We start from the raw sequence: 56,992 nt of genomic DNA on the forward strand, positions 1-56,992 counted from the left end.
CGCGGGTTGCTCATGGCACCTCCTAATGGGCCTCAGTTTAAGGCATGGAGGTGTCTACAAAACTAGGGGCGATTCAGAAGAACTGATTGGCGGGGATACAACTCTCCATCGAATCCCACAGAAGAATGGGAAATCCCGGGTAGGGTTGCCCATCAATCACAAAATCTTGAGTAGCCCTCACAAGCTCCATCTGCCATCCCTTACGTTGATCAGACACCCAATCCCTTTTGTCTGCTTTAACAGATTCAGGGCCATTAGATCGCCCCTTAATCAACAACTCAGGCTATGAGTTCGTAAGGGGCTGTCATCTAATACAATGGGAATCTAACGCTTGCAAGGTGTCAGAACATGGGGTTACCACCAATACTTTCCGAAGTTTTCCGGGTTGGCCCAGAAGCGGGCGTTGAGCCAGTCCGGCACCTGTTTATAGTCAAGCAGATCGTAGGTGAACAGCGTCAGCACCTGCTCGTCGCGCTGGAACCGCTCGCCTGCCTGCAGGGCCAGGGAGAAGAAGTCGGTTTCTTTCCAGCCGCAGGCGCTCAAGTCCACCAGCACCGCAATACGGCTTGCATTGAGATTGCGAATACCACCGAGCAAGGTCAAGCCCTGCGGTTTTGACAGGTGCTCCAGGCAGTCGACGACCAGCGCCAGGTCAAACCGCTGCGCGGCCAGTTCTTCCGGTAATGGCCCTGGGGCGGCGCAAAAAATCTGGGTGTCAGGGTGCGCCAGCTGGAAGTCGTCCAGTGCCGGGAACTGGCTGGCCCCCAACAGCAACAGGCGTTTTGGGCCTTGAAGATCAAGCAAGGCGGCCAAGGCTTGCTGGGGTGTACGAGAAGAAATACCAGCGGTCATCAGAGATCCTCACATCAGGACTGTAGAGACTAGCGCGGCTGAGCGTGCGGGCCTAGAGCGGGCGGGTGCGAAAACCCCGGCGAAGGCGCGATCCTCAATGAATACGGGGGTGCGGCGTACTGGCGCAGATGAAAAGAGCCGTCTTTACTCCACCCATCGGCCCCCGCCGATCCCCTCAGGAGAAATCAGATGAGCATCATGCGGACAGCTCTACCCTTGGTTCTGCTAACCGGAGTATTGACAGGTTGCGCAGGTTTGCAAAAAACCGATTGGCCCACCTGTGCCGCGGTCGGCGGCGTGACCGGCGCGGCGGTCGGCGCGACCAAAAGCTCGGCCTACGCAGGCTACGGCGCGCTGCTGATTGGCGGTATGGCGGGTGCCTATTGCTGGGTACACGGCGATGGCGACGAAGATGGCGATGGCGTGCCGGACAGCCGTGACAAGTGCCCTGGAACCCCTAAAGGCGTACAGGTCGACGCCAATGGGTGCCCGCCTGCGCCACCGGCAGTGGTGGAGGAGGTCGTGGTGGTCAAGGAAGAAACCATCGTGATCCGTGATGTGCATTTCCAGTTCGACTCGGCCAAGTTGACGGCGGCGGACAAAACCAAGCTGGATGTCATTGCCACTCGCTTGAAAAAAGAAGCGCCAGGCGCGCAGCTGCGAGTGACCGGGCATACGGACAGCGTCGGCAAAGACGCCTACAACCAGAAGCTGTCGGATAAACGCGCCCACTCGGTGGTTGAGTACCTGATTAGCCAGGGTGTGCCTCGCAGTCATTTCGTGTCGGTGGCCGGTGCCGGTGAAAGCCATCCGGTGGCCGACAACAAAACCGCTGAAGGGCGTGCATTGAACCGCCGCGTGGAAATCCAGATCAACCGCTGACAGTCCCTGCCCCTGTGGATGCCACAGGGGCTTTCCGGCGATCTTCGCCGAAATCTCGGCTTTTTTTATCCTTCACTGGCATATCGCCTGTAGAAGTCGTTACTGTGCGTCCGTCCCTGCACACAATAAGAAGGCCATTCATGCGTAAGGTTTTTCTGCTGGCCCTGCTGGTCAGCCCCATTGCTCTGGCCCAGAGCGTCAGCGTCGACACCAATTCATTGATGCGGTTACCCAGCAGCACCAGCGTGCTGCAATTGGAGCGACTGGACGTAGCGGACTACGGCACGCTGTTGATTCCGGCCACTATCAGCCAGATCACGGTGGATGAACTGCACCTGGGGCGTGAGGCGCGAATCACCATCGCCCCCGGGAATACCGGGCTGCAATTGCAGGTGCGCCAGGCGCAGCTGGAGCATGGCAGCCAAATCACTTCACGCGGTGCTCCCGGCACCCATGAGCGGCCTGCTAAAGCGGGGCGTGACCTGACTTTGCGCATCAACGCCTTGACCGCTGAGGAATTGTCGGTAGATGCCCGTGGTGGCGCCGGTGCCCAAGGCTATGCGGGCCTGGATGGCGCGAACGGCGTGGACCCGGGTTGCACCTGGGGTTCGGCCGGGCGTGGCGCCAATGGTGATAATGGCGGTGATGGCCTGCCGGGCGCGGCGGGTGCGCAGGTGCGCGTTGAACTGCCGCAGAGCTACCCCGCCGAACAGATCAAGATCTGGGTGGATGGCGGGGCGGGTGGTGCAGCCGGTACGGCAGGCAAACCTGGCAAAGGTGGGCAATCCAAAGGCTGCCTGGTGTACCGCGCCGATGGCGGCGAGAAGGGCCGGCCAGGGTTGGAAGGGCAGCCGGGGCCTGCGGGGCCTGCGGGTGCGGTGACCATTCAGCGGCTCTGAGCCGTTTGGGCTGACGTAATCGGGGGCAAGCCCCCTCCCACATTTTGACGGTGTTCGCACTTCAAGTGTGGGAGGGGTTGCCCCCGATAGCGGACTAAAGGTCGTTTCAGAACATCGGCCGAGCCGAAGCCACTGCCACCACCACCAACCCCACAATCAGGTTGATCCCCACCAACCTGCGAATCTGCCCCAATACAGCCGCACCTGCCGGCCAATCCTCAGCCGCCACCGCCGCGCGCAACGCCGGGAACTTCAGTGCCTGGATACGGATAAACAGCGCCGTCATCACCAGGTACAAGCCCATCATCACCTGCACATAACGTGGCGCCGTCTCAAAACCGCTGAAGCGCAATTGCAGCAGGCCGATGCCACTTATCGGTAAAACCAGCACCGCTACCCATACCCACACGAAAAAACGTTGAAACACATTTGCCCACAGCTTGAGCCGGGCAGGGCCCTCAAGTGCCGCCATGGCGGCGGGGCGCAGGATCATCCAGGCGAAAAACATGCCGCCGACCCAGATCAGGGCGGCCAGTACATGCAGGGTATAGGTGAGACTGAACACGGTCATTGTGGTACTCCGTTCTGCGCGGGATTCATTAGCGGGGTATGATAGCCGCCGATCCGAACCACTGAAAATTTATCCAGCGTTTTTTGCGCCCGACTATCCATGATCAGCACTGAACTCAAAACCACGATCCAGGGCGCCTATTCGCGTTTTCTCGAAGCCAAGAGCTTGAAACCGCGGTATGGGCAGCGCCTGATGATTGCCGAAGTGGCCAAGGTCCTCGGGGATATCGACACCGACGACGAAGGTCGCCGCGAGGGTGAGCCTGCGGTCGTGGCCGTCGAGGCCGGCACCGGTACTGGCAAGACCGTAGCCTACAGTCTGGCTGCGATTCCCACCGCCAAGGCCGCCGGCAAGCGCCTGGTGATCGCCACCGCGACTGTCGCCCTGCAAGAGCAGATCGTCTACAAAGACCTGCCTGACCTGATGCGCAACAGCGGTCTGAACTTCACATTCGCCCTGGCCAAGGGCCGTGGCCGCTACATGTGCCTGTCCAAGCTCGACGTGCTGTTGCAGGAAGGCCACGCACAAACCGCCACTGCACAGTTGTTCGAAGAAGAAGGCTTCAAGATCGAGGTCGATGAGGCCAGCCAGAAGCTGTTTACCAGCATGATCGAGAAACTGGCCGGCAATAAATGGGACGGCGACCGCGACAGCTGGCCCACCGCCCTGGAAGATGCCGACTGGGCGCGCCTGACCACCGATCACAGCCAGTGCACCAACCGTCATTGCCCCAACTTCGGCCAGTGCGCCTTCTACAAGGCCCGCGAAGGCATGGGCAAAGTCGATGTGATTGTCACCAACCATGACATGGTCCTGGCCGACCTGGCCCTGGGTGGGGGCGCCGTGCTGCCGGACCCGCGCGACACCCTCTACGTCTTCGACGAAGGCCACCACCTGCCGGACAAGGCCATCGGTCACTTCGCCCACTACACGCGCCTGCGCTCCACCGCCGACTGGCTGGAAACCACCGCCAAGAACCTCACCAAGTTGCTGGCCCAGCATCCGCTGCCCGGCGACTTGGGCAAATTGATCGAACAGGTACCGGAGCTGGCGCGGGAGATCAAGACCCAACAGCAATTCATGTTCAGCGCCTGTGAACAGGTGGCCGACTTCAAGCCCGGCGAAGACGTGGAAGGCCGCGAGCGGCCACGTCACCGGTTTGTCGGTGGGATGATCCCCGAACACATGCGTGAAATGGGCATTGAGCTGAAGAAGGGTTTTTCTCGCCTGACCGACCTGTTCACCCGTCTCACTGATTTGCTCAAAGAAGGCATGGACGGTGAGGTCAATATCGGCATCGCCAGCAACCAGGCCGAAGAATGGTACCCACTGTTTGGCAGCCTGTTGTCCCGTTCCCAGGGCAACTGGGAGTTGTGGACCGCCTTTACCGTCGAAGACCCGGAAGACAACCCGCCCATGGCCCGTTGGCTGACCTTGTCGGAAAGTGGCGCGCTGTTCGATATCGAGGTCAACGCCAGCCCGATCCTCGCCGCCGAAATGTTGCGCCGCAACCTGTGGAACGTGGCCTACGGCTGCCTGGTGACCTCGGCCACGCTGACGGCCCTGGGCACCTTCGACCGCTTCCGCATGCGCGCCGGGCTGCCGAAAAAGGCCGTCACCGCCGTAGTGCCGAGCCCGTTCCATCATGCCGACGCGGGTGTGCTGCGGGTGCCGGACCTCAAGGCTGACCCACGGGATGCCGCGGCGCACACGGCTGCGATCATCCGTGACCTGCCTGATTTGGTCGAAGGTTCAAAAGGCACCCTGGTGCTGTTTTCGTCACGCAAACAGATGCAGGACGTGTTCGACGGTCTTGACCGCGACTGGCGCAAACAGGTGTTTATCCAGGGCAACCTGTCCAAACAGGAAACCCTGAACAAACATAAGGCGCGGGTCGATGGCGGCGATTCCAGCGTGCTGTTCGGCCTGGCGAGTTTCGCCGAAGGCGTGGACTTGCCCGGTGCCTACTGCGAGCACGTGGTGATCGCCAAGATCCCGTTCTCGGTGCCGGATGATCCGGTCGAAGCCGCGCTGGCCGAATGGATCGAAGCCCGTGGCGGCAACCCGTTCATGGAAATCTCGGTGCCGGATGCGTCCTTGAAGCTGGTCCAGGCTTGTGGTCGCTTACTGCGTACCGAACAGGACCGGGGCACCATCACCTTGCTCGACCGGCGCTTGGTCACCCAGCGCTATGGCAAGGCTATCCTGAATGCCTTGCCGCCGTTCAGGCGCGAAATTTCTTAAGCTACAGTGGGCGGTTTCGCCCACTTCGTGGTCTATCTCAACTATGTCATCAGGCCATTCATCGGCCGTCTGGGAGAACCTTGTTCGTATGATTCGCACGCTGCCCGCCCTTTTTGCCCTGCTGTTCGCCGCGCCCTTGATGGCCGCGCCGGCCGGGCAACAAACGTTGTTCAACTTCGTCCGGCCTGCCGATGTGGTCAAGGTGGCGACCCAGGATGCCAGCCTGCCGCAATACAACGCCGAACAAACTCCCGAAGGCGAAGTGTTGCGCCGCATCACCTTCAACCCGGCGGCCGAACCGAGCCTGGTGCTCAGCCCACAGTCCGGCGTATGGGACTGGTCCCAGAACGGTGCCATGAGCCTGCGTATCCAAAGCGCCATGGACTGGGCGCTGACGCTCTACGTCAAAGTGCAGAGTACGGACGGCAAGACCTTGGTCAGCCGCATCGATCTGCCGGCCGGCCCGGCCCAGACCCTGCTGATCCCGCTGCAAGCCAATTCGCCGCTGAGCCAGGGCATGAAGGCCGGCCCGCCGATGCCGATCAGCGTTGACGGCCAGCGTGTGCTGCTGGCCGCCAGTGCGGGGGAAATCGACCGCAGCCAGGTGGCGTCGGTGACCTTGTCGATGATCAAGCCCAATGCGGCCCAAAGCATTTTGCTGGAACGCTTTGGCGTGCAGGACAGCGAACCGGTGCTGAAGGCGGCCTACAGTGACCTGGTGGATGCTTATGGCCAGTCCACTCGTGCGCGCTGGCCGGAAAAGGTCGGCAGCGACGAGCAGCTCAAGGCCGCTGCCGCCAAGGAGCAACAGCAACTCAAGGTTTGGCTGGCTGAACGTGACAAATCGTCCCTGGATCAATATGGCGGCTGGAACAAAGGCCCGGCATTCGACGCCAGTGGTTTTTTCCGCACGGAGAAACGCGATGGACGCTGGTATCTGGTGACGCCGGAAGGCCACCCGTTCTACTCCTTGGGCGTCAATACCGTCGCGCCGGATAACAGCCAGACCTATGTGGCCGGTCGTGAGTGGATGTTTGCTGCCTTACCCAAGGCCGGTGAGCCCTTCGACAAGTACTACGGCAGCGGCGATAACCGCACCGGCAACGGTGCAGGTGAAGGCCGCAGCTTCGGCGCCGGGCGTTGGTACGATTTCTATGGTGCCAACCTGCAACGCACCTATGGCACCGAAGGTTTCGACCAGAAACGCTGGGTCAGCCATACCCTTGATCGCCTGCAAGCCTGGGGCTTCAACACCGTAGGCAACTGGAGCGATCCGGGCCTGGCCAACGCTGATCGTGTGCCTTACACCTTGCCGCTGTCGATCGTCGGCGATTACGCCAGCATCAGTACCGGTACCGACTGGTGGGGCGGCATGCCCGACCCGTTCGACCCGCGTTTTGCCATGGCCACCGAACGCGCGGTAGCCATTGCCACCCGTGATCATCGTGATGACCCATGGCTGATCGGCTACTTCGCGGACAACGAGCTGGCCTGGGCCGGTCCGGGGGATGATCCGCAGTCCCGTTACGCGCTGGCCTACGGCACGTTGCGCATGACCACTGATGTACCGGCCAAGCGCGCGTTCCTCAAGCAACTGCGCGATAAGTACCGCAACGAAGAGGGACTTTCGAGAGCCTGGGGCATCCACTTGTCCGGATGGGAGCTGATGGAAGACCCTGGTTTCGTGCCGCCGATGCCGACCCCTGAGCATCCGGAAATCGAAGCGGACTTCAAGTATTTCCAGAAGACCTTCGCCGATGCCTACTTCAAGACCATTTCCGACTCACTGAAATGGCACGCACCCAACCAGTTGCTGCTGGGCGGCCGTTATGCCGTGAGCACCCCTGAAGCCGTGGCGTCCTGCGCCCAGTATTGCGATGTGCTGAGTTTCAATATGTACACCCTCAAGCCTCAGGACGGTTACGACTTTGCCGCTTTGCGCGCGTTGGACAAGCCGGTATTGATCACAGAATTCAACTTCGGCTCGGCGGACCGTGGCCCGTTCTGGGGCGGTGTAACGCAGCTGGCCAAGGAGGAAGATCGCAGCGCGGCGTACAGCAACTTCCTCAAACAGGCCATGGCCGAGCCGTCGATTGTCGGTGTGCATTGGTTCCAGTACCTGGACCAGCCGGTGACCGGCCGCTTGCTGGACGGCGAGAACGGCCATTTTGGCCTCGTTGGCATCACCGATGTGCCGTTCCAGGGGTTTGTCGAGAGTGTGCGTAAGAGCAACCTGGCGACTGTCGATCAACTGGGCAAGGAGGCGGAGAAAGCCAAGGCGGCTGGCGCGGTGCGTGAACGTGAAGGTGGCAAGGCGGGTCACGAGGGCAAAGGGGCAGGGCAGGGCGCCGGGCATGCCGGTGGACACGCTGGAAATGGCCATTGATTGATCGGTGACGGGTTCACAAAACCCACAATGGCTGGAACAATGTCGGCCACTTTTTACGGTGTTTTTCGAGGGCGCTCAGGTGCAGATTCAGGGTCATTACGAACTTCAGTTCGAAGCAGTACGCGAAGGCTTCGCCGCGTTGTTTGATGACCCGCAGGAACGAGGCGCCGGGCTATGCATCCAGATCGGTGGTGAAACCGTCGTCGACCTGTGGGCCGGCACTGCCGATAAGGACGGGGCCGAGGCCTGGCACAGCGACACCATCGTCAACCTGTTCTCCTGCACCAAGACCTTCACCGCCGTCACGGCCTTGCAACTGGTGGCCGAAGGCAAGCTGACGCTGGATGCTCCCGTGGCCGATTACTGGCCCGAGTTTGCGGCAGCTGGCAAAGAAGCCATCACGCTGCGCCAGTTGCTCTGTCACCAGGCCGGGTTGCCGGCGATCCGCGAAATGCTGCCGATCGAAGCCCTGTACGACTGGCAGTTGATGGTCGACACCCTGGCAGCCGAAGCCCCGTGGTGGACGCCCGGCCAAGGGCATGGCTATGAGGCCATCACCTACGGCTGGCTGGTGGGCGAATTACTGCGTCGTGCCGACGGGCGTGGGCCGGGGGAATCCATCGTGGCGCGGGTTGCGCGGCCGTTGGGGTTGGACTTCCATGTGGGCTTGGCGGATGAAGAGTTTTATCGTGTCGCCCATGTAGCGCGCAGTAAAGGCAACATGGGTGACGAAGCCGCACAAAGATTGTTGCAAGTAATGATGCGCGAACCGGCGGCAATGACGACCCGTGCATTTGCCAATCCACCGTCTATTCTCACCAGCACTAATAAGCCTGAATGGCGACGCATGCAGCAGCCAGCGGCAAATGGTCACGGTAATGCACGTAGCCTGGCGGGGTTTTATAGCGGTTTGTTGGACGGTAGTTTGCTGGAAAGCGACATGCTCGAACAATTGACCCGTGAACACAGTATCGGGCCGGATAAAACCTTATTGACCCAAACCCGATTCGGCCTGGGTTGCATGTTGGATCAGCCGCAGTTGCCCAATGCTACGTTCGGCCTTGGCCCGCGTGCGTTTGGGCACCCTGGGGCAGGCGGCTCGGTGGGTTTTGCCGACCCGGAACATGATGTAGCGTTCGGTTTTGTGACTAATACACTGGGCCCCTACGTACTTATGGACCCGCGTGCGCAGAAGTTGGTCGGAATATTGGCCGGTTGTCTGTAAATCGCTTGCTGTTTCACAATTTTTTGTTACAAAGGCACGTATAAGAAGACGCTGAACGAAATGATGTAACTTTAATGTTCTTTAAGCGTCTGTTTAACGGGTCATCCAGACCCTCCGGTTTTTTCTCATTTTGTGGATATCTCATGTTATCGAACAAGTCCTTGGCACTGGCGCTGTGCCTCACTATTACTGGCTGCGCACAAACTCCACAAAATGATGCCGAAGGTGGGCATTGGTGGTCATTTGGATCTGACAAGGCTGCTACCAAGGAGGCAGTGACCCAAACCGACGCCAAACCGGATGCCAAGCCTGCCCCGGGCGCCAAGCCTTCCGCTCCTGTAGCTGCCGCCGCTGCTCAAGCGCCGGCTCCGGTAGCCAAGGCCGACACCGGCTCCAGCTGGTGGCCGTTCTCCTCCAAAAGCGCCGACGAAAAGGCCGCCGATGCCAAGGCCGACCTGAAAGCCGACCTCAAGGCCGCCACTCCGGCAGCCACTGCGCCTGCTGTCGCCAAGACCGACACGGAAGCTCACTGGTGGTGGCCGTTCGATAGTAAGCCAAAACCCCTGTCCAAGGTCGACGTGACCAACGTACCGATGCCGGACCCGAAAATCACCCAAGCCTGGCTTGACGACTACGAGCCGCGCCTGCGCACCGCGATCAAGGACAGCAACCTGCAACTTGAGCGTCGCGACAACGTGTTGGTGGTCATTGCGCCGGTGGACGGTTCCTACAACCCGAAACGCCCGGCCATGTTGCTGCCAGTGACCCTGGGCCCATTCACCCGTGTGGCCAAGGCCGTTGAAGGCGACCCGAAAACTGCCGTGCTGGTACTGGGCCACGTCGACACCAATGGTGCCGAACCGCAAAGCCAGGCCCTGACCAAGGAGCGTGCACAGTCCATCGCTTCGATTTTCAGCCTCAGCGGCTTGAAGCAGGACCGCCTGATGCTGCGCGGTATGGGCGACCTGATGCCACGTGCCGCCAACGACAGCAACCAGGGTCGTGCCCTGAACCGTCGCATGGAAATCATGTTCACCCAGCGCACCACCATGCTGGCCTTGCTGAGCAAGTACAACTCGGCTAACCCGCCGAAGGCTGAAATGATCGCTGTGCAGGACGTTCCGGCGCCAGTTGCTCCAGCCACCAAGAAAGCTGCTGCGGCGAAAAAGGCTCCGGCCAAGAAAACCGCTGCCAAGCCTGCCGCCAAGAAAGCTGCCGCCAAGCCGGCTGCGAAAAAGGCGGCTCCAGCCAAAGCCGCAGCGCCTGTTTCGAACGAGCAGGCAAAAAACTGATTCGGTGAACCAGAAGGATAAAGCCGCATGACCCAGGCACTGGCGGATATGCGCCGTGACTACACACGGGACGGTTTGAACGAGGCCCAGGCCCCAGACGAACCGTTTGCCTTGTTCCACCAATGGTTTGCTGATGCGGTGAAAACCGAGCAGCCCCCGGTGGAGGCCAATGCCATGACCTTGGCCACGGTTGACCAGGACGGTCGGCCGCACTGTCGTATCCTGTTGCTCAAGGGCCTGGATGCACAGGGCTTTACCTTCTTCACCAACTATCAGAGCGCCAAGGGTGAACAACTCGCGGCGCGGCCGTTCGCGGCCATGACCTTCTTCTGGCCGACCCTGGAGCGCCAGGTGCGCATCGAAGGGCGGGTGGTGAAGGTCACGCCGCAAGAGTCGGATGCCTATTATCAGGTTCGCCCGTTGGGCAGCCGCCTGGGGGCTTGGGCGTCCCCGCAGAGCAGGGTTATTCGCGACCGTGAGGAGCTGCAGGCGTTGATCAAGGCCACTGAGCAGCGTTTCAACGACAGCCAGCCCGATTGCCCTGAGCATTGGGGTGGTTACCGTTTGCTGCCGGAGCGCATCGAGTTCTGGCAAGGCCGCGCCAGCCGCCTGCATGATCGCCTGAACTATCGCCTGCAAGGGACCGACTGGGTCCGCGAGCGTCTGGCTCCCTGAGTTATCCCTTTCTGATTGTTGTCTGCCACGCTGAAGCCTCGATTCAAGAGGCTTCAGGTGTTTTTGGCTGCCGACTACACTGATGAGCGCGTCCATGACATCCTCTGGAGCGTGGTAAGTGCTACCATTCGTCGAGTTTTCTGGTACTGGCAGTCTGTACTAGGGCTGAATGAAAGCAATTTTCTGCCGGGCTTGCCGTGACAGGTGTCGAGCCGCAGCGTTTAATGAAGCCCTGTCCTTTGGAGTTGATGCTATGCGTAAGTCCGTTTTACTAGTTGCCTGCTTTACCACCCTGTCGTTGCTGTTGGGTGGCTGCGCCTCGAGTCTGACCGGCGACTCGTACTCCCGTGATGACGCGCGTCGTGTACAGACCGTCCGCATGGGCACCATTGAATCTCTGCGTCCGGTGAAAATCGAAGGCACCAAGACCCCAATCGGCAGCGTTGCCGGTGCCGTGGTTGGTGGTGTTGGCGGCAGCGCTATCGGCGGTGGCCGTGGCAGTATCGTGACGGGTGTTATCGGTGCTGTTGCCGGTGGCCTGCTGGGCTCCGCTGCCGAAGAAGGCCTGACCCGTACCCAGGGCGTCGAAATCACCGTTCGCGAAGACGATGGCAGCATGCGCGCCTACGTTCAGGCCGTTGACCCGAATGAAATCTTCCGCATTGGTCAACGCGTGCGCATCATGAGTGTTAACGGTCAAAGCCGCGTTTCTCAGTAAGCGTCGGTTGTAGAAACACAAAACCCCAGCCGGGTGACCGGTTGGGGTTTTGTGTTTTTGGATCAGAGTTTTTTACTTAGAAAAGCTGAGTTGAACGCCTTTTTATAAAGTAAGAAACGTAGGCAATAAAAAACCGCCTTAGTAGGGCGGTTTTTTATTGCAAACCCAGTTTTTGGCTGAGGTTGCGTATTCACAGGACGCAATGACATAGGCGGGATACTACTTTCGCAAAAGGTGTGATGCAAGGCTCAGCGATGAGCGGTGAACATCGATTCTGAAACTTTTTTTGTCAGTGTTGGCAGCAAAAAATGGCAATAAATTTCAAGCGCTATTCATACCGCTCGGTCGCGCTTGGTCACACCTTCAACCCGAGTGCTCAGATAATATCGTCTCCGTTTCTCGTTCGTCATTCTGTGGGTTGGTTGGGTCAATGCGCGAGGTTTTGGACCAGCCGCCACGGGCTGGTAATCCGTGCCGGATTCATGCGGCAGGCCTATCAACCCAGCCCCCTCACAGGACGCAATGACAGCATCCGAAGGCTCACATGTTCCGGTAAGTGTGCTGGAGGTTAGGCCTAACTTACGGAGGGCCGAGTTTGTCGAAGTTTGCACGACGTACGTGGAACCTCGTAGTGAACTGCCTGCGTGCTTATCACGTATGGACGTTTCTGCGGGACAGCTTTGATGACCGATAAGGTCTGAGAAGTGGAGCCGCCTCGGTTTAGACCGAGGCGGCTTTTTGTTTTTCTGGGCCGAGCGCTCAAACCTGAAAGTGCTTCACCAGCGTATTCAACTCGTGCGCCAGGCTGGCGAGGGATTGCGAGGCGCTGGTGGTTTGGGTCGAACCTTCTGCGGACTGAATCGACAATTGCTGGATGTTCAGCAAATTGCGATCAACCGCTCGGGCAACGTCAGCCTGTTCGGCCGCTGCTGTGGTGATGACCAGGTTTCGGTCGTTGATCTCATTGTTGGCCGTCAGGATATCCGCCAGCGCCTGTTGTGCCAGTTCGGCCAGCGCGAGGGTTTGCTGGGTCATGCTGCTGCTGTCGAGCATGGTATGCACAGTGCTGGCCGTGTTGGACTGAATACTGCCAATCATGTGTTCGATTTCCTGGGTCGATTGAGCCGTGCGGTGGGCCAGGGCGCGAACCTCGTCGGCGACCACTGCAAACCCACGGCCAGCCTCGCCCGCGCGGGCGGCTTCGATGGCCGCGTTCAGTGCCAGCAGGTTGGTTTGCTCGGCGATGGTGCGGATAACATCCAGTACCTTGCCAATGTCCTTGGCCTGTTCGGCCAGGCTACCCACTTGCTCGGAGCTGACTTCAACGCCACGGGTCAGGGCCTGGATGGCATTCAGCGCTTCGACCATGCGCTGCTGGCCTTTCAGGGCGATGCTGCGCGACTCTTGGGAGAGGTCGGAGGTTGAAGCCGCGTTCCTCGCGACTTCCTCAATAGCGGTGGTCATCTCGGTGACGGCGGTGGCGGCCTGTTCGATTTCGCCATGTTGCTGTTGCAAGTCCCGACTGCCCTCGGCGGTCACGGCATTGAGTTGTTCGGCGGCGGCGGCAAGTTGGCTGGATGAACCGGTGATTTGTCGCAGGGTCTGCACCAGGTTGTCACGCATGGTTTCCTGGGCCCTGAGCAAGCGCGTGGCCTCGTCATTGCCCGTCGGGTTGATGGGGTGGGTGAGATCGCCTTTGGCGATGGTTTCGGCTACCTGCACCGCTTCATTGATCGGACCGGTAATGCTTCGGGTCAGCAACCAAGCCACCAGCACGGTGCCACCACTCACCAGCAGAATGACGAGCGCGATACCTTTCACGGCATGTTGATAAGCGCCTACGGAGGTCAGGCCAGCTTGTTCCGCGCCTTTGTTGGCGAGGTCGATCAGTTGGTCGAAGTTCTTGGTCATGTGCTCGTAGCTTTCTCGGATGCTGTTGAGAAAGTCGCGGGCGCCGGCTTTATCGCCCGAGCGTGAGCGCTTGAGCATTTCGGTGTGGTTTTTCGCGTACTCATCCAGGCTTTGATTGAAAACGTCGAGGCGGGATTTTTCCTCGGGGGTGCTCAGCAGCGCGGCGTATTGCGCCAACTGTTCCTTGACGGCTTTCAGGCGCCCAGCGGATTTGTCTTCGTAGGTCTGCATGTCGGCATCGCTTGAGGACAGGATGTGCGCCATTTCCCCTAGGCGAAACCGGTCGAGCGAAGCGTTGGCCAGGGCCAGCAGCCTGACGCGTTGCAGCCAATTGTTCTGTATGTCGGCAGCCTGGGCCTGCACTTCACCGATCTGCTTGAGGGCGAACAGGCCGAGAAACACACTCAGTGATGCAATAGCGGCGAAGCCGATGAAGGCCCTGGCTGCGATTCTTATATTTCTCAGGAACATGGGATTGTCGCTCGGGCTGGAAATGCGTTGGGAAGCACGGTCGGGCGGGTGTTCCAGACGGGAACAATCGGATCGCCACACTCGTTGATCGGCGAAAATCCGAAAGTCTTTAGGGGGTGCAGACGGATTACTGGCCAGGGGCTGGAGGCAGAAAAAGAAAAACCCCAACCGGATGCCCGGTTGGGGTTTTCAGGTGTTTCAGACGCGGTCAGGCTTTCTTGCGACTGGCCATCGCTGTTACCGCATAGCCGATACAGGCCGCCAGGATCGATCCGGTCAGAATCCCCATTCGGTCTTCACCCGCGAACTCACTGGCCCCCGGCACAAACGCCAGGGAGCCGACGAACAGGCTCATGGTAAAGCCGATACCGCACAGGATCGCCACACCGAACACCTGGCCCCAGTTGGCGCCGCTGGGCAGGGCCGCGAGGCCGATCTTGATGGCGAGCCAGGTGAAGCCGAACACACCGATGGTCTTACCGATCAGCAAGCCTGCAGCAATACCCATGGGGACGTGGTGGGTGAAGCTGTCCAGGCTGACGCCGGTCAAGGACACCCCGGCATTGGCAAACGCGAACAGCGGAAGGATGCCGTAGGCCACCCACGGATGCAGGGCATGTTCCAGGGTGAGCAGCGGCGAAGGCTCGGCATTCTTGGTGCGCATCGGAATGCAGAAGGCCAGGGTCACGCCGGCCAGCGTGGCATGCACGCCACTCTTGAGCACGCATACCCATAGGATCAGGCCGACGATCAGGTACGGCCCAAGCTTGATCACACCCAGCCGGTTCATCGCGATCAAGGCAATCAGGCAAGCGCCCGCACCCGCCAGGGAGGCGCCGGAGAGGTCCGCAGAGTAGAACAACGCGATGACGATGATTGCACCGAGGTCATCAATGATGGCCAAGGTCATCAGGAACAGCTTCAGTGATACCGGCACACGTTTGCCCAGTAGCGCGAGGACGCCCAGTGCGAAGGCGATATCGGTGGCCATGGGGATCGCCCAGCCGGACATGGCGGCGGGGTAGTCCTTGTTGATCGCCCAATAGATCAACGCCGGCACCACCATGCCGCCAATGGCTGCCGCACCGGGCAACACCACTTGCGACGGCTTGGACAGGTGACCGTCGAGGAGCTCTCGCTTCACTTCCAGGCCGATCAGCAGGAAGAACAGGGCCATCAGGCCGTCGTTGATCCACAGCAGAGCGGGCTTGGCGATTTTGAGTGCGCCAATCTGTGCCACTACCGGTACTTCGAGAAAGGCGTTGTACAGGTGTGACAACGGTGAGTTGTTGATGATCAGCGCCAAAGCGGCGGCAGCGATCAACAACAGACCGCTGGCGGCTTCCAGCTGGAAGAAACGGGTGAAAGTGCTACGCAGAGGCAAGGGATGCTCTCCAATTCAAGTTCAATAGGTGGGTACCCTAACCCGTACCGTTAGTTGTTAAAACAAAAGTTATATTCTTATTTGTTATAAGCAGTAGGCAGGATCGGTAATGCGCCAAAGCCTAGCAATTGTGTGTCCAATTGAGTCGCCACTGTATCTGTGTGCAGTGTAGGAAACCCCCTAGAATTTGGGCTGAAACCTTTAGAGATCCACCTTATGAGCGACCACCGTACCTGGGCCCGCGAAGCCATACGTATCATTGAAGCGGACTTCCAGCGTAGCGCCGACACGCACCTGATCCCTTTGCCATTACCGGGGTTGCCGGGTATCGAGTTGTACTTCAAGGATGAGTCCAGTCACCCCACGGGTAGCCTGAAGCACCGGCTGGCTCGTTCGCTGTTCCTGTATGCGCTGTGTAATGGCTGGCTCAAGCCGGGCGCGCCGGTGATTGAGGCCTCCAGCGGTTCGACGGCGATTTCGGAAGCCTACTTTGCCCGTCTGCTCGGCCTGCCGTTTATTGCGGTCATGCCAGCCACCACGTCCCAGGAAAAAATCGCCCAGATCGCCTTCTATGGCGGCAAGAGCCATCTGGTACAGGACCCGACGCAGATCTACGCCGAATCCGAACGTTTGGCGCGGGAGAGTGGCGGTCACTTCATGGACCAGTTCACCTACGCCGAGCGAGCTACGGACTGGCGGGCGAACAACAACATCGCCGAATCGATCTTCCAACAGATGCGCTTCGAACATTACCCCGAACCGAGCTGGTTGATTTCCAGCCCTGGCACCGGCGGTACCACCGCGACCCTGGGCCGCTATGTGCGTTACCGTCAACATTGCACGCGCGTGCTGTGCGCCGACGCCGAACGCTCGGTGTTCTTCGATTTCTATCAGAGTGGCGATGCCAGCTTGCGCCTGGACTGTGGTTCAAGGATCGAGGGAATTGGTCGGCCGCGGGTCGAGGCGTCCTTTTTGCCCAAGGTGATTGATGCAATGGTCAAGGTGCCGGATGCGTTGTCGTTGGCGGCCATGCATTACCTGGCCGAGCGTTTGGGGCGGCGGGTTGGCGGCTCCAGCGGGACCAATCTGGTGGGTGCCCTGGTGGCGGCGCAGCAGATGAAAGCGGCGGGAGAGTCGGGGTCGATCGTGGCGATCTTGTGCGATGGTGGTGAGCGGTATGCCACTACCTATTACGATCAGGCTTGGCTTAACGCTCAGGGATATGAGTTGAGCGGTTTGATTGCGGCCGTTGCGGCCAGTGTAGAGCGAGGCGAACCGTTGCCGGAAACGATCCTGCGCGCGAATATCTGACACACCGCTGAAACCAATGTGGGAGCTGGCTTGCCTGCGATTGCGTAGTGTCAGTCGACGAATATATCGACTGAACCACCGCTATCGCAGGCAAGCCAGCTCCCACATTGCAGTAGAGCGCTTAGGCCTCGATACCCAACATATCCCGTGCCAACGCCTCGGCAATCCGAATCCCGTCGACACCCGCCGACAGAATCCCACCGGCATAGCCTGCACCTTCACCGGCCGGGAACAGACCTTTCACGTTCAAGCTCTGCATCGATTCGTTACGGGTAATCCGCAGCGGCGACGATGTGCGGGTTTCGATACCGGTCAGCACCGCATCGTGCAGTGAGTAGCCTTTGATCTGCTTCTCGAAGGCCGGCAAGGCTTCACGGATGGCCTCGATGGCGAAGTCCGGCAAGGCCAGGGCCAGATCACCCAGCGAAACGCCGGGTTTGTAGGACGGCTCCACGCTGCCTAGGGCCGTTGAAGGCTTGCCGGCGATGAAGTCACCGACCAGTTGCGCCGGCGCCTCATAGTTGCTGCCGCCGAGGATATACGCGTGGGACTCCAGGCGTTCCTGCAGCTCGATACCGGCCAGCGGGCCACCTGGGTAGTCCACTTCAGGCGTGATGCCGACCACGATGCCGGAGTTGGCATTGCGTTCGTTACGCGAGTACTGGCTCATACCGTTGGTGACAACACGATTCGGTTCAGATGTCGCCGCGACCACTGTGCCGCCCGGGCACATGCAGAAGCTGTAGACCGAGCGACCGTTCTTGGCGTGGTGCACCAGCTTATAGTCGGCGGCGCCGAGTTTCGGGTGCCCGGCGTATTTGCCCAGGCGTGCCGCGTCGATCAGCGATTGCGGATGTTCGATGCGGAACCCAACGGAGAACGGCTTGGCCTCCATGTAAACGCCGCGCTCGTGGAGCATGCGGAACGTGTCACGGGCGCTATGGCCCAGGGCCAGGATCACGTGCTTGGAGAGGATCTGCTCGCCGCCGTCGATTACCACACCGTTCAACTGGCCGTCTTCGATCAGCACGTCGGTCACACGCTGCTCGAAACGGACTTCACCGCCCAGGGCGATGATCTGCTCGCGCATGTTTTCCACAACGCCGGTCAGGCGGAAGGTACCGATGTGCGGCTTGCTGACGTAGAGAATTTCTTCCGGCGCGCCGGCCTTGACGAACTCATGCAGCACTTTGCGCCCGTGGAATTTCGGGTCTTTGATCTGGCTATACAGCTTGCCGTCGGAAAAGGTCCCGGCGCCACCTTCACCGAACTGCACGTTGGACTCAGGGTTGAGTACGCTTTTGCGCCACAGGCCCCAGGTATCCTTGGTGCGCTGGCGGACTTCCTTGCCGCGCTCGAGGATGATCGGCTTGAAGCCCATTTGCGCCAGCAACAGGCCGGCAAAGATGCCGCAGGGGCCAAAACCCACCACGATCGGCCGTTCGGCCAAGTCTTGCGGTGCCTGGCCGACCACCTTGTAGCTGACATCCGGCGCCGGGTTGACGTTACGGTCGTCGGCGAACTTGAGCAGCAGGGCGGCTTCGTTTTTCGCGTTCAGGTCGATGGTGTAGATGAAGCACAGCTCTGACGATTTCTTACGGGCGTCGTAGCTGCGCTTGAACAGGGTGAAATCGAGCAGGTCATCACTGGCGATGCCCAGGCGCTGCACGATGGCAGGCCGCAGGTCTTCTTCGGGATGGTCGATGGGCAGCTTGAGTTCGGTGATTCGTAACATGACAGGGTCCGGTAGGCGGCGGGCAAGGAGGCCGGCTGTTTTGCAAACCGGCGATTATAAGCCCCAATGGCGGTTTCCCGTCATGTTAAAACAGCATGGCGTGGCGTCAGTCGTCGCGCGAGCCGCCGAACGACGCGCAACCGCGCTGCACCTGGCCGTTGACGCGCAACTCGGCGGTCATGTGTTGCAGGCTACCGCTGACCGGGTCGACGCAACGCTGCGGGGCCACCCACAACTCCACGTGCTGGTTGTTGGCTTCGGTCATCAGGTTGAAGCGGCCGTCACCGATTTGTTCTTCTACATAGGGCACCGCCAGGGGGGGCTGGCCTTCGCGTTCCAGCACCAGGCCCTTGGCGGTGACTTTCATCACCCAGGTCGGCTTGTGGCCGTTGGCCCGCAGGATCATGCGTTTGAAGTCCGGGTCGTCGCAGGCCGAGGTCGAGCGCTCGACGCGGTAGAGTTGTTGCAGGTCGACGCTGCCCTGGGTGCCGCTGGCGACCCCGGAAAACTTGCCGCGCAGGTCGGCAAACAACGCGCCTTGCTCGCCGGCCAGCGAAGCCGCTTCCTGCAGGATGCTGGTGCCTCCGCTGTCGTTGACCACGTAGTTACGTTTGTCGCCACACGGCTGGAACAGCAGTTTGCCGCCGACCGCCGTGAGTTCGCCCTGCATGCGGGTCAGCCCGGCGAGAGATGGTTTGGAGGGTTCTCTGTCGAATATCTGGCAGGCGGCGAACAGGGGGAGCAGGGCTAATAGAACAAGGCTGTGGGCGGCACGCATTATTGGGTCTCCGGACAATTGCCGCCACGTTACGCAGACGTGCGCCGCATCACAACCCCGCCCACGAGCTTCAGTCAATTCTGACAGGTAGCCTATTCAAGCCACGATAAAGGTCTGACCGGTTTGCAAGCCTTCCACACTTTTCGCGTAGGCCAATGCCACGTCGGCGCCAGGTGCCGGTTTGTACCCACGGAAGTAAGGTGCATAGCTGCCCATGGCTTCCAGTAGCACAGTCGGGCTCACGGAGTTGATGCGCAGGCCGCGTGGCAATTCAATCGCGGCGGCTTTGACGAAGGCATCCAGTGCGCCGTTGACCAGTGCTGCCGAAGCGCCGGTGCGGATCGGGTCGCGGTTGAGGATGCCGCTGGTGAAGGTGAACGAGGCACCGTCGTTGGCGTATTCACGGCCGATCAGCAGCAGGTTGACCTGGCCCATCAGCTTGTCACGCAGGCCCAGTTCAAAATCGGCTTCGCTCATGTCCCCCAGCGGCACGAAGTTCACGCTGCCTGCCGCGCAGACCAGCGCATCGAACTTACCGGTCTGTTCGAACAGTTTGCGAATCGATGCGCTGTCACTGATATCGACCTGGAAATCGCCGCTGCTGCGACCGATGCTGATCACTTCGTGACGCTGCGCCAGTTCCGCCTTGATCGCCGAACCGACCGTACCGCTGGCACCAATCAATAGGATTTTCATCGTGCTGTTCCTCCGGGGAGATAAGTGAAGGTTCAGTCTAGTGTGGCTTTTTAGGTGGATAAACGCGCTAATAGGCAACCTTTGGTTTTCAAATGGAAACAATCCATGAGCGAGATGGATGACCTGGCGGCCTTTGCCGTACTGATCGAAGCGGGTAGCTTCACCGTCGCGGCCGAGCAGTTGGGGTGCAGCAAAGGCCAGCTATCCAAGCGTATCAGCCAGTTGGAAGCACAGTTTTCCGTGGTGTTGCTGCATCGCACCACGCGCAGGCTCAGCCTCACCGCTGCCGGTGCGGCGTTGCTGCCCCAGGCGCAAGCGCTGGTCGTGCAAGTGGAACGTGCCCGTCAGGCCTTGGCGCGGCTCAAGGACGACCTGGCCGGGCCCGTGCGTATGACGGTTCCGGTGTCGTTGGGGGAAACCTTCTTTGATGGTTTGCTGCTGGAGTTTTCCAAGCAATATCCGCAGGTGCAGATCGAGCTGGAGCTGAATAACAGCTACCGCGACCTGGCCCGGGACGGCTTTGATCTGGGCGTACGCTCCGGTGCCATCGAGAATGAGCGCTTGGTCGCCAAACCACTGCTGGCCTGGCACGAGATGACCTGCGCCAGCCCGGCCTACCTGGAACAACACGGCGAGCCGCAGACCCCGGCGGATCTGGCAACACATGCCTGTTTGCTCAACAGCCACTACAGCGGGCGCGAGGAGTGGTTGTACCACCAGCAACACGAGCTGCTGCGGGTGCGGGTCAGCGGCACCTTTGCCTCCAACCACTACAACCTGCTGAAAAAGGCCGCGCTGGTAGGCGCCGGTATCGCACGCCTGCCGTCCTACGTGCTTCCCGCAGAACTGGCTGACGGCCGTTTGCGTTGGCTACTGCGTGACTATTCAACACGCAGCCTGCCGATGTACCTGGTGCATCCTTATCAGGGTGGGTTGCCGCGCCGAACCCAGGTGCTGGCTGATTACCTGGTGGACTGGTTCAAGCGCAGCGGCGAAACCCTGGACCGACTTCAGCGGTAGCGGCGGGCGATCAGGTGGTCGATGGACAGGCGGCCAGGGCCTTTTGCGACCAACAGCAGCAGTATCGCGATCCAGGTGCCGTGGGTCGGATAGGCTTCCGGGTAGACGAACAGTTGAATGACCAGCGTCATGCCAATCAACGCCAATGCCGAGAAACGTGTGGCAAAGCCCACTAGGATCAACACCGGGAAAAAGTGCTCGGCGAACGCGGACATATGCGCGGCTATTTCCGGCGACAGCAAGGGCACCTTGTATTCACTGCGAAACAGCGGCAGCGTCGAGGCGGCCAGTCGCGGCTCGCCCAGTTGGAAGGTGCCGCTGATCAGATCGATGGCGAAGCCCTCGACTTTGGTCTGGCTGGATTTCCAGAACACCGCGGCGATGGAGAAGCGAGCGAGAAAGGCGATCAGGCTGTAGGGGATCTTCTCGAACAACGCGATGGCCCGTTTAACCAGGCACGAAGGGGATGAGTTCATGGCGAGACCTTTTGTTTGGTATGCAAATGAGTGATGGCGTCGTAGCTGATCAGCAGGTTCAGGCATTGGTGCAGATCGAATTCGGTCGACCCTTCGAGGGCCTGTTCCACTGCTGTTTCCAGCGTTGCGCCTTGGTTCAGGCTATTGATGAACGTGACTGCGCCTGAGTCGATGGCAAACACCTTGACTGTCAGCCCTTGGCGTAACACCAAGGCACCTTGGGCGTGCCAGGGGTGGAAGTTGGCAATTTCACCTTCGGTCTGATGTGCTGACCAGATGCCGACGATTGCGTAGGCAGAGTCCAGAGTGGCGAGGGACGGATGCAGTTGCAGGCGTAACGCCCCCAGGTTTGTTTCCGTTTGCAGTGCCTGCAAAACGGCTTGCCGATTCATCGGCGCTTCATCGGCGGCGTGATAGGCACGTACCCGCAGGCGCTCCAGTCGTGCGACATCGGCCAGATAGGGCACGCTGGCTGTCGGCTCGAAGTCCTGAATGAACGCAGCCAATGCACTGCCGTATTCGCTGATCAACGGGCTGGTGGGCGGGCAGGCCTGTACGAAGAGCCCCGCCATGGCACGGAAGAATTCCTCGCCAACCAGTTGCAACGTCACGGGGTAAGCCGTTGCCAGCGCATTGATCAACGAGCTGTGCACGTTGTTGCGGTACACCACAAAGCGGCTGGCCGGGTCGGCGCCGTTGCTGCTGAACACGCCATCGGGGCAGGCCATGTCGGGCGAGAGCAGGGCGCTGGCAAATGCGTCATGAAGGCTCATGGGGTCACCTGCGCCAAGTACCGTTCGGCGTGTTGGGCTTCGGCGAGTAATACGCTGAAGGCCGGCACTTGGTTGTCCCGCTCAATCAGCGTGGCCACCGGGCCGATACGTGTAAGTACTTGCTCGTAAAGCTGCCACACTGCGTTGTCGATGGGGGCTCCGTGATCATCAATCAGTAGGCGATCGCCCAGGCTGTCGGTGTCTTCGGCAAAGCCAGCCAGATGGATTTCACCCACCGCATGCAACGGCAGCCCGTTGATGTAGGCCAGTGGATCACGTTGGTGGTTGATGCACGATACGTAGGCGTTGTTGACGTCCAGTAACAGACCGCAGCCGGTGCGGCGGATGATTTCAGTGATGAAGTCCATCTCGTCCAGGGTCGAGTGCTGGAACTGCACATACGTCGACGGGTTCTCCAGCAACAGGGTGCGCTTGAGGACGCTTTGTACCTGATCAACGTGTTCGCACACCCGGTTCAGGGTGGCGGTGTCGTAGGCCAGGGGCAGCAAGTCGTTCAGAAACACCGGGCCATGGCTGGACCAGGCCAGGTGTTCGGAAAAAGAGTGGGGTTGATAGCGTTCGATCAGCTTGGCCAACCGTGCCAGGTGCTCACGGTTCAGCGGGCCTTCGCCACCAATGGACAGCCCCACGCCATGTAATGACAGTGGGTACTGCTCGCGGATCAAACCCAGGTAGTGATGGAACGGGCCGCCGGCCACCATGTAGTTTTCGGCGTGCACTTCAAAAAAACCGATATCGGGCGAGGTTTCGAGCACTTCGATGAAGTGCTCGTTCTTCAGCCCCAGCCCGGCCCTATGGGGGAGGCCGGGCACCTGAGCTGGCGAGACCGTGTGTTGGGGGAAAAGCGTCATCATCCGTACTCAGGCTGTGTCGGGTTTCAGGACTTGGCGGTGAAGGCAGCAGCCTGGCCAAAACCGGTTGGTGAGGTAGCGCTTGGGGTCTTGTCGCAGGTGCCGGCAGGTACCAGTTTCCAGGCATTGGCCTGGTCTTTGACTTTGGAGGTACCGGCGCAGGTAGTGCCAGCGCCTGCGGCGCAATCGTTCTTGCCGGCTTCGGCGACACCGAAGCATTTGTCCATTTTGGCTTCGTCAGCGTGGGCCATGTTGGTCATGGCGGACAGGCTCAGGGCCGAACCGAGAGCCAGGACGAGGGTAGCGGCGGACAGCGAACGGGTTTTAGTAGTCATGGTGTATCTCCAGCAGTGGGTAGTTATGGCGGGCATGATTGCCTGCTTACCCCACTAGAGGCAGCAGGACGAATTTCGTTACAAGCCCATCGTAAATAATTTAAAAAAGAAATCTTAAGGACCGCACAAAACAAATGTGGGAGCAGGCTTGTGTGGGAGCCGGGCTTGCCCGCGATGCAGGCACCTCGGTGTGTTAGTCACACCGCAGTGATGCCATCGCAGGCAAGCCAGCTCCCACACAAGCCTGCTCCCACATTTTTAGATCCGGTTCATGCAGCTACCGGCTTTAGCCCCCGAGGTACGCCTCACGCACTTTCGGGTCGGTCAGCAACTGCTCGCCAGTACCTTGCATCACCACCCGGCCGTTCTCCAGCACGTAGGCACGGTCGGCGATTTTCAGGGCCTGGTTGGCGTTCTGCTCCACCAGGAACACCGTCACACCGTCCTTACGCAGTTGTTCGATAATGTCGAAAATCTGCTGGATGATGATGGGTGCCAGGCCCAGGGACGGTTCGTCCAACAGCAACAACTTGGGTTTGCTCATCAGCGCCCGGCCGATGGCGAGCATTTGCTGCTCGCCGCCGGACATAGTGCCGCCGCGCTGGCTGAAGCGTTCCTTGAGCCTTGGGAACAGGTGCAGCACCTTGTCCATCTGCTCTTGGTAGTCGCCCTTGTCGGTGAAGAACCCGCCCATGGCCAGGTTTTCTTCCACCGTCAGGCGCGAGAACACGCGGCGGCCTTCCGGCACCACCGCAATGCTCTTGCGCATGATGTGGGACGACGACTGGCCCACCAGCTCTTCACCCATGTAGCGGATGCTGCCGCTGTGAGCCTGTGGCGAACCGCACAGGGTCATCAACAGAGTCGACTTGCCGGCACCGTTGGCGCCAATGAGGGTGACAATTTCACCCTGATGCACTTCCACGTTGACACCGTGGAGGGCTTGGATCTTGCCGTAGAAAGTGGAAACGTTTTCGAATTGCAGCATTTTACGCTTCCCCCAAATAGGCTTTGATCACTTCGGGATTGTCACGGATCTGCTCCGGTGTCCCGTTTGCCAGCGGCGTGCCCTGGTTGATCACCACGATGTGGTCGGAAATGCTCATGACCAGTTTCATGTCGTGCTCGATCAACAGCACCGTGGCGTTGTTTTCCTCACGCAACACGCTGATCAGCGCCTTGAGGTCTTCGGTCTCCTTGGGGTTCAAGCCAGCGGCCGGTTCGTCGAGCATGAGAATCCGCGGACGGGTCATCATGCAGCGCGCGATCTCCAGGCGGCGTTGCTGACCGTACGCCAGGGTGCCGGCAGGGCGGTTTGCAAACTCGGTGAGGTTGACCTTGTCCAGCCAATACGCCGCGTACTCCATGGCTTCGCGCTCGCTCTTGCGGAACGCGGGCGTCTTGAACAAACCAGCGAAGAAGTTGGTGTTCAGGTGACGATGCTGGGCGATCAGCAGGTTCTCGACTGCCGTCATGTCCTTGAACAACCGCACGTTCTGGAATGTCCGTACTACGCCCTTGCGGGCGATCTCGTGACCGGCCAGACCCTGGATCGGTTGGCCGTCCAGCAGGATGCTGCCGCCACTTGGTTTGTAGAAACCGGTGAGGCAGTTGAACACCGTGGTCTTGCCGGCGCCGTTGGGACCGATAAGCGCGACAACTTGTTTCTCTTTGACGGTCAGGGCTACGCCGTTGACCGCGAGCAGGCCACCAAAGCGCATGCTCAAATTTTCGACTTTCAGGATCTCGCGGCTCATTTGCGCAGCTCCATGTGTGGACGTTGCATGGGCAGCAGGCCTTGAGGACGCCAGATCATCATCAGCACCATCAGGGCGCCGAACATCAACATGCGGTAGTCACTGAACTCGCGCATCATTTCGGGCAGCAGGATCATGATGATTGCCGCCAGGATCACGCCCAACTGTGAACCCATGCCACCCAATACCACGATGGCGAGAATGATCGCCGATTCGATAAAGGTGAACGACTCCGGGGTCACCAGGCCTTGGCGTGCGGCGAAGAAGCTGCCGGCGAAACCGGCGAACGCAGCGCCCAGGGTGAACGCGGAAAGCTTGATGATGGTCGGGTTCAGGCCCAGGGCACGGCAGGCGATTTCATCTTCGCGCAGTGCTTCCCAGGCGCGGCCGATTGGCATGCGCAGCAGGCGGTTGATCACGAACAGGGCGGCCAGTGCCAGCAACAGTGCCACCAGATACAGGAACACCACTTTGCTCACTGGGTTGTAGTCGATCCCGAAGTATTCGTGGAACGTCTGCATGCCCTCGGCCGCGCTGCGATCGAACGACAGTCCGAAGAACGTCGGCTTGGGAATGTTGCTGATCCCGTTCGGACCACCCGTGATATCGGTGAGGTTACGCAGGAACAACCGGATGATTTCACCGAAACCCAGGGTCACGATGGCCAGGTAGTCACCGCGCAAACGCAACACCGGGAAGCCCAGCAGGAAACCGAATGTGGCCGCCGCCATACCCGCCAATGGCAGGCAGATCCAGAAGCCCCAGCCCAGGTAGTGCGAGAGCAGCGCGTAGGTGTAGGCACCCACGGCGTAGAAGCCCACGTAACCGAGGTCGAGCAGGCCTGCCAGGCCCACGACGATGTTCAGGCCCAGGCCCAGCAACACGTAGATCAGGATCAGGGTGGCGATGTCGACTGCACCGCGCGAGCCGAAGAATGGCCAGATCAGCGCCGCAATGATCAGCCCGATGATGATGTAGCGCTGGGTACGCGGCAGGGTCAGGAACTGGCTGACCTTGGGCGATACCAATGGGCCACGGTTGCCTTTGAACAAGGCACCGACCTGCTGGGTGAACAGCACACGCAGGAACATCAGCACCGAGCACAGGGCGATGATGCTCAGGGTCACGGGACCAGTGCCATGCACTTCCAGGTTGATGCCGACAATGCTCAACTTGAGGCCGAGTACCGGGAAGGCCACCGCCCATACCAGCAAGGCGCTGAAGAACGCCGGTTTAAGATATCTGCTCATACTTTCTCAACCTCCGGACGGCCCAAAATGCCGGTCGGACGGAATAACAGCACCAGAACCAACAGGCCGAACGCCACGACGTCCTTGTACTGGTCGCCGAAGATATCGGCGCCAAACGCTTCGGCCACACCTAGCACCAGCCCGCCGAGCATGGCGCCCGGAATACTGCCGATGCCGCCCAATACCGCTGCGGTAAAGGCCTTGAGGCCTACCAGGAAACCGGCGTTGGGGTTGATTACGCCGTACTGCATGCTCAGCAGTACCGCCGCGACGGCTGCCAGTGCGGCGCCGATCACGAAGGTCAGGGCGATGATGTTGTTGGTGTTGATACCCAGCAGGTTGGCCATCTTGATGTCTTCGGCACAGGCCCGGCAGGCGCGCCCCAGACGGGAGCGGGAGATGAACAGGGTCAGGCCCAGCATGGCCACCAGGGTGACGACGAAGACCAGGATCTGCATATACGAAATCAGCACTTCTTGTGCGCCGCCTGGGCCGAAGGAGATGCTCCCCGGGATCAGGTTGGGAATGGACTTGTCCTTGGAGTCCTGGGACAGCAATACGGTGTTTTGCAGGAAAATAGACATGCCGATGGCGGAAATCAGTGGGATCAAACGGTTGCTGCCACGCAAGGGACGGTAGGCAACGCGCTCGATACTGTAGCCATAGGCACTGGTCACGACGATCGACGCGATAAAGGCGGCGGTCATCAACAGCGGCAGGGAGTGGATACCCATCATGGCCAGCCCGGCAAGGGCGATGAAAGCCACGTAGGAACCAATCATGTATACCTCGCCATGGGCGAAGTTGATCATTCCAATGATGCCGTAAACCATTGTGTAGCCAATGGCTATCAAGGCATAGGTGCTGCCAATGGTCAGACCATTAACCAGCTGTTGGAAAAAATGATAGATCTCAGGCATTACAGCGCTCCTAAAAACCCGATACGCATTTCACTGGTGGAGTCATGTTCCGGCCCTGCGCTGTGTTCTGTGAGCACATTTGCACAAAGCGTTTGCCAGCGAACCGCTGGTGACGGTTTTAAGATTTTCAGGTGAGCCAGCGCCCGGATCGCGGGTGACAGGCCCATAAACCTCGTAAAACAAAGCCCACTGCTTGCACAGTGGGCTTGTTGACCAGTAACGCCTGGCTTACTGAGGGGAAACTTCGGTTTTTGGTTTACCGAAGTGCCATTCGTAGACCACGAACTTGAAGTCCTTCAGGTCGCCCTTGGCATCGAAGCTCAGGTCGCCGGTAGGGGTCTTGAAGGTGCCTGCGTGGATGGCCGCAGCGACTTTGGCGGTGTCTTCGCTTTTCGCAGCGGCGATACCGCCGGCGATCACTTCAACGGCCGAGTAGGCTGGGAACACGAACGGGCCGCTTGGGTCTTTTTTGTCTGCTACGAGGGCGTCGACAATGGCTTTGTTCGCCGGGTCTGCGTCGAAGGATTTCGGCAGGGTCACCAGCAGGCCTTCGGAAGCGTCCTGGGCGATTTGCGAGATGGAGTCGTTGCCGACACCTTCAGGGCCCATGAACTTGGCGTTCAGGCCTTTTTCCTTGGACTGGCGCAGGATCAGGCCCAGCTCAGGGTGGTAGCCGCCGTAGTAAACGAAGTCGACGTTGTTTTGCTTGAGTTTCTGGATGATCGAGGAGAAGTCCTTGTCACCCGCGTTCAGGCCTTCGAAGACTGCGACTTTCACGCCTTTCTTCTCAAGGGTCTGTTTAACGGCGGTGGCGATACCTTCACCGTATTGCTGTTTGTCGTGCAGTACGGCAACGACCTTCGGCTTGACGTGGTCGGCAATGTAGTTGCCGGCAGCCGGGCCTTGGGCGCTGTCCAGGCCGATGGTGCGGAACACCAGTTTGTAACCACGGGCGGTGATTTCCGGGCTGGTGGCAGCCGGGGTAATCATGATCACGCCTTCGTCTTCGTAGATGTCGGTAGCGGGCTGAGTGGAGCTGGAGCAGAGGTGACCGACCACGAACTTGACGCCGTCGTTGACCACTTTGTTGGCAACGGCAACCGCTTGTTTCGGATCGCAAGCGTCGTCGTATTCCTTGGCCTCAAGCATCTTGCCGTCTACGCCGCCCTTGGCGTTGATGTCTTTGATGGCTTGCTTGGCACCCATGAATTGCATGTCGCCGTATTGCGTGACAGGACCGGTTTTAGGACCTGCGATACCGATCTTGATGGTATCGGCTGCGAACGAATGGCCGGCAACCCCAGCCAGGACCATAGCGGCAAACAGTTTGGAAATCTGCTTAGTAGCCTTATTCATAGTGCTCCACTCTTACTGTTGTATTTTTTATAGTTCTAGCGGCCTTGTGAGCTGCAGAACCGGATCGGATATCTCGGATATCTCCCCGGCAGTGCCCTGGCAACTGTACCGGTACAGTGTAGAGCGCCGGTTGATCGCTTGAAAAGCTGGCTGCTGGGGGCAAAACCCGAGCGTGTCGCTTAAATGAAAGAAAAAGACAGAATTGCGGCGGGGTTGTGCCAGAGTTTCGGGCAATCCTTGGCTTTCCTGACCCTTTCTATCGGTGCCTCATTTGCTACTGGGTTTTTCTAGCCTGGGTTTTTCTGCAAGAGCCACGACGTTATGATTGCGCCGATTTTTTCCCAAGGTGAATTCCCATGACGCAAGAACCTAGCACCCTCTATGCCAAGCTGCTCGGTGAAACCGCTGAAATTTCCTGGAAGGAGCTTGAACCGTTCTTTGCCAAGGGTGCCCTATTGTGGGTCGACGCCGGCCTGGATTTGATCGAGGCGGCTGAGGGTATGGCCGAGGATAACCGCGACAAAGTCGCTGCATGGCTGGCTGCCGGGAGCCTTGGCGAAGTGTCTGCAACGCGGGCATTGGACCTGGTGGAACGTGATCCGAGCCTGTGGGCGGTGGTGGTTTCGCCGTGGATTCTGATCCAGGAAAGGGCGCTGTAAGAAAAGCCAGCACTAAAAAGGTGCATGTTTTTTCGCGGTACAAGTGTGTAGCCGAGTAACCGCTGAAGCCGTGATGGCATCTTGCCGTAGAGAAAGGTCACAGGTGAGGGTGACGCGCACGTAACGGGAACAGTTTTGCGCAGGGCCAAAGGCTAGGGGAATTGTTTCTGGGTGTGGCAGGACTGGAGATATTTGTTGTTTTGCCGACCGCTATCGCAGGCAAGCCAGCTCCCACATTTGAAATGCATTCCAAGTGTGGGAGCTGGCTTGCCTGCGATAAAGGCCACGCGGTCTAGGCCGTCTTACCGGTATGGTTGTTCAAGGAAATGACCTTGGTCTTGCCAATCCGGTGGCGATAGATCTCGCGCAAGTACTTGATCGCCTTCTTCACGCAGTCCCGTGACAGGCGAATGTCATTGATCGACACGAACTTCTCTTTGTCGTTGATCAACTCGCGGTACTTCTTCTCGTACATCGGTTTGATCGCATACCAGTTGGTATCGAGGATCTTTGCCGGGTTCTCGAACTCGTTGAGCAATTCATCGATGCGATCTTCGTCGAAGTCCTCATGGATGATGAAGTCCAGGATCGAGTTGTCCAGCGTGTCATCGAAGCGGTAAGGGTTGCGCGCAAAGCAGCGCTTGATGAACGCCACGATCAAGGTCAGGAAATCGTCCGACAGGCACGGGCTCTTGGCGATCAAGGTGGTCAGCGACAGGTTGGCCGACGCACCTATTACCAACGCATAACGCTTGAGCGTGGTGTTGGGGAACAGGCTGTTGAGGTGGGTCTTGAGCCGGTTCAGGTCCATGTAGGACAGCTTGTAATCCTTGGGCAGCGACACGATGGACACCACCGACGAACAGTTCTTGAAAAAATGCAGGTCATGCAGTGCCGCCGCGTCATAGCCGGAATTCTTGTACTGCTCCAGCGACGCCTTGTAGCGCTTGGATTCAATCGGCAGCAGGCTGATGCCTTCGATGGCCTGGGTGACTTTATTGAAGTGCGGCAAGTCGATGGAGCGGAAGAACAGGTCGTCGATGTTCAGGCGCTGCGGCTCTTTGTCGAACACCTTGAACTTGTCGTTGGACGGCGCTGGAGTTTCCGGCACGACCGATTCGGCATAGGCAATCGCCACTGGGCCGGCCAGGCTCATGAACAGGTCGTTGGCGTCCAGGCGGATGGTTTCGCCGATGTCGATGCCGGCGCGGCGGAAGTAGTTCTGGTCGTAGTCGGTGGTGACCGCCTGGGCGGTGAGGATGTTGAAGATCTGTTGGGAAATGTACTGGTTAGCGTGCTTTTCCATCGCATTGACATCAATGTTCTGGATGTTGCCGTCGTCGCTCTCTTCGGCGTAACGCATGATGTCGTTGGAGATCAGCATCATCGCGTTCCACGGCCGGATACGACCTTTAACGCTGGCTTCGCTGCTGTCTTCATTGGCGAAGTTGTATGAGAAGTCCCATTCTTCCGACAAGTATTTGCACAGCAGGCGCCCGGCGTTGATGTGCAGCGCCTCGGACATTTCACTACGGTGGTCGGAGATATTCGGCAGCACGCAGATGCCGCTGGTGAAGATCGGCTCGAATACAAAGGCGTGGCCGCTCTTGCTGTCGTGCTCGTCGGCAGGCTTGGTATCGAATGTCTTGTTCATGTACGAGTGTTGCTGGGCCAGGCCGAATTCGGAAGCCATGCCCGAGCCGGTACCACCGCCAGCGCTGAAGATCGAGAAGTACAGGCGCGACTGGTTGGCCTTGATGCCGCAGGAGTCGATCAGGTAGGAGTGGATCATCTTCCAGTCGGGGCTGGAGAAACGCTGGGTGTCTTTGTTGAGGATAATCTTGGCCAGGTACTGGCCCAGGATCGGTGCGTTACCGGCGCCCCCGGCATGGACTTCCGACAGGTCCATGATTTTCATCTTGCTGTAGTCGCGCAGGAAGCCGCTTTTTTCACCTTTGCGCGAGAAGCGGATGCGCCCGGCGATGTCCTTGTCCAGGTCGCCCAGCATCACCAGGGGTTCAACCAGGAACACAGGCTTGGTGGCCTTGCCACCGCCTAGGCGCAGGTTGTTGCGAATCCATTGGGCCGGGCTGTAGCCCTTATCCAGCGATTTATCCTCGGTACTGAACTCGTTCAAGTAGAACTTGCGCGCGTTGTACACCAACTCCGCCACGTCCAGGGCAATGTTGGAGCCGCAGCGGCCCAGGCCGATCAGGCACACCGACGGGAATTCCTGCTCGCCGCGCAGATCGCCGTCGCCTTCCTGCTGGGGTGGGCGTGGGAACACCATGTCGCGCAGGCCGTCGAGGTTGTCGAGGATGCGGTCGGTATTGGTCTCGGTGAAGTACAAGTACTGCTGGGTGGCCAGCGGGCGAGCGCTACTCAATGGCTTGTAACCGGCGGGTTTTTCCGCAGGCATTGTCGGCAACACGTCGGGAATCACGGTGGCAGAATTGTTTTTGGAAGTCATTGGGCGCCATGTACCTGGACGGATGGCCGCAAAACATCGAGGAGCCATCACTGAATGAAAGTTCGCGACTTTACAGTGCGTCTGAGTCCGGGACGGCTGGGTTTGACCCAAGTGTTTACAGGGGAATTCCGGCCGGACCCTGATGGATCGGCCGTTCGTCGGTGTTCTTTAGGCGAATGATGGCGAAATGCCAAAAAAACGGCGTCAGCGAATTGGTCTCACGATGGACGCAGAGCCGATGCGCCCGGGCGCGGGCTCTTTTTGCGGCGGCGCATCCTTGTTGCTTTCCACGCTGAGCGGGTAGAGCGGGTTGCGCATCTGGATGCCCTGCATTACGCCGATGATGTCACTGGCAGGCACCGCCGGGCTGAGCAGGTAGCCTTGAATGTAATCACAGCCATGTTTGAGCAACAGCTCGAATTGCGCTTGGGTTTCCACGCCCTCGGTGACCACTTGAAGGTGCAGGGTATGGGCCATGCCGATAATCGCCTGGACGATTTCGATATCAGCGGTGGATTTGGGAATGTCCTGGATAAAGGAGCGGTCGATCTTCAAGGTGTTCAGCGGCAGGCGCTTGAGGTAGGCGAGGGATGAGTAGCCGGTGCCGAAGTCATCGATGGCCAGGGATACGCCCAGCGCCCGGATTTGCCGCAACAGCGCCAAGGTGCTGCTGATATTGCCCATCAGCGCATTTTCGGTGACTTCCAGCTCCAGGCGGTTGGCCGCGATCCCGGCAAAGCGCAGGGCGTCTTCGATTTCATCGGCCAATTCATCACGGGCCAGGTTCAAGGCCGAGCAGTTCACGGCCATGGTCAGTTCGGTATAGCCGCGGTCAGACAGCAAGCTCAGGTCGTGACAGGCCTGGCGCAGCACCCAGTGGTCCAGCTCGGCAATCAGCCCATTGTTTTCAGCGATGCCGATAAAACGCTCTGGTGCCAGCAGCCCATGTTGCGGATGCTGCCAGCGCACCAGGGCTTCAAGGCGTGTGACCTTGCCGAGTTTCATGTCGAAGATCGGCTGATAGAACAGCACCAGTTCGTTGCGCGCACGCAGCGCCGCGCGTAATTCCTCTTCCAATTGCAGTTCAAGGAAAGCGCGGGTTTTCAGGTTGGAGCTGAAGAAGTTCAGGTTGTTGCGGCCGGCGTCCTTGGACTGGTAAAGCGCGAGGTCGGCGGTTTTCAGCAGCTCATCGCAGGTCAGGCCGTCATCGGGAAACAGGCTGATACCGATGCTGGTGGTCATCACCATGCGCCGGCCGGCCAGTTCGATCGGGTCTTTCATCTTTTGCATGATGCGCTGGGCCATATGGCGCGCTTCATCACGGTGGTGGATGTTGATCAGGATGCAGAACTCATCGCCCCCAAAGCGTGCGACCACATCCTCATGGCTGCGTACCGAGCTCTTGATATGCCCGGCCAGCACCCTGAGCAACTGATCGCCGGCGTCATGCCCCAGGCTATCGTTGATCCGCTTGAAGTGGTCGATATCGAGAAAAATCACCGCCATCATGCCGTTGTTTGCGGTTTTTTCCGCGACTTTCTCCGCGAAGATCTGGTTGAACCCCCGGCGGTTGAGCAGGCTGGTCAGTGCGTCGAAATGGGCGACCTGTTGCAGCGATGCGCGGGCCTGGTCGAGTTCGCTGAGCAGCGCGTTGACCCGACGCAGGTCACGTTCCTTGTGCTGCAGTTTTTTGTCCGCCAAGGCTGCACTGACGCTGCTACCGATGACCAGTAGCGTGATTACAGCCACGGACAGGCCGAGCTGAATAGGGTTGTTGTCCAGTGGCTGTGACAGATCAGCGCCGGTAGGCACCAGCATTTGCATGGCGGCCATGCCCGTGAAGTGCATGCTGAGAATGCCGGCACCCAGCACCAGGCTGGCGGCGTATTTGAGCAGTTGATGGAACACGCCGGCGCCGGTGCGCAGGTAGCTGGACAGCAACAACGCGGCCAGGCTGGCGCCGATGGCGATAGCGACCGACGCCATGAACAATCCCGACTCGAAGTACACCTGGGCCTGGGAGCGCATGGCCGACATGCCGACGTAGTGCATCAGGGCGATACCGAGCCCCATCCATACCGACGCCAGCAAGTATTGGCGGAACCGCAGGTGAGGGTGACTGAGGGTTTGCATGGCGAACAGCGACGCGATCAGAGCGATCAATAGCGAGGCGAACGTCATGAGCAATTCGTAATGAATAGCGATGGGGGCTTGGAAAGCCAGCATGCTGATGAAATGCGTCGACCAGATACCGCCTGCCAGGCACCCAGCCCCCAGCCAGCGCCAATGGCGGCGGGCTGTGGGGTCTTCTACATGGCCGACGCGTTCGGCCATGTCCAGCGTGCCGAACCCGGCCGCGCAAGCGACCAGATACGCCAGTAGCACCAGAAAAGGGTTATGACTGCAATTGAGTAATAAATGCCCGTTATCTGGAAGGTCGGTAAAAAAATGCAAACCAAGCCATTCCATAGCATGCCCCGTCATAGCGTCACGTCACAGCCTGAGGCGATGACCTATGAAGACGAGTATAGAAGCCACGCGGGATTCGCCATCAGTAATGGCACTTTGATCTCAATTATTTTGGCATGTCATCCATAGCGTTTGATGCTAAGCGCTGATGGGAAGCTCTAGTTCGAAGTTGGGTGCTTCCAGGGGCGCCAGGCCGAACGCGGCACGTGCGGCATCGCAATCGACGTTTTGCACGCCCTGGCTCCACGACGCGTCGAACTCACGGCACGGGCTCGATCGTTGCTCATAAATTGTACAGCTAGTGGCTTTGCCCACCTCGCCTTCCAGGCTACAGCAGCGCGCTGGTTTCTGGTCGGTACCGATCATCGCCACACGAGTGGGGTTGATCTGTACGACTAAGTCATCGGGTACTGTGCCACCCGATGAGGCGCACTCGCCCCAGAAAAAAGACACACGAAAGTATGAACAGCAGGCACCGCAATTCAGACACGGACTGGCTTCGGACATGGGCGTCATCGATAAGAAAAGTAGAAGTGGGATGTTTCGGAAGGCTCGCCATTCTATCCGTGCCATGGCCGTTGGGAAGAGGGGCGAGCACTTATATTTTGTATCGGTGAAGTCCCGTACCGACGGGTGAAATCATGCCCTATCAGCTTTACGAATCATTACAGACAACTGTCGTCAGCCTGACTATGTTGCAGGTGCCGGGCGGGATGCATCGGGCATCGCAGCGCCTATAACAATAAAAGAGACGGACCCATGCAGAACTCGACCCAAGCGACGAATGCCTGGCGCATTCTGTTCCTGCTGTTCCTCGCCAACCTGTTCAACTTCTTTGACCGTACCATCCCCGCGATCATCATCGAACCCATCCGCATGGAATGGCACCTGAGCGACTTCCAGCTCGGCATCATTGGCACCGCATTCACCATCGTTTATGCCATTGCCGGCCTGCCGCTGGGGCGTCTGGCTGATACCGGCTCACGTAGCAAACTGATGGGCTGGGGCTTGTTCGTCTGGAGCGGGCTGACCGCGATCAACGGCATGGTTGGCAGTTTCTGGACGTTCTTGCTGGTGCGCATGGGCATTGGTATCGGCGAAGCCAGCTATGCGCCCGCCGCCAACTCGCTGATCGGCGACCTGTTCCCGGCACACCGTCGGGCGCGGGCCATGGGCATTTTCATGTTGGGCCTGCCACTGGGGCTATTGCTGGCATTTTTCACCATCGGCGCGATGGTCAAGGCGTTTGACAGCTGGCGTGCACCGTTCTTTATCGCCGCCGTACCGGGCCTGATCCTGGCGGTGTTCATGTTCTATATCAAGGAGCCCAAGCGTGGCGCGGCGGAAACCGTGCAAGTCTCCCAGGAACGTGTCGACCGCCCGATCCGTCGCGTACTGGCGGTGCCGACCTTCCTGTGGCTGGTGTTGGCCGGGCTGTGCTTTAACTTTGCCACCTATGCGTGCAACTCGTTCCTGGTGCCGATGCTGCAGCGCTACTTCCTGATGCCGCTGCAGGACGCGGCCGTGGCCACTGGGGTCATCGTCGGGTTGACCGGCCTGGTAGGCTTGACCTTGGGTGGCTGGATTGCCGATAAGATCCATCAGCGGGTCGCCAATGGCCGCCTGTTGTTTGCCGCGTGCAGTCTGATCATCTCCACCGTCACCACCGCTTGGGCATTGCATGCGGGGCGTATTGAGATTGGTGTGTTTGTGGCGCTGTTCAGTGTCGGCTGGTTGTTCGCCTACAACTTCTACACCTGCGTGTACACGGCGATCCAGGATGTGGTCGAACCGCGCCTGCGGGCCACGGCGATGGCATTGTTCTTTGCCGGTCTGTACCTGCTGGGTGGCGGCATGGGGCCCATCGTGGTGGGTGGCTTGTCGGATCATTTTGCCCACTCGGCCATGTACGCGGCGGGTGCCGAACAGATGACCGAAGCTTATAAAGCTGTGGGCCTGCACGACGCGATGTACCTGATTCCAGTGGCGCTGTTCCTGACCATGCTGTTCCTGTTCCAGGCTTCTCGCAGTTTTGTGCGGGATGCCAAGAAGATGAAGGAGGGCTTGAGTGCGGTGGAGGTGCCCGCTTCGGCGGCAACTGCCTGAGACCGCCATCGGGGGCAAGCCCCCTCCCACACTGGATTGGGTTCACATATTCAGATGTGTGAATGCCGTTCAATGTGGGAGGGGGCTTGCCCCGATGAGGCCCTTGAGGCAAATAAAAAGGCCCGCATTGCGCGGGCCTTTTTGCTTCAAACAGTGGTCAACCGGCGACCAGCACCCGAATCGCTTCCAGGCGCAACGCCGCCTTATCCAACATGGCCAAACCTTGTTCACGTTGGTTGCGCAGCGCCACCAGCTCGCTGTCACGCACCGTCGGGTTGACGGCTTGCAACGCGGTCAGGCGCGCCAGTTCTTCGTCGGTGTCCGCCGCCAGGCGACGCTTGGCCTCGGCCACACGCTCGGCGTGACGTGGGGTGATCTTTTCTTCACCGGCGTTGATCCGTGGCGTCAGTTGGTCACGCTGAGCCTGGATGAACTTGTTGGCGCTGGCCCGTGGCACGCTTTCCAGTTGGTCGTTCAAGGTCACGAACGACACACGGCCCGACAGGTCATTGCCGTTGGCATCCAGCAGGCAGCGCAGGGCGGCCGGTGGCAGGTAACGGCCCAGTTGCAGCGAGCGCGGTGCAACCACTTCACTGACGTAGAGCAGTTCGAGCAACACGGTACCCGGCTTGAGCGCCTTGTTCTTGATCAGCGCTACGGCGGTATTGCCCATGGAGCCGGACAACACCAGGTCCATGCCGCCCTGCACCATCGGGTGTTCCCAGGTGATGAACTGCATGTCTTCACGCGACAGCGCCTGGTTACGGTCGTAGGTGATGGTCACACCTTCGTCGTCGCCCAGGGGGAAGCTGGCATCCAGCATTTTTTCGCTGGGCTTGAGGATCAGTGCGTTTTCCGAATGGTCTTCGCTGTCGATGCCGAAAGCGTCGAACAGGGTTTCCATGTAGATCGGCAGGGCAAACTGGTCGTCTTGCTCAAGGATGTCCTCGACCAAGGCATCGCCTTCACCTGCACCGCCGGAGTTGAGTTCCAGCAGGCGGTCGCGACCAGTGTGCAGCTCTTCTTCCAGGCGCTCGCGCTCGGCACGGGCCTCGTCAATCAGGGCTTGCCACTCGCCGTCGTCGGCGTTTTCCAGCAGCGGCAGCAGGCGTGGGCCGAACTGGTGCTGCAAGGCGTTACCGGTCGGGCAGGTGTTGAGGAAGGCGTTCAATGCCTCGTTGTACCACTGGAACAGGCGCTCTTGCGGGCTGGTTTCCAGGTATGGCACGTGCAGTTCGATCACATGTTTCTGGCCGATCCGGTCCAGACGGCCAATCCGCTGCTCCAGCAGGTCGGGGTGGGACGGTAGGTCGAACAGCACCAGGTGGTGGGAGAACTGGAAGTTGCGGCCTTCACTGCCGATTTCCGAACAGATCAGCACCTGGGCGCCGAATTCTTCGTCCGCGAAGTAAGCAGCGGCGCGGTCACGTTCGAGGATGTTCATCCCCTCGTGGAACACCGTGGCCGGGATGCCGGAACGCACGCGCAAGGCATCTTCCAGGTCCATGGCGGTTTCGGCGTGGGCGCAGATCACCAGGACTTTGGTGCGCTTGAGCATTTTCAGCTGGTCGATCAGCCACTCGACCCGTGGGTCGAAGCGCCACCAGCGATTGTCTTCCTCGATGTCCGGCTGCGACTGGAAACTGACTTCCGGGTACAACTCGGCGTGTTCGCCCAAGGGCAATTCGAGGTATTCGTCCGGGTTCGGCAGCGGGTAGGCGTGCAGCTTGCGTTCCGGGAAACCTTGCACGGCAGCACGGGTGTTACGGAACAGCACGCGGCCGGTGCCGTGGCGGTCGAGCAGCTCGCGCACCAGGCGGGCGCTGGCTTCGGTGTCGCCATCGTTGACGGCAGTGAGCAGGGCTTCACCTTCGTCGCCGAGGAAACCCTGGATGGTCTTGTGTGCGGTCGGCGACAGGCGGCCTTTGTCCAACAGCTCCTGTACGGCCTCGGCCACCGGGCGATAGTTCTCGCTCTCGGCACGGAAGGCGGCGAGGTCGTGGAAGCGGTTCGGATCCAGCAGGCGCAGGCGTGCAAAGTGACTGTCCTGGCCCAACTGCTCCGGGGTGGCGGTGAGCAGCAGTACGCCGGGAATGACTTCGGCCAACTGCTCGACCAGCGCGTACTCCGGACTGACCTTGTCTTCATGCCACACCAAATGGTGGGCTTCGTCGACGACCAGCAAGTCCCAACCTGCGGCGAACAGCGCGTCCTGGGCCTTTTCGTCGTCCACCAGCCATTCCAGGGCGACCAGCGCCAGCTGGGTGTCTTCGAACGGGTTGGCGGCATCGCTTTCGATAAAGCGTTCTTCGTCGAACAGGGCGACTTGCAGGTTGAAACGGCGGCGCATTTCCACCAGCCACTGGTGCTGCAGGTTTTCCGGCACCAGGATCAGCACACGGTTGGCGCGGCCCGACAGCAGTTGGCGGTGGATCACCAAACCGGCTTCAATGGTCTTGCCCAGGCCTACTTCGTCGGCCAGCAATACCCGTGGCGCGATACGGTCCGCGACTTCGCGGGCAATGTGCAGTTGGTGGGCAATCGGTTGCGCACGCACGCCGCCCAGGCCCCACAGCGAGGACTGCAATTGGCGACTGGTATGCTCCAGTGTGTGGTAACGCAGCGAGAACCAGGCGAGCGGGTCGATCTGCCCGGCGAACAGGCGGTCGCTGGCCAGGCGAAACTGGATGAAGTTGGAGAGTTGGGTTTCTGGCAGGGTGACCTGCTCGTTCTGCCCATTGAGGCCGTGGTACACCAGCAGGCCGTCGACGTCGTCGACTTCCTGTACGGTCATTTTCCAGCCTTCGAAATGGGTGATGGTGTCACCCGGCGAAAACCTCACGCGAGTGAGGGGCGCATTCCGTAGCGCATACTGACGAGTGTCGCCAGTGGCCGGATAGAGCACGGTCAACAAGCGCCCGTCCTGTGCCAGAACGGTGCCTAACCCCAGCTCTGCTTCGCTGTCACTAATCCAGCGTTGCCCCGGTTGATACTGCTGCGCCATGCTGCCTGACTCCCGCCGTGAAAAAGCCGACTATCTTAACGGAACACGGCCCTCAGCCAAAGGACTCTGACAAAAACTACTCTGTTTGAGTGGCGGTCCGAAAGTTGAATCGACCGATGGCGGGCACTCACGAGTGTCGACTGGGTCACAGCTTGGCCAGTGGGCACTCAAGTCGCCCCGTGGCCCGCCGACAGCCTGTTGATCAGGAGAATAAACATTATGTTGCCACCCATGCTGCCCGTCAGTGTCGTGCCGGTCACCTCGCAACTCGATCCGGTGCGCCAGAAGCCGGATATCCCACCGGTGGTGCCCGTACAAGCGGGCTCCAACGAGAGCACGATCGACCTGAAAAAGGGCGACGCGGAGCAGTCGACCTTTCTGTTGCGCGAAGAACAGCGCCGCCAGCAAGAGCAGCAAAAACGTCGGCGCGAAGCCGGCGAAGATCCTGAACAGCACCTGCCGGTTCCCGGGGATGTGCTGAATGCCGACAACACCGTGCCGGTTGCCCCGTTGATCGAAGATGCGCCACGCCAGGGGTTGTGGGTGGACGTCGAGGTCTAGTCGCTCAGCTCCCGCAGTGCCGCTATCAGCAACTCGATGTCGTGATCGTTGTTGAGAGGGCTGACGGAGATTCGCGCAATACTGCTCAACCCACGTGCCTGCATGTCCAAAGGGGTATACGCCACGCTGTTGGCACCGATATTGATGCGCTTGAGCCCCAGGCGTCGCTTGAGTTCGAAGGCGTCCCAGCCTGCGAGGTTGAAGGCGATCAAGCCTGAATGAATCACGCCTGAGTCATGCAGGGAGATGCCAGGAATCTCACGCAATGCCTCACGAATGTGCCCGCTCAGTTGTAAGACCCTTTCCCAGGTTCGCTCCACGCCCAGCCGGTTGATCTCTTGCAGTGCATTGCCCAATCCCGCCAACAGGGCATAGGACGCTTCGCTGGTTTCAAAGCGTCGGGTGTCGTTACGCAAGTCAAAACCTTCGGCGGTCCAGGGGGCTGAAAATACATCCCGTTGAGCGGGGTTCAGGTGTTGAAGGAAATCCGGTCGTACGTACAGCAGCGCCGTACCCCGTGGCCCGCGCAGGTGTTTGCGGCCAGCGGACTTGAGCACATCGCAGTGCAGCGTTTGCACATCCACTGGCAATTGGCCGACAGCCTGGCCGGCGTCGATGACGTAAGGAATGCCGTGACGCTTGGCCACTTCACCTATCGCCTGGGCCGGATTGATCAGGCCGCCGTTGGCGGGCAGCCAGGTCAGGTCGATCAGCTTCACCTTCGAGTCGATCATCGACTCCAGTGCTATAGGGCAGACCGCGCCGCTTTCATCGCAGGGAATCACATCCACTCGCGCACCCGCTTGCACCGCGAGGTCCATGCTGGCGAGGTTGCCACCCCATTCTTGGCGGCCCACCAGAATGCGGTCGCCGGGATGCCAAGCACCCAGGGCTTGAAACGCCATGCTCCACGCGGTCGAGCCGCTGCTGGCAAAGGCGATGGACGCGGCTGGGGCATTGAGCAGTTGCCCGGCAGCGCGCCGGGCCTTTTCCACCAGCACCGCGCCATGCTCGCCGGCTTCCATGGGGCCGTCGCGGGCTTCGCGTTGCAACTGATCGATGATCGCGTCGAGGGTCGCCTGGCTTGGCAAAGAGGCACCGGCATGATTGAAATGCACGAGGCCCGACTGGCAACCCGGCGTTGCGTCCCGCAGGTGTTGGACGTCGAGCGGGCTCATGGCAGCAACTCGAAAATCCCATCCACCTCCACGGCGACGCCGGCCGGCAAGCTCGATACACCCACGGCGGTGCGCACGTGCCGACCCTTGTCGCCGAGGGCGTTGACCAGCAGGTTCGATGCGCCATTGGCGACCGCGCTCTGCTGCGTGAAGCTGCCGCTGCTGGCAATGAACACCCCAACGCGCACAGTGCGCACCAGGCGCGACAGATCATCACCGAGGGCGTGGCTCAATTGCCCCAGCAGGCCCAGAGCCGCCAACTGCGCCGCCTGGGTGCCTTCTTCGTCGCTAAGGGATTCGCCCAACCGACCGACAAAGGCGGGTTTGCCGTCGACCAACGGAATTTGTCCGGAGACAAACAGCTGGTTCCCATTGATGACGTGGTTGATGTAGTTGGCGGCTGGTTGGCTGGGGGTGGGCAGCGTCAGGCCGAGGGCGTGCACGCGTTGGCGGATCGAGTCGCTCATGGTGAATCCTCCTGGTTCAAGAGGTTTGAGCATGTCGCGCGTGGCGATGGACGACAAACGGATAGATCTCACGCGACGTATCGAAAAAACTCACGCGTGCGCGCAGGTTTCCTTCAACCAATCACTGAAACATCTGGACGCTTCACTGACGGGGCCGTGGGGCGTGATCAGCCAGTAACCGATGTCGCTTTGATAAGGCGGCCAGTCGAAGGCCTCCACCAGACTGCCATCCAAGAGCCTGCGCTCGATCAGCCGGTGGCGGCCCATGGCGATCCCCTGGCCGGCCACGGCGGCCTCGACCACGATGTTGTAGTCATGCAACACCACGCGGGGGTGGCCGGCGAGGTCGATGTGATAATGCGCGGACCAGTCCGTCCATTCGAATGGACGATGGGAGGTGGCCATCAACAACGGGCCGTTATGCAGTTGGCTGGCCTTGAAAGCGGGGCTGCACACGGGTGAGATTGCCTCATCCATCAGGCGCATGGCTTGCACATCGGGCCAGTCACCCTTGCCGTAGCGGATGGCCAGGTCGACTTCGGCGGCGGCGACGTTGGCTAGCTGAATCGCCGGCAACAACTCCACCTGGATGTGTGGGTAACGGTTGAGAAAACCGGCCATACGTGGGGCCAGCCACAGCGTGGCGAAGGAAGCCAGCAGGCCGATGCGCAGCACGGTGTGGTTGGGGGCGACCCGCTGCGTACGGGTGGCAGCGGCGATGACGTCCAGGGCAGGGCGGATTTCGTCGTAGTAATGCTGGCCGTCGGGTGTCAGATCAATCGCCCGGGTACGTCGGATAAACAGCGGTTTGCCCAGGTGTTGTTCGAGCTTTTGCACTTGGTGGCTCAACGCACTTTGGGTCACCGACAACTCGTTGGCCGCCTTGATAAAACTCAAGTGCCGCGCCACCGCCTCGAATGCGCGCAGGGCCAACAATGGCGGAAGGTCCTTGTGCAATGCCACTTGAGTGCGCCTCCGGAGTCAGGGGGAAGTGCCGATTTTGGGTGATGACCTGCCTTTTGTCGCCCGCTGATTTGCCGTTGAGCGGGGGAGGCCGCATTATTGAGCGATTCCCGCCACGACGTAAGCCAAGCCATGAGTGAAGACGACAAGCTGATCGACCTGAATGCCGAACGTGCCAAGCGTGTGCATGACCTGAATGACAAACGCCTCAATGAAGTTCGCCAGGCGTTTGAACAGGCGATGCCCCTTGGGAAAGTTAAGAAAAAGCCAAAGAGCAAACCGAAAAAGCGTTGAAACTGCCTGCATCTGTTGATACAGGTCAGTTATTGCCCTTCTTTACGCCCCGTTGCGGGCGACATTGATCCCCGTCAATTTTCCAATCCGCCTTCTCCTTTAACTTAGCCCTATCGCAACAGGGCATGAGCAGGAGGCCGGTCATGTTTTTCGATAATGTGGTGTTTGCCGGAGTGCTGACGGTCAGCCTCATGGTGTTGTTCTTTGTAGGGTTTGGGATTTTTATCTGGAAGGACGCTAACAAGCGTAAAGAACCGTAAGTCTTTCTGGATTACATGAGCACGCAAGGCATTTTGGGCGACTTCGGTCGCCCTTTTTTTTGCCTGCTATTTAACAAACGAAGATTAACTGTGGGAGCCGGATAAGCCCGGCTCCCACAGTTGGACCGCGACGAGTTTAAAGTCGTGAAATAAAAAAGGTGCGAACCTCGCGGATCGCACCTTTTTTCATGGCCGGGAAACTATCAGCTTCCGAGCGCCTTGGACGCCAGCCAGAACAACCCCGCCGACAGGCCAACCGTGGCTGGCAGGGTCAGCACCCAGGCCATCAGGATGGTCTTGACGGTGCCGCCTTGCAGGCCGCTCTTGTTGGCAACCATGGTGCCGGCTACACCGGACGACAACACGTGGGTCGTCGAAACCGGCAGGCTGAAGATGTTGGCCAGGCCAATCATGCTCGCCGTGGTGATCTGTGCCGACATGCCCTGGGCGTAGGTCATGCCTTGCTTGCCGATCTTCTCGCCGATGGTCAACACCACGCGCTTCCAGCCGACCATGGTGCCCAGGCCCAAGGCCAGTGCAACGGCCAGGATCACCCAGAATGGGGCGTATTCGGTGGTGGCGGTCAGGTCCTTGCGCAGCTTGTCCAGGTCGGACTTCTCGCGTGCATCCAAGCCTGGCAGCTTGCCGACTTTCTTCGCGGTGTCGTCTAGGCACAGCAGGTAACGGCGCACTTCAATGCGGTGCTCGGAGGTCAGCGAGTGGTAGTCGGAGACGCCTTTCAAGGTTTCCATCAGGGCGTTGATGGTCGGCTCAGTCTGTTGCGGGTTGCATTGGAACTTGCCCGGCAGGTCGTCCTTCACGCCTTTGCCCAACGCCAGGAACTCGCCAAGAGTGGCGTTGTTGCGCTGGTAGAACTGGCTCAGGTGCACGGTCGCGTCGCGAGTACGTTCGATCTGGTAAGTGGTGCTGCCCAGGTCGAGGACGAACTGTGCCGGCACGATGCCGATCAGCACCAGCATGATCAGGCCGATGCCTTTTTGGCCATCGTTGGAGCCGTGCACGAAGCTCACGGCCATGGCCGAAATCACCAGGACCAGGCGGTTCCAGAAGGGTGGGTGTTTCTTGTCGTCGAGCTTGCGGCGCTGGTCCGGCGTCTTGTGCATCTTCGACAGCGGGCGCCACCATTTCAGGCCGATCAGCACCAAGGCTGCGACCAGGAAACCGGCCATCGGCGAGAACACCAGGGACGCACCGATATCGATCGCTTTCTGCCAGTTCACACCGTCAGCCAGGGGAATGTCGTTGATCAGGGCATTGGCCAGTCCGACGCCGAGGATCGAGCCGATCAGGGTATGGGAGCTGGAGGCAGGGATGCCGAAGTACCAGGTGCCCAGGTTCCAGGTGATCGCCGCGGCCAATAAAGAGAAGACCATTGCCAAACCATGGCCGGTATTCACATTGATCAGCAACTCCACCGGCAGCAAATGCACAATGGCGTAGGCGACCCCCACACCACCGAGCAACACGCCGAGGAAGTTGAATACCCCGGAGAAGAACACGGCCAGGTGCGGCGGCATGGCTTTGGTATAGATGACTGTGGCCACCGCGTTAGCGGTGTCATGAAAGCCATTGATGAACTCGAAGGCGAGGACAAAGGCCAGGGCGAGCAACAGGCTCACTAGAACCCAAGCATCCAGTCCGCTGAATAAATCGATCATGAAGGTTTTCTGACCCGGTCGTAAGGGGGCGCGATTATGCCAGAAAACCTCAGTAATCGATGCATTAGCTGCTCATCGGTAACAACCTTCATTGAAAAAGCACCGCGAAAGGGCGCGCATCCCAGGTTTTTCGGGGGCTTGGCAAGTCTTTGATTTATAAAGTACGAGGCCGAGAGAGCGGGGTTTTGTCATTCAAATGTCATGTCTGAAACATTTGTATGAAATTTCGTTGGTAGCAGCAGGACGCTGACCAATTGGAGGAAAGGAGGTGCTCTCCGCCGAGGGTGGACCGGCGGAGACAGCAAAACCAGCAAGGCTCGCGTCGAAGGGTTTATGGCTCTTCGGTTTTGAGCTCCTGTTCAATCTTTTGAATTTCCTGGGCAAATGCCTGATCCAGCAGGCTGGCTCGTTTGCGCCATGGCTTGCGTTCCGGCTCAGGTTGGGCGGCGTAGGTGGTGACTTCCCCGCCGTAAACGTCCTTGTAACGTTGCTCCTGGCGCTCAAGTTCCGCGCGCAGTTCGTCTTTCGTCACAGTGTTACCTAATTAAGTTGAGTTTATTTATTGTGCAACGTCGCGCCTGAAAGTCGTCCTCGGGCTATTTCCATATGAACAGTGGAACCGTTCAAGTTTGTTAAAGGCGCCAAAGGGCAAGATCGTGCAAGCGACTACTTGTGACCGGCAATGCCTACAACCCGCAACGCCTGGTGAGCTCCAATCCCGACATCAATACCGGGCCGACCTCTGCACAGGCTGCATTATAGCGAGGCATTTGAATAACACTATCATCATGAAGTTAAAAATCGTCAACGTCGTGTGAGGGTTTTGTTACATGCACGTGCCGGCCTTTTCAAAAAGACGGCGCGATAAAGTCTGCACTCATTTAGATAAGTGCCGAGTACGCATTCTTTATAGGTTCACCGTGCACGAATGAAACGTGGCGCACTGACCAAATTGCGATAATCGCATGATCGTCCGATAATCGCCCAATGTTGCCGTGGCCACCTTGTACATCTCGGTCGGTGCGGCTTGTAATAGCCGCCAACCCTCCCTGCGGTTGAAAATAAGAGAAAGGACCCTGAAATGAACGATCAATTGCGCAACTCCTTCGCGTCAGTGGCGCCGCCGATCGTGGCGTCACCGGCCAAGCGCATCCAGGCGTTCACGGGTGATCCGGACTTCATGACGTCACTCGCCCGAGGCTTGGCCGTGGTGCAGGCATTCCAGGAGCGCAAGCGCCACCTGACCATCGCCCAGATCAGCCACCGCACCGAAATCCCTCGCGCCGCTGTGCGCCGTTGCCTGCATACCCTGATCAAGCTCGGCTACGCCACCACGGATGGACGTACCTATTCATTGCTGCCCAAAGTGCTGACCCTGGGCCATGCCTATCTGTCGTCCACGCCGTTGGCGGTGTCGGCCCAGCCTTATCTGGACCGCATGAGCGAGCAACTCCACGAAGCCTGCAATATGGCGACCCTGGAAGGCGATGACATTCTCTATATCGCCCGTTCGGCTACCACCCAGCGCCTGATTTCCGTGGACCTGTCGGTGGGCGGGCGCTTACCGGCGTATTGCACGTCCATGGGCCGTATCCTGCTGGCGGCGCTGGACGACTCCTCGCTCAAGGACTACCTCGACCACGCTGACCTGCAAACCAAGACCAGCCGCACCCTGACCACGCCCCAAGCGTTGTTCGAATGCCTGCAACAAGTACGTCAGCAGGGCTGGTGCATCGTCGACCAGGAACTGGAGCAAGGCCTGCGTTCCATCGCCGTGCCGGTGTATGACGCCTCGGGCCAGGTGCTGGCCGCGCTGAATGTCAGCACCCATGCCGGACGGGTTAGCCGCAGCGAGTTGGAGCAGCGCTTCTTGCCGAGCATGCTCAGCGCCAGCCGCGAGTTGAGCGCTCAGTTGTTTGCCTAAGTGTTCGGTGACCGCACAGATCCCGGCTTGATCAATTGACGGTGTTTCCCCTGGCTTATTAATGTGCGGCAGCACTATCGCTGCCCCCCATAATAATGACGGCCTCAGGTCGTTGGCCCGCCCATCGGTGTGGAAATAACAATAATGAATCAGCCTTCTGTCGGTACGAATCTGGACGTGCAGTCCTTTATCAACACCCAACCGCTGTCGCGCTATCAGTGGCGTGTGGTGATCCTGTGTTTCCTGATTGTCTTCCTCGATGGCCTCGACACGGCCGCCATGGGCTTTATCGCGCCGGCGCTGTCCCAGGACTGGGGCATTGACCGCGCCAGTCTAGGCCCGGTGATGAGTGCCGCGTTGATTGGCATGGTGTTCGGCGCACTGGGCTCCGGTCCGTTGGCCGACCGTTTCGGGCGCAAAGTAGTGCTGGTGGGCGCGGTGTTGGTGTTTGGCGCGTTCAGCCTGGCGTCGGCCTACAGCACTAACGTCGACCAGTTGCTGGTATTGCGCTTTCTGACCGGGCTGGGCTTGGGCGCAGGAATGCCGAATGCCACTACGCTGCTGTCCGAGTACACCCCGGAGCGCCATAAATCGCTGTTGGTGACCAGTATGTTTTGTGGGTTCAACCTCGGCATGGCCGGTGGCGGGTTTATCTCGGCCAAGCTGATTCCGGCGTTTGGTTGGCACAGCCTGTTGATGATCGGCGGCATCCTGCCGTTGATCCTGGCAGTGGTGTTGTTGGTATGGCTGCCGGAATCGGCGCGTTATCTGGTGGTGCGCAATCGCGGCAGCGACAAGGTGCGCAAAACCCTGTCCCCCATCGCGCCCGACCTCGTCGCCCAGGCCACCAGTTTCAGCGTGCCCGAGCAGAAAACCGTCAAGGCTCGCAACGTGTTTGCAGTGATCTTCTCCGGGACCTACAGCGCCGGCACCTTGTTGCTGTGGCTCACTTATTTTATGGGCCTGGTGATTGTTTACCTGCTGACCAGCTGGCTGCCGACCCTGATGCGCGACAGCGGCGCCAGCATGGAGCAGGCCGCGTTTATCGGCGCCTTGTTCCAGTTCGGTGGTGTACTGAGTGCCGTCGGCGTGGGTTGGGCGATGGACCGGTTCAATCCGCACAAGGTCATCGGCACTTTCTACCTGTTGGCCGGGGTGTTTGCCTACGCAGTGGGGCAGAGCCTGGGCAATATCACGCTGCTGGCGACCTTGGTACTGATCGCCGGGATGTGCGTCAACGGCGCGCAATCGGCGATGCCATCCCTGGCCGCACGTTTCTACCCGACCCAAGGACGTGCGACCGGTGTGTCGTGGATGCTTGGCATTGGTCGCTTCGGCGCGATCCTCGGTGCGTGGATGGGCGCTACCTTGCTCGGCCTGGGCTGGAATTTCGAGCAAGTGCTGACTGCCTTGGTGATCCCGGCCGCGCTGGCCACCACTGCGGTTGTGATCAAGGGCATGGTGAGCCACGCCGATGCCACTTAAGACCAGGCACGCTTAAAAAATGTGGGAGCGGGCTTGCCCGCGATGTCGGTGGATCAGTCACTGAATGTATCGACTGACACGCTGCCATCGCGGGCAAGCCCCCTCCCACATTGGCATGCTCGAGCAAACGATAGCCTGCAAACAATCCGTTCGATAATCGAACGCTGAGTCGATTATCGGATTGTTCGGCCCATTTCTCCGGCTTAACCTTCAAGCACTTCGGCGCCACCTCAGCGCCTTTTTCGATCAACACCGGGAGCCCGAACCCCATGGCTGAAATCCTTACCCTGCGTGATGCGGTCAAGCGCTTCGTGAATGACGGAGATACTGTCGCGCTCGAAGGCTTCACCCACCTGATCCCTACAGCGGCGGGTCATGAAATCATTCGTCAGGGCAAGAAAGACCTGACGCTGGTGCGTATGACGCCTGACCTGATCTACGATCAGTTGATCGGTGCCGGCTGTGCCCGCAAGTTGATTTTCTCCTGGGGTGGCAACCCTGGCGTGGGGTCCCTGCATCGCTTGCGTGACGCGGTCGAGAAGCAATGGCCGCAACCGCTGGAGATCGAAGAGCACAGTCACGCTGACTTGGCCAATGCCTACGTCGCCGGGGCGTCGGGCCTGCCGTTCGCGGTGCTGCGTGCCTACGCCGGTTCCGACCTGCCCAAGGTCAACCCGTTGATCAAGACTGTGACGTGCCCGTTCACCGGCGAAGTGTTGGCGGCAGTGCCATCGGTACGCCCGGACGTCACCGTGATCCATGCGCAGAAAGCCGACCGCAAGGGCAACGTGTTGCTCTGGGGCATTCTGGGTGTGCAGAAGGAAGCGGCGTTGGCAGCCAAGCGCTGCATCGTCACCGTCGAAGAAATCGTCGATGACCTGAACGCGCCGATGAATGCCTGCGTGTTGCCGACCTGGGCCCTGACTGCGGTGTGCCATGTACCCGGTGGCGCGCATCCGTCCTACGCCCATGGCTACACCGAACGTGACAATCGTTTCTACCAAGCGTGGGACCCCATCGCCCGCGACCGCGGGACCTTTACCGCCTGGATCGATCAATACATCCACGGCACCGCTGATTTCAGTGAATTCCAGGCCAAGCTGGCCACCGCGCAGGAGGCCCACTAATGGCTTACTCGACCAACGAAATGATGACCGTCGCCGCCGCACGCCGCCTCAAGAACGGCTCGGTGTGTTTTGTCGGCATCGGCTTGCCGTCCAAGGCTGCCAACCTGGCCCGCCTGACTTCGTCGCCGGATGTGGTGTTGATCTATGAGTCTGGCCCGATTGGTGCCAAGCCTAGTGTGTTGCCGTTGTCCATTGGTGATGGCGAGTTGGCTGAGACCGCCGATACTGTCGTGCCAACCGGTGAGATCTTTCGCTACTGGCTGCAGGGCGGGCGCATTGACGTGGGCTTTCTCGGCGCTGCCCAGGTTGACCGCTTCGGCAATATCAACACCACCGTGGTCGGCGATTATCACCAACCCAAAGTGCGCCTGCCGGGTGCCGGTGGCGCGCCGGAAATTGCTGGGTCCGCCAAGAGCGTGTTGATCATCCTCAAGCAATCGGCGCGTTCGTTTGTCGACAAGCTGGACTTCATCACCTCGGTCGGGCACGGCGAAGGCGGCGATTCGCGCAAACGCCTGGGCCTGCCGGGCGCAGGTCCCGTAGGGATTATTACCGACCTGTGCATCATGGAGCCGGAAGAGGGCAGCCATGAATTTGTGGTCACTGCGCTGCACCCCGGCGTGACCCGCGAGCAGGTGATTGCCGCCACCGGTTGGGCGATTCGTTTTGCCGAGCACGTCGACATCACCGCCGAACCCACTGACATCGAACTGACCGCCTTGCGCGACCTCGAAGCCCGCACGGCGGCCGCCCACGGCCAAGCCCCCGGAGAAGCGTGATGCGTGACGTCTATATCTGTGACGCTATTCGTACCCCCATCGGTCGTTTCGGCGGTGGCCTGTCCACCGTGCGCGCTGATGACCTGGCGGCATTGCCGATCAAGGCCTTGATCGAGCGCAACCCGTCGGTGGATTGGAACGCCGTGGATGAAGTATTCCTCGGCTGCGCTAACCAGGCTGGCGAAGACAACCGCAACGTCGCGCGCATGGCGCTGTTGCTGGCGGGCCTGCCGGAAAGCATTCCCGGTGTGACCCTCAACCGTTTGTGCGCCTCGGGCATGGACGCGATTGGCACTGCCTTTCGCGCCATCGCCAGTGGCGAGATGGAACTGGCGATTGCCGGTGGCGTCGAGTCGATGTCCCGCGCGCCGTTCGTGATGGGCAAGGCCGATGCGGCGTTTTCGCGCAACATGAAACTGGAAGACACCACCATCGGCTGGCGCTTTATCAACCCGTTGATGAAGGCGCAGTACGGTGTGGATGCCATGCCGCAGACCGCCGATAACGTGGCCGACGACTACCAGGTGTCCCGTGCAGACCAGGACGCTTTCGCCCTGCGTAGCCAGCAACGCACCGCCGCCGCCCAGGCAGCCGGATTCTTCGCTGAAGAAATCGTGCCCGTGCGCATCGCCCATAAAAAAGGCGAAACCGTGGTGGACCAGGATGAGCATCCACGGGCTGATACCACGTTGGAAGCGCTGACCAAGCTCAAGCCGGTCAACGGCCCAGACAAGACCGTGACCGCCGGTAACGCCTCGGGTGTCAATGACGGCGCGGCGGCGTTGATTCTGGCGTCTGCCGAAGCCGTGAAAAAACACGGGCTGACCGCCCGCGCCCGCGTGCTGGGCATGGCCAGCGCCGGTGTTGCACCGCGTGTGATGGGCATCGGCCCAGTGCCGGCGGTACGCAAGTTGGTGGAGCGCCTGGGCCTGGCGGTCACCGACTTTGACGTGATTGAACTCAACGAAGCCTTTGCCAGCCAGGGTTTGGCGGTGCTGCGTGAGTTGGGCATCGCCGACGACGCGCCCCAGGTCAACCCGAACGGCGGCGCTATCGCGCTCGGCCACCCGCTGGGCATGAGCGGCGCGCGGTTGGTGCTGACGGCCCTGCATCAGCTTGAAAAAAACGGTGGCCGCAAAGGCCTGGCGACCATGTGTGTGGGCGTCGGCCAAGGCCTGGCCCTGGCGATTGAACGCATCTAATAAGAGAGGATTGCTCCATGAGTGACAAGCCCGGTTACCGGCGCCCGCAAGCGGGCACTCAACCTGATTACCTGCACCCGGCCTACCAGTCGACGAACCTGCGCTCGCCGTCCAAGCCCTTGGTGTTTCTGCCCCATTCCTTGTCGGAAATCACCGGCCCGACTATCGGCGCCGAGCGCATCAATGAGAAGGACAACGACCTCACCGCTCAGCATGACGGCGAGCCCCAAGGCGAACGCATCATCATTCACGGCCGTGTGCTGGACGAAAACGGACTGCCGGTGCCGGGGATTCTGGTGGAAATCTGGCAGGCCAACGCGGCCGGCCGCTACAACCACAAGCGCGACCTGCACGACGCACCGCTGGACCCGAATTTCACCGGCACCGGCCGCACCGTCACCGACGCCGATGGCTGGTACCAGTTCCAGACCATCAAGCCCGGCGCGTACCCGTGGGGCAACCATCACAACGCGTGGCGCCCGGCGCATATCCACTTTTCGCTGTTCGGCCCGAGCGTACTGACGCGGTTGGTCACACAGATGTACTTCCCCGGGGATCCGCTGCTGGAATACGACCCGATCTACAACTGCGTACCGGACACCTCGGCCAAGCAACGCCTGATCGCCAGCTTCGACCTGGAAAAAACCATTCCTTCCTATGCCCTCGGCTACCGCTGGGACATCGTCCTGCGCGGCCGCGACGCCACGCCGATGGAGAAATGAGATGACTCTCAACGCGACCACGTCCCACACCGTCGGGCCGTATTACCACATCGGCCTGACCTGGCTGAACCGCGAAGATTTGACCGTGCCGGCGACCCTCGGTGAACGTGTGGCGATCAGCGGTCAGGTAGTGGATGGCAACGGTGATGTTGTCAACGACGCCATGCTCGAAGTGTGGCAAGCCAATGCCGCGGGTAAATATGACCACCCGGAAGATGAACAGGCCAAGGCCATCGACCCGAACTTTGAAGGTTTTGGCCGGGTGCCGGTGGATGGGGAAGGGCGGTTTCGTTTCACCACCATCAAGCCGGGCGCGGTGCCTGGGCTGAAGGGCACGACCCAGGCGCCGCACCTGGTGGTGCTGGTGTTTGCCCGGGGGTTGGTGAAGCACTTGCTGACGCGGATTTATTTTGACGGTGAGCCGATGAATGGGGATGACCCGTTGTTGGCGTGCGTGCCTGCTGAGCGGCGCAGCACCTTGATTGCCCGGCAGGATGCAGACGGTGTTTATCAGTGGAATGTGATTTTGCAGGGTACAGATAAGGAAACGGTGTTCTTCGATTATTGAGTTGGCTCCCGGGCCTCATCGGGGGCAAGCCCCCTCCCACATTTGATAGGTGGCGCGGTCAAGAGGTGGGAGGGGGCTTGCCCCCGATGAGGACCGCTCAGGCACTGCATATCCAAAAGTCTGCTTGCGGAACAGGGTTGTTGCAAAGTATGTCTAGGCTATAACCGTTCCCACTGAGTGAAAAAACCATGACAACAACAACGAGTCACTACACCGGAGAAGAACGCAGCAAACGGATTTTTGCGATTGTCGGTGCATCTTCCGGCAACCTCGTCGAATGGTTCGACTTCTACGTCTATGCCTTCTGCGCCATTTACTTCGCCCCGGCGTTCTTCCCGTCGGACAACCCCACTGTCCAACTGGTCAACACCGCTGGCGTGTTCGCCGCCGGATTCCTGATGCGGCCCATTGGCGGCTGGCTGTTCGGTCGCGTGGCTGACAAGCACGGCCGTAAAAACTCGATGATGATCTCGGTGCTGATGATGTGCGCCGGTTCCCTGGTCATCGCCTTTTTGCCGACCTATAGCGACATTGGCGTCTGGGCGCCGATCCTGCTGCTGGTGGCGCGCCTGTTCCAGGGCTTGTCCGTGGGCGGCGAGTACGGCACCACCGCCACCTATATGAGTGAGGTGGCGCTCAAGGGCCAGCGTGGGTTCTTTGCCTCCTTCCAGTACGTGACGCTGATTGGCGGGCAATTGCTGGCCGTATTGGTGGTGGTGATCCTGCAACAAATCCTCACCGAGGAAGAGCTGCGCGCCTGGGGCTGGCGTATTCCGTTCGTGATCGGCGCCATTGCCGCGGTGATCTCGCTGCTGCTGCGTCGCTCATTGAAAGAAACCACCAGCAAGGAAATGCGCGAAGACAAAGACGCCGGCAGCATTGCCGCCTTGTTCCGTGACCATAAGGCCGCGTTCATCACCGTGCTGGGCTACACCGCCGGCGGCTCGCTGATTTTCTACACCTTCACCACTTACATGCAGAAGTACTTGGTGAACACCGTTGGCATGCACGCCAAGACGTCGAGCTACATCATGACCGGCGCGCTGTTCCTGTACATGTGCATGCAGCCGGTGTTCGGCATGTTGGCGGACAAGATTGGCCGTCGTAACTCGATGTTGTGGTTCGCCGGCCTTGGTACGTTGTTCACTGTGCCGATCCTGCTCACCTTGAAAACCGTCAGCAGCCCGTTCCTGGCCTTTGTGCTGATCACCCTGGCCCTGGCGATTGTCAGCTTCTACACCTCGATCAGTGGCCTGGTCAAAGCGGAGATGTTCCCGCCTCAGGTCCGCGCCTTGGGTGTGGGCCTGGCCTATGCGGTGGCCAACGCGATCTTTGGCGGATCGGCGGAATTCGTCGCGCTGAGCCTCAAATCCATCGGTATGGAAAACAGCTTCTATTGGTATGTCACGGCGATGATGGCGATCGCTTTCCTGTTCAGCTTGCGTTTGCCGAAACAGGCGGCGTATCTGCACCACGATCTCTAGGGATGAGTTATGACACTGCGCACGAGCAATCAACTGTTCGACGCTTACTTCACCGCTGACAGCATGGCCGAGGTGTTCTGCGACCAGGGGCGCCTGCAGGGCATGCTGGATTTCGAAGCGGCGCTGGCCCGGGCCGAGGCTCGGGTCGGGCTGATTCCGCAGGCCGCCGTGGCGCCGATTGCCCAGGCCTGTCTTGCGTCACTGTATGACGTGGATGCCCTCGGCGTGGCGATTGCCACGGCGGGCAATTCGGCGATTCCCTTGGTGAAAGCGCTGGGCAAGTTGATTGCCGCTGAAGACGCCGGCGCCGAACGCTATGTGCATCTGGGCGCGACCAGCCAGGATGTGATGGACACCGGCCTGGTGCTGCAACTACGGCGCGCCATGGCGTTGATCGAGACGGATTTGGTGCAGTTGGGCGGGATTCTTGCGGCTCAAGCGCAACGTTTTGCGAGCACGCCTCTGGCCGGTCGTACCTGGTTGCAGCACGCGACACCGGTCACGCTGGGCATGAAAATCGCCGGTTGGCTGGGGGCAGTGACGCGCAGTCGCCAGCGTCTGGCCGAGCTGAAGCCGCGCCTGCTGGTGCTGCAATTCGGCGGTGCATCCGGAACCCTGGCGGCACTGGGTGATCAGGCGATGCTGGTGGCCGAGGCATTGGCGGCCGAGTTGCAGTTGAGCCTGCCCGAACAACCCTGGCATACCCAGCGTGATCGACTGGTGGAGTTCGCCGCGGCACTCGGGCTGATCGCCGGTAGCCTCGGCAAGCTGGGACGTGATGTCAGCTTGCTGATGCAGACCGAAGCGGCGGAAGTGTTTGAACCGTCGGCGCCGGGCAAGGGCGGTTCGTCGACCATGCCCCACAAGCGTAACCCGGTGGGCGCTGCTGTGCTGATCAGCGCCGCCACGCGGGTGCCTGGTTTGGTGGCGACGCTGTTCAGTGCCATGCCTCAGGAGCATGAACGTAGCTTGGGCCTGTGGCATGCCGAATGGGAAACCTTGCCGGAGATCTGCCGGCTGGTGTCCGGCGCCTTGAAGCAGGCGCTGCTGGTGAGCGAAGGGCTGGAAGTCGACGCGCAGCGCATGGCGCACAACCTCGATCTGACCCAGGGCCTGGTGTTGGCCGAGGCGGTCAGCATCGTGCTTGCCCAGCGTCTGGGCCGCGAGACCGCGCACCATCTGCTGGAGCAATGCTGCAAGCGAGCCGTCGCCGACGGGCGTCATCTGCGCGCCGTATTGGCGGACGAAGCGCAGATCACCGCGCAATTGTCAGCAACCGAACTGGACCGATTACTCGATCCGGCCCACTACCTGGGCCAGGCACATACGTGGGTGACCCGCGCGGTGGCCGATCATTTTGCATTGACCGCGTAAGGAGAACGCTGTGGCTTTTGTACAACTCGCCGAGGGCGAACTGCATTACCAATTGGACGGGCCGGTCGACGCCCCAGTGCTGGTGTTGTCCAACTCCCTGGGCACCGACCTGCATATGTGGGACATCCAGATACCGTCCTTCACCGAGCATTTTCGCGTGTTGCGTTTCGACACCCGTGGCCACGGCAAGTCCCTGGTGACGCCGGGGCCGTACAGCATCGAGCAACTCGGCCAGGATGTGATCGCGCTGCTTGATGCCCTGGATATCCAAAGTGCGCATTTTTGCGGGCTGTCCATGGGTGGCCTGATCGGCCAGTGGCTGGGTATCCATGCCGGTGAGCGCTTGCAGCGCCTGGTGGTGTGCAACACCGCGGCCAAGATCGGCACACCGGATACCTGGAATCCACGTATCGAGATGGTCTTGCGCGATGGCGCGGCGGCGATGGTCGCCCTGCGCGATGGGTCGATTGCGCGCTGGTTCACCGCGGATTTTGCAGCGGCCAACCCGCACCAGGCCAAACAGATTACCGACATGCTCGCGGCCACTTCGCCCGAGGGGTATGCCGCGAATTGCGCAGCGGTGCGTGATGCCGATTTTCGTGAGCAATTGGCCTTGATCCAGGTGCCGACCCTGGTGATTGCTGGCACTGAAGATGCCGTCACCCCTCCGGCCGGTGGTCACTTTATCCAACATCAGGTGAAGGGGGCTGAGTACGCCGAGTTCTATGCTGCCCACCTGTCCAACGTCCAGGCGGGTGCTGCTTTCAGTGACCGTGTGCTGGAATTTCTGCTGGCCCGTTAAGGAGTCTTTTGTGGACGAGAAACAACGTTACGCTGACGGCCTGCAAGTGCGCCGTGAGGTGCTGGGCGATGCTCATGTCGATCGCAGCCTTAATGCCTTGACCGAGTTCAACAGCGAGTTCCAGGAAATGATCACCCGCCACGCCTGGGGTGACATCTGGACCCGTCCCGGCTTGCCGCGGCACACCCGCAGCCTGATCACCATCGCTATGTTGATCGGTATGAATCGCAGTGAAGAACTCAAACTGCACCTGCGCGCCGCCGCCAGCAACGGCGTGACGCGTGCTGAGATCAAGGAAGTGCTGATGCAGAGCGCGATCTACTGTGGGATTCCTGCGGCGAATGCGACGTTTCACTTGGCCGAGTCAGTGTGGGATGAGCTGGGGGTCGAGTCGCGCCAAGACTGAAGTGCGCTTAAAAATGTGGGAGGGGGCTTGCCTCCTCCTGCATTGGTTTCAGCGTGTCAGTGGGAATCGGCGTCCCACACCCAATTCCATACTCCAGGCAGATGCACCGGCTCATTCACATCTTTGACCGTCCGCGCCAGCGCTGCGCGTTCCAGGGTGGCGTGGTCGGTGTAGAACGGCTCGGCGGCAGTCTTCATACCGTTGATGCGGGCGCTGT

General features: G+C 59.9%; 52 protein-coding genes and 1 pseudogene (1 of these 53 cut by a window edge). 26 read left to right on the forward strand and 27 right to left on the reverse strand.

All coding sequences use genetic code 11. The features are described from left to right. Positions 1-354: 354 nt before the first annotated feature. Positions 355-852, reverse strand: a complete 498-nt coding sequence (locus tag AC07V4_RS24945; protein ID WP_492638509.1) for a DUF6231 family protein — start codon at positions 850-852, stop codon at positions 355-357. Between the two features lie 189 nt (positions 853-1,041). Between AC07V4_RS24945 and AC07V4_RS24950 the strand changes: the two genes are divergently transcribed. Next, on the forward strand, positions 1,042-1,734 hold the full coding sequence (locus tag AC07V4_RS24950; RefSeq protein ID WP_492638510.1) for a PA1041 family peptidoglycan-binding anchor lipoprotein: 693 nt from the start codon (positions 1,042-1,044) through the stop codon (positions 1,732-1,734). A 140-nt stretch (positions 1,735-1,874) separates the two neighbouring features. Beyond that, positions 1,875-2,633, forward strand: a complete 759-nt coding sequence (locus tag AC07V4_RS24955) for a collagen-like protein (RefSeq protein WP_492638511.1) — start codon at positions 1,875-1,877, stop codon at positions 2,631-2,633. Positions 2,634-2,739: 106 nt separating this feature from the next. Here the strand turns inward: AC07V4_RS24955 and AC07V4_RS24960 are convergent, their stop codons facing one another. Next, a complete protein-coding gene (locus AC07V4_RS24960; RefSeq protein WP_431752046.1) occupies positions 2,740-3,204 on the reverse strand; it encodes a CopD family protein in 465 nt (154 codons plus the stop codon). A gap of 99 nt (positions 3,205-3,303) precedes the next feature. Between AC07V4_RS24960 and dinG the strand changes: the two genes are divergently transcribed. From dinG to AC07V4_RS24990, 6 genes are all read left to right on the forward strand, one after another. Then, the gene (gene dinG / locus AC07V4_RS24965) at positions 3,304-5,448 is read left to right on the forward strand and encodes an ATP-dependent DNA helicase DinG (RefSeq protein WP_492638512.1); all 2,145 of its coding nucleotides are present in this window, start codon (positions 3,304-3,306) and stop codon (positions 5,446-5,448) included. Between the two features lie 88 nt (positions 5,449-5,536). After that, a complete protein-coding gene (locus tag AC07V4_RS24970; protein ID WP_492638513.1) occupies positions 5,537-7,834 on the forward strand; it encodes a beta-galactosidase in 2,298 nt (765 codons plus the stop codon). 82 nt (positions 7,835-7,916) lie between these two features. Beyond that, complete coding sequence (locus AC07V4_RS24975; protein ID WP_492638565.1) at positions 7,917-9,062, forward strand: serine hydrolase domain-containing protein; 1,146 nt, start codon at positions 7,917-7,919, stop codon at positions 9,060-9,062. A 143-nt stretch (positions 9,063-9,205) separates the two neighbouring features. Further along, entirely contained in the window at positions 9,206-10,354 is a 1,149-nt protein-coding gene (locus AC07V4_RS24980) for an OmpA family protein (protein ID WP_492638514.1), read from the forward strand. Between the two features lie 27 nt (positions 10,355-10,381). After that, complete coding sequence (gene pdxH / locus AC07V4_RS24985) at positions 10,382-11,029, forward strand: pyridoxamine 5'-phosphate oxidase (RefSeq protein ID WP_492638515.1); 648 nt, start codon at positions 10,382-10,384, stop codon at positions 11,027-11,029. 253 nt (positions 11,030-11,282) lie between these two features. Continuing rightward, a complete protein-coding gene (locus AC07V4_RS24990; protein WP_060753814.1) occupies positions 11,283-11,747 on the forward strand; it encodes an outer membrane lipoprotein in 465 nt (154 codons plus the stop codon). 759 nt (positions 11,748-12,506) lie between these two features. Here AC07V4_RS24990 and AC07V4_RS24995 read toward each other — a convergent pair. From AC07V4_RS24995 to nhaA, 3 genes and pseudogenes are all read right to left on the reverse strand, one after another. After that, the gene (locus AC07V4_RS24995) at positions 12,507-13,370 is read right to left on the reverse strand and encodes a methyl-accepting chemotaxis protein (RefSeq protein WP_492638566.1); all 864 of its coding nucleotides are present in this window, start codon (positions 13,368-13,370) and stop codon (positions 12,507-12,509) included. Next, positions 13,365-14,129, reverse strand: a pseudogene (locus tag AC07V4_RS25000) (MCP four helix bundle domain-containing protein); the annotation flags it as partial. The pseudogene AC07V4_RS25000 and the gene AC07V4_RS24995, both read right to left, overlap by 6 nt. Positions 14,130-14,337: 208 nt before the next feature. Beyond that, positions 14,338-15,513, reverse strand: a complete 1,176-nt coding sequence (gene nhaA / locus AC07V4_RS25005; RefSeq protein WP_492638516.1) for a Na+/H+ antiporter NhaA — start codon at positions 15,511-15,513, stop codon at positions 14,338-14,340. Positions 15,514-15,729: 216 nt separating this feature from the next. On the opposite strand from nhaA, the gene AC07V4_RS25010 reads away from it, so the two are divergent. After that, complete coding sequence (locus AC07V4_RS25010) at positions 15,730-16,824, forward strand: PLP-dependent cysteine synthase family protein (RefSeq protein ID WP_492638517.1); 1,095 nt, start codon at positions 15,730-15,732, stop codon at positions 16,822-16,824. Between the two features lie 121 nt (positions 16,825-16,945). On the opposite strand, the gene AC07V4_RS25015 is transcribed toward AC07V4_RS25010, so the two are convergent. The 3 genes from AC07V4_RS25015 to AC07V4_RS25025 all read right to left on the reverse strand — a co-directional run bounded on the left by AC07V4_RS25015 (position 16,946) and on the right by AC07V4_RS25025 (position 20,033). Next, the gene (locus AC07V4_RS25015) at positions 16,946-18,559 is read right to left on the reverse strand and encodes an NAD(P)/FAD-dependent oxidoreductase (RefSeq protein ID WP_492638518.1); all 1,614 of its coding nucleotides are present in this window, start codon (positions 18,557-18,559) and stop codon (positions 16,946-16,948) included. Between the two features lie 106 nt (positions 18,560-18,665). Next, entirely contained in the window at positions 18,666-19,337 is a 672-nt protein-coding gene (locus AC07V4_RS25020) for a COG3650 family protein (protein ID WP_492638519.1), read from the reverse strand. Positions 19,338-19,433: 96 nt separating this feature from the next. After that, on the reverse strand, positions 19,434-20,033 hold the full coding sequence (locus AC07V4_RS25025) for a short chain dehydrogenase (protein WP_492638520.1): 600 nt from the start codon (positions 20,031-20,033) through the stop codon (positions 19,434-19,436). Between the two features lie 105 nt (positions 20,034-20,138). Between AC07V4_RS25025 and AC07V4_RS25030 the strand changes: the two genes are divergently transcribed. Then, positions 20,139-21,053 (forward strand): LysR family transcriptional regulator, encoded by a 915-nt coding sequence (locus AC07V4_RS25030; protein WP_492638521.1) that lies wholly within the window; start codon positions 20,139-20,141, stop codon positions 21,051-21,053. Here AC07V4_RS25030 and AC07V4_RS25035 read toward each other — a convergent pair. The 9 genes from AC07V4_RS25035 to AC07V4_RS25075 all read right to left on the reverse strand — a co-directional run bounded on the left by AC07V4_RS25035 (position 21,044) and on the right by AC07V4_RS25075 (position 28,792). Next, complete coding sequence (locus AC07V4_RS25035) at positions 21,044-21,529, reverse strand: DoxX family protein (protein WP_492638522.1); 486 nt, start codon at positions 21,527-21,529, stop codon at positions 21,044-21,046. The two genes, AC07V4_RS25030 and AC07V4_RS25035, sit on opposite strands and share 10 nt — an antisense overlap. Next, on the reverse strand, positions 21,526-22,302 hold the full coding sequence (locus AC07V4_RS25040) for an HvfC/BufC N-terminal domain-containing protein (RefSeq protein ID WP_492638523.1): 777 nt from the start codon (positions 22,300-22,302) through the stop codon (positions 21,526-21,528). The genes AC07V4_RS25035 and AC07V4_RS25040 overlap by 4 nt, the downstream gene beginning before the upstream one ends. Then, a complete protein-coding gene (gene bufB, locus AC07V4_RS25045) occupies positions 22,299-23,177 on the reverse strand; it encodes an MNIO family bufferin maturase (protein WP_492638524.1) in 879 nt (292 codons plus the stop codon). The genes AC07V4_RS25040 and bufB overlap by 4 nt, the downstream gene beginning before the upstream one ends. Positions 23,178-23,200: 23 nt before the next feature. Then, complete coding sequence (locus tag AC07V4_RS25050; RefSeq protein ID WP_492638525.1) at positions 23,201-23,509, reverse strand: BufA1 family periplasmic bufferin-type metallophore; 309 nt, start codon at positions 23,507-23,509, stop codon at positions 23,201-23,203. Between the two features lie 286 nt (positions 23,510-23,795). Next, on the reverse strand, positions 23,796-24,497 hold the full coding sequence (locus AC07V4_RS25055; RefSeq protein ID WP_492638526.1) for an ABC transporter ATP-binding protein: 702 nt from the start codon (positions 24,495-24,497) through the stop codon (positions 23,796-23,798). A 1-nt stretch (position 24,498) separates the two neighbouring features. Then, positions 24,499-25,266, reverse strand: coding sequence for a high-affinity branched-chain amino acid ABC transporter ATP-binding protein LivG (livG, locus tag AC07V4_RS25060; protein WP_003193538.1), 768 nt, complete (start codon positions 25,264-25,266; stop codon positions 24,499-24,501). After that, positions 25,263-26,516, reverse strand: a complete 1,254-nt coding sequence (locus tag AC07V4_RS25065) for a high-affinity branched-chain amino acid ABC transporter permease LivM (protein ID WP_492638527.1) — start codon at positions 26,514-26,516, stop codon at positions 25,263-25,265. Before AC07V4_RS25065 ends, livG begins: the two co-directional genes overlap by 4 nt. After that, positions 26,513-27,436, reverse strand: coding sequence for a high-affinity branched-chain amino acid ABC transporter permease LivH (livH, locus tag AC07V4_RS25070; protein WP_106577104.1), 924 nt, complete (start codon positions 27,434-27,436; stop codon positions 26,513-26,515). Before livH ends, AC07V4_RS25065 begins: the two co-directional genes overlap by 4 nt. Positions 27,437-27,664: 228 nt before the next feature. Next, complete coding sequence (locus tag AC07V4_RS25075) at positions 27,665-28,792, reverse strand: branched-chain amino acid ABC transporter substrate-binding protein (protein WP_492638528.1); 1,128 nt, start codon at positions 28,790-28,792, stop codon at positions 27,665-27,667. Positions 28,793-29,148: 356 nt separating this feature from the next. Between AC07V4_RS25075 and AC07V4_RS25080 the strand changes: the two genes are divergently transcribed. After that, a complete protein-coding gene (locus AC07V4_RS25080; protein WP_492638529.1) occupies positions 29,149-29,451 on the forward strand; it encodes a DUF2288 domain-containing protein in 303 nt (100 codons plus the stop codon). A 292-nt stretch (positions 29,452-29,743) separates the two neighbouring features. Here AC07V4_RS25080 and AC07V4_RS25085 read toward each other — a convergent pair whose 3' ends face one another. The 3 genes from AC07V4_RS25085 to AC07V4_RS25095 form a co-directional block, all read right to left on the reverse strand. Next, a complete protein-coding gene (locus tag AC07V4_RS25085) occupies positions 29,744-31,921 on the reverse strand; it encodes a hypothetical protein (RefSeq protein ID WP_492638530.1) in 2,178 nt (725 codons plus the stop codon). Positions 31,922-32,125: 204 nt separating this feature from the next. Next, positions 32,126-34,390 carry a putative bifunctional diguanylate cyclase/phosphodiesterase gene (locus tag AC07V4_RS25090; protein ID WP_492638531.1) on the reverse strand — a complete coding sequence of 755 codons (2,265 nt, stop codon included), beginning with the start codon at positions 34,388-34,390 and terminating at the stop codon, positions 32,126-32,128. Between the two features lie 138 nt (positions 34,391-34,528). Beyond that, entirely contained in the window at positions 34,529-34,897 is a 369-nt protein-coding gene (locus tag AC07V4_RS25095; RefSeq protein WP_492638532.1) for a YkgJ family cysteine cluster protein, read from the reverse strand. Between the two features lie 252 nt (positions 34,898-35,149). On the opposite strand from AC07V4_RS25095, the gene AC07V4_RS25100 reads away from it, so the two are divergent. After that, positions 35,150-36,496: a spinster family MFS transporter gene (locus AC07V4_RS25100; protein ID WP_492638533.1), complete on the forward strand. Its 1,347-nt coding sequence runs from the start codon at positions 35,150-35,152 to the stop codon at positions 36,494-36,496. A gap of 157 nt (positions 36,497-36,653) precedes the next feature. On the opposite strand, the gene rapA is transcribed toward AC07V4_RS25100, so the two are convergent. Continuing rightward, positions 36,654-39,500 carry an RNA polymerase-associated protein RapA gene (rapA, locus tag AC07V4_RS25105; protein WP_492638534.1) on the reverse strand — a complete coding sequence of 949 codons (2,847 nt, stop codon included), beginning with the start codon at positions 39,498-39,500 and terminating at the stop codon, positions 36,654-36,656. A gap of 219 nt (positions 39,501-39,719) precedes the next feature. On the opposite strand from rapA, the gene AC07V4_RS25110 reads away from it, so the two are divergent. Next, positions 39,720-40,061, forward strand: a complete 342-nt coding sequence (locus tag AC07V4_RS25110; protein WP_431749989.1) for an aspartate-semialdehyde dehydrogenase — start codon at positions 39,720-39,722, stop codon at positions 40,059-40,061. On the opposite strand, the gene AC07V4_RS25115 is transcribed toward AC07V4_RS25110, so the two are convergent. The 3 genes from AC07V4_RS25115 to AC07V4_RS25125 all read right to left on the reverse strand — a co-directional run bounded on the left by AC07V4_RS25115 (position 40,058) and on the right by AC07V4_RS25125 (position 42,669). Further along, positions 40,058-41,239, reverse strand: a complete 1,182-nt coding sequence (locus AC07V4_RS25115) for an aminotransferase class V-fold PLP-dependent enzyme (RefSeq protein ID WP_492638535.1) — start codon at positions 41,237-41,239, stop codon at positions 40,058-40,060. The genes AC07V4_RS25110 and AC07V4_RS25115 overlap by 4 nt on opposite strands. Further along, on the reverse strand, positions 41,236-41,706 hold the full coding sequence (locus AC07V4_RS25120; RefSeq protein ID WP_492638536.1) for a RidA family protein: 471 nt from the start codon (positions 41,704-41,706) through the stop codon (positions 41,236-41,238). Before AC07V4_RS25120 ends, AC07V4_RS25115 begins: the two co-directional genes overlap by 4 nt. A gap of 90 nt (positions 41,707-41,796) precedes the next feature. Then, positions 41,797-42,669 carry a LysR substrate-binding domain-containing protein gene (locus tag AC07V4_RS25125; protein WP_492638537.1) on the reverse strand — a complete coding sequence of 291 codons (873 nt, stop codon included), beginning with the start codon at positions 42,667-42,669 and terminating at the stop codon, positions 41,797-41,799. Between the two features lie 99 nt (positions 42,670-42,768). On the opposite strand from AC07V4_RS25125, the gene AC07V4_RS25130 reads away from it, so the two are divergent. Together AC07V4_RS25130 and ccoM are read left to right on the forward strand one after the other, a co-directional pair. Then, positions 42,769-42,963, forward strand: a complete 195-nt coding sequence (locus AC07V4_RS25130; RefSeq protein ID WP_431749992.1) for a hypothetical protein — start codon at positions 42,769-42,771, stop codon at positions 42,961-42,963. Positions 42,964-43,106: 143 nt separating this feature from the next. Beyond that, positions 43,107-43,223, forward strand: a complete 117-nt coding sequence (gene ccoM, locus AC07V4_RS25135) for a cytochrome c oxidase subunit CcoM (protein ID WP_017137226.1) — start codon at positions 43,107-43,109, stop codon at positions 43,221-43,223. 203 nt (positions 43,224-43,426) lie between these two features. Here ccoM and AC07V4_RS25140 read toward each other — a convergent pair whose 3' ends face one another. Continuing rightward, positions 43,427-44,902, reverse strand: a complete 1,476-nt coding sequence (locus AC07V4_RS25140; RefSeq protein WP_431749985.1) for an inorganic phosphate transporter — start codon at positions 44,900-44,902, stop codon at positions 43,427-43,429. 331 nt (positions 44,903-45,233) lie between these two features. Further along, positions 45,234-45,434: a hypothetical protein gene (locus AC07V4_RS25145; RefSeq protein ID WP_003189295.1), complete on the reverse strand. Its 201-nt coding sequence runs from the start codon at positions 45,432-45,434 to the stop codon at positions 45,234-45,236. A gap of 549 nt (positions 45,435-45,983) precedes the next feature. Between AC07V4_RS25145 and pcaR the strand changes: the two genes are divergently transcribed. From pcaR to pcaC, 11 genes are all read left to right on the forward strand, one after another. Continuing rightward, entirely contained in the window at positions 45,984-46,826 is an 843-nt protein-coding gene (gene pcaR / locus AC07V4_RS25150) for a pca regulon transcriptional regulator PcaR (RefSeq protein WP_431749984.1), read from the forward strand. 144 nt (positions 46,827-46,970) lie between these two features. Continuing rightward, the gene (gene pcaK / locus AC07V4_RS25155) at positions 46,971-48,311 is read left to right on the forward strand and encodes a 4-hydroxybenzoate transporter PcaK (RefSeq protein WP_492638538.1); all 1,341 of its coding nucleotides are present in this window, start codon (positions 46,971-46,973) and stop codon (positions 48,309-48,311) included. Between the two features lie 269 nt (positions 48,312-48,580). Beyond that, on the forward strand, positions 48,581-49,438 hold the full coding sequence (locus AC07V4_RS25160) for a CoA transferase subunit A (RefSeq protein ID WP_431749981.1): 858 nt from the start codon (positions 48,581-48,583) through the stop codon (positions 49,436-49,438). After that, positions 49,438-50,217: a CoA-transferase subunit beta gene (locus AC07V4_RS25165; protein WP_492638539.1), complete on the forward strand. Its 780-nt coding sequence runs from the start codon at positions 49,438-49,440 to the stop codon at positions 50,215-50,217. Before AC07V4_RS25160 ends, AC07V4_RS25165 begins: the two co-directional genes overlap by 1 nt. Next, entirely contained in the window at positions 50,214-51,419 is a 1,206-nt protein-coding gene (gene pcaF / locus AC07V4_RS25170) for a 3-oxoadipyl-CoA thiolase (RefSeq protein ID WP_492638540.1), read from the forward strand. Before AC07V4_RS25165 ends, pcaF begins: the two co-directional genes overlap by 4 nt. Positions 51,420-51,436: 17 nt before the next feature. Beyond that, a complete protein-coding gene (gene pcaH, locus AC07V4_RS25175) occupies positions 51,437-52,141 on the forward strand; it encodes a protocatechuate 3,4-dioxygenase subunit beta (protein ID WP_431749979.1) in 705 nt (234 codons plus the stop codon). Position 52,142: 1 nt separating this feature from the next. Further along, on the forward strand, positions 52,143-52,709 hold the full coding sequence (gene pcaG / locus AC07V4_RS25180) for a protocatechuate 3,4-dioxygenase subunit alpha (RefSeq protein WP_492638541.1): 567 nt from the start codon (positions 52,143-52,145) through the stop codon (positions 52,707-52,709). Positions 52,710-52,897: 188 nt separating this feature from the next. Continuing rightward, positions 52,898-54,193, forward strand: a complete 1,296-nt coding sequence (locus tag AC07V4_RS25185; protein WP_431749977.1) for an MFS family transporter — start codon at positions 52,898-52,900, stop codon at positions 54,191-54,193. Between the two features lie 9 nt (positions 54,194-54,202). Next, complete coding sequence (locus AC07V4_RS25190; RefSeq protein ID WP_492638542.1) at positions 54,203-55,567, forward strand: 3-carboxy-cis,cis-muconate cycloisomerase; 1,365 nt, start codon at positions 54,203-54,205, stop codon at positions 55,565-55,567. Positions 55,568-55,577: 10 nt separating this feature from the next. Next, positions 55,578-56,369: a 3-oxoadipate enol-lactonase gene (gene pcaD / locus AC07V4_RS25195; RefSeq protein WP_492638543.1), complete on the forward strand. Its 792-nt coding sequence runs from the start codon at positions 55,578-55,580 to the stop codon at positions 56,367-56,369. 10 nt (positions 56,370-56,379) lie between these two features. Beyond that, complete coding sequence (gene pcaC / locus AC07V4_RS25200; RefSeq protein ID WP_159954741.1) at positions 56,380-56,775, forward strand: 4-carboxymuconolactone decarboxylase; 396 nt, start codon at positions 56,380-56,382, stop codon at positions 56,773-56,775. A 56-nt stretch (positions 56,776-56,831) separates the two neighbouring features. On the opposite strand, the gene AC07V4_RS25205 is transcribed toward pcaC, so the two are convergent. Continuing rightward, positions 56,832-56,992, reverse strand: partial view of a polysaccharide deacetylase family protein gene (locus AC07V4_RS25205; protein ID WP_492638544.1) — the 3' end only. The gene runs 739 nt beyond the window's last position; 161 of the gene's 900 nt are visible here — the last part of the coding sequence; its start codon lies beyond the right edge, outside the window — the gene reads right to left on this strand; it ends in the stop codon at positions 56,832-56,834.

The sequence above is a fragment of the Pseudomonas sp. GW821-FHT03A09 genome, assembly GCF_059421065.1.

What these genes read in the sequence shown, in the direction of transcription:
- AC07V4_RS24945 (WP_492638509.1), bottom strand. Translation starts at nt 852, where the DNA reads ATGACCGCTGGTATTTCTTCTCGTACACCCCAGCAAGCCTTGGCCGCC.
- AC07V4_RS24950 (WP_492638510.1), top strand. Translation starts at nt 1,042, where the DNA reads ATGAGCATCATGCGGACAGCTCTACCCTTGGTTCTGCTAACCGGAGTA.
- AC07V4_RS24955 (WP_492638511.1), top strand. Translation starts at nt 1,875, where the DNA reads ATGCGTAAGGTTTTTCTGCTGGCCCTGCTGGTCAGCCCCATTGCTCTG.
- AC07V4_RS24960 (WP_431752046.1), bottom strand. Translation starts at nt 3,204, where the DNA reads ATGACCGTGTTCAGTCTCACCTATACCCTGCATGTACTGGCCGCCCTG.
- dinG (WP_492638512.1), top strand. Translation starts at nt 3,304, where the DNA reads ATGATCAGCACTGAACTCAAAACCACGATCCAGGGCGCCTATTCGCGT.
- AC07V4_RS24970 (WP_492638513.1), top strand. Translation starts at nt 5,537, where the DNA reads ATGATTCGCACGCTGCCCGCCCTTTTTGCCCTGCTGTTCGCCGCGCCC.
- AC07V4_RS24980 (WP_492638514.1), top strand. Translation starts at nt 9,206, where the DNA reads ATGTTATCGAACAAGTCCTTGGCACTGGCGCTGTGCCTCACTATTACT.
- pdxH (WP_492638515.1), top strand. Translation starts at nt 10,382, where the DNA reads ATGACCCAGGCACTGGCGGATATGCGCCGTGACTACACACGGGACGGT.
- AC07V4_RS24990 (WP_060753814.1), top strand. Translation starts at nt 11,283, where the DNA reads ATGCGTAAGTCCGTTTTACTAGTTGCCTGCTTTACCACCCTGTCGTTG.
- AC07V4_RS24995 (WP_492638566.1), bottom strand. Translation starts at nt 13,370, where the DNA reads ATGCGTGACAACCTGGTGCAGACCCTGCGACAAATCACCGGTTCATCC.
- AC07V4_RS25010 (WP_492638517.1), top strand. Translation starts at nt 15,730, where the DNA reads ATGAGCGACCACCGTACCTGGGCCCGCGAAGCCATACGTATCATTGAA.
- AC07V4_RS25015 (WP_492638518.1), bottom strand. Translation starts at nt 18,559, where the DNA reads ATGTTACGAATCACCGAACTCAAGCTGCCCATCGACCATCCCGAAGAA.
- AC07V4_RS25020 (WP_492638519.1), bottom strand. Translation starts at nt 19,337, where the DNA reads ATGCGTGCCGCCCACAGCCTTGTTCTATTAGCCCTGCTCCCCCTGTTC.
- AC07V4_RS25025 (WP_492638520.1), bottom strand. Translation starts at nt 20,033, where the DNA reads ATGAAAATCCTATTGATTGGTGCCAGCGGTACGGTCGGTTCGGCGATC.
- AC07V4_RS25030 (WP_492638521.1), top strand. Translation starts at nt 20,139, where the DNA reads ATGAGCGAGATGGATGACCTGGCGGCCTTTGCCGTACTGATCGAAGCG.
- AC07V4_RS25035 (WP_492638522.1), bottom strand. Translation starts at nt 21,529, where the DNA reads ATGAACTCATCCCCTTCGTGCCTGGTTAAACGGGCCATCGCGTTGTTC.
- AC07V4_RS25040 (WP_492638523.1), bottom strand. Translation starts at nt 22,302, where the DNA reads ATGAGCCTTCATGACGCATTTGCCAGCGCCCTGCTCTCGCCCGACATG.
- bufB (WP_492638524.1), bottom strand. Translation starts at nt 23,177, where the DNA reads ATGATGACGCTTTTCCCCCAACACACGGTCTCGCCAGCTCAGGTGCCC.
- AC07V4_RS25050 (WP_492638525.1), bottom strand. Translation starts at nt 23,509, where the DNA reads ATGACTACTAAAACCCGTTCGCTGTCCGCCGCTACCCTCGTCCTGGCT.
- AC07V4_RS25055 (WP_492638526.1), bottom strand. Translation starts at nt 24,497, where the DNA reads ATGCTGCAATTCGAAAACGTTTCCACTTTCTACGGCAAGATCCAAGCC.
- livG (WP_003193538.1), bottom strand. Translation starts at nt 25,266, where the DNA reads ATGAGCCGCGAGATCCTGAAAGTCGAAAATTTGAGCATGCGCTTTGGT.
- AC07V4_RS25065 (WP_492638527.1), bottom strand. Translation starts at nt 26,516, where the DNA reads ATGAGCAGATATCTTAAACCGGCGTTCTTCAGCGCCTTGCTGGTATGG.
- livH (WP_106577104.1), bottom strand. Translation starts at nt 27,436, where the DNA reads ATGCCTGAGATCTATCATTTTTTCCAACAGCTGGTTAATGGTCTGACC.
- AC07V4_RS25075 (WP_492638528.1), bottom strand. Translation starts at nt 28,792, where the DNA reads ATGAATAAGGCTACTAAGCAGATTTCCAAACTGTTTGCCGCTATGGTC.
- AC07V4_RS25080 (WP_492638529.1), top strand. Translation starts at nt 29,149, where the DNA reads ATGACGCAAGAACCTAGCACCCTCTATGCCAAGCTGCTCGGTGAAACC.
- AC07V4_RS25085 (WP_492638530.1), bottom strand. Translation starts at nt 31,921, where the DNA reads ATGACTTCCAAAAACAATTCTGCCACCGTGATTCCCGACGTGTTGCCG.
- AC07V4_RS25090 (WP_492638531.1), bottom strand. Translation starts at nt 34,390, where the DNA reads ATGGAATGGCTTGGTTTGCATTTTTTTACCGACCTTCCAGATAACGGG.
- AC07V4_RS25095 (WP_492638532.1), bottom strand. Translation starts at nt 34,897, where the DNA reads ATGTCCGAAGCCAGTCCGTGTCTGAATTGCGGTGCCTGCTGTTCATAC.
- AC07V4_RS25100 (WP_492638533.1), top strand. Translation starts at nt 35,150, where the DNA reads ATGCAGAACTCGACCCAAGCGACGAATGCCTGGCGCATTCTGTTCCTG.
- rapA (WP_492638534.1), bottom strand. Translation starts at nt 39,500, where the DNA reads ATGGCGCAGCAGTATCAACCGGGGCAACGCTGGATTAGTGACAGCGAA.
- AC07V4_RS25110 (WP_431749989.1), top strand. Translation starts at nt 39,720, where the DNA reads ATGTTGCCACCCATGCTGCCCGTCAGTGTCGTGCCGGTCACCTCGCAA.
- AC07V4_RS25115 (WP_492638535.1), bottom strand. Translation starts at nt 41,239, where the DNA reads ATGAGCCCGCTCGACGTCCAACACCTGCGGGACGCAACGCCGGGTTGC.
- AC07V4_RS25120 (WP_492638536.1), bottom strand. Translation starts at nt 41,706, where the DNA reads ATGAGCGACTCGATCCGCCAACGCGTGCACGCCCTCGGCCTGACGCTG.
- ccoM (WP_017137226.1), top strand. Translation starts at nt 43,107, where the DNA reads ATGTTTTTCGATAATGTGGTGTTTGCCGGAGTGCTGACGGTCAGCCTC.
- AC07V4_RS25140 (WP_431749985.1), bottom strand. Translation starts at nt 44,902, where the DNA reads ATGATCGATTTATTCAGCGGACTGGATGCTTGGGTTCTAGTGAGCCTG.
- pcaR (WP_431749984.1), top strand. Translation starts at nt 45,984, where the DNA reads ATGAACGATCAATTGCGCAACTCCTTCGCGTCAGTGGCGCCGCCGATC.
- pcaK (WP_492638538.1), top strand. Translation starts at nt 46,971, where the DNA reads ATGAATCAGCCTTCTGTCGGTACGAATCTGGACGTGCAGTCCTTTATC.
- AC07V4_RS25160 (WP_431749981.1), top strand. Translation starts at nt 48,581, where the DNA reads ATGGCTGAAATCCTTACCCTGCGTGATGCGGTCAAGCGCTTCGTGAAT.
- AC07V4_RS25165 (WP_492638539.1), top strand. Translation starts at nt 49,438, where the DNA reads ATGGCTTACTCGACCAACGAAATGATGACCGTCGCCGCCGCACGCCGC.
- pcaH (WP_431749979.1), top strand. Translation starts at nt 51,437, where the DNA reads ATGAGTGACAAGCCCGGTTACCGGCGCCCGCAAGCGGGCACTCAACCT.
- pcaG (WP_492638541.1), top strand. Translation starts at nt 52,143, where the DNA reads ATGACTCTCAACGCGACCACGTCCCACACCGTCGGGCCGTATTACCAC.
- AC07V4_RS25185 (WP_431749977.1), top strand. Translation starts at nt 52,898, where the DNA reads ATGACAACAACAACGAGTCACTACACCGGAGAAGAACGCAGCAAACGG.
- AC07V4_RS25190 (WP_492638542.1), top strand. Translation starts at nt 54,203, where the DNA reads ATGACACTGCGCACGAGCAATCAACTGTTCGACGCTTACTTCACCGCT.